The 57,671-nt window shown below is 43.8% G+C and carries 62 protein-coding genes, 1 tRNA gene and 1 pseudogene (1 of these 64 cut by a window edge); 15 read left to right on the forward strand and 49 right to left on the reverse strand.

The window, feature by feature from the left end:
• Positions 1-11 precede the first annotated feature (11 nt).
• From NST40_RS17545 to NST40_RS17700, 32 genes are all read right to left on the reverse strand, one after another.
• Entirely contained in the window at positions 12-530 is a 519-nt protein-coding gene (locus NST40_RS17545; RefSeq protein ID WP_342409794.1) for a hypothetical protein, read from the reverse strand.
• A gap of 70 nt (positions 531-600) precedes the next feature.
• The gene (locus NST40_RS17550; protein ID WP_076277288.1) at positions 601-876 is read right to left on the reverse strand and encodes a holin; all 276 of its coding nucleotides are present in this window, start codon (positions 874-876) and stop codon (positions 601-603) included.
• Entirely contained in the window at positions 876-1,724 is an 849-nt protein-coding gene (locus NST40_RS17555) for a M15 family metallopeptidase (protein WP_076277287.1), read from the reverse strand. The genes NST40_RS17550 and NST40_RS17555 overlap by 1 nt, the downstream gene beginning before the upstream one ends.
• On the reverse strand, positions 1,724-2,128 hold the full coding sequence (locus tag NST40_RS17560) for a hypothetical protein (protein WP_076218673.1): 405 nt from the start codon (positions 2,126-2,128) through the stop codon (positions 1,724-1,726). The genes NST40_RS17555 and NST40_RS17560 overlap by 1 nt, the downstream gene beginning before the upstream one ends.
• Positions 2,129-2,279: 151 nt before the next feature.
• Positions 2,280-2,534 carry a hypothetical protein gene (locus NST40_RS17565; protein ID WP_342409795.1) on the reverse strand — a complete coding sequence of 85 codons (255 nt, stop codon included), beginning with the start codon at positions 2,532-2,534 and terminating at the stop codon, positions 2,280-2,282.
• Positions 2,535-2,613: 79 nt separating this feature from the next.
• Positions 2,614-2,721, reverse strand: a complete 108-nt coding sequence (locus NST40_RS17570; RefSeq protein WP_256719044.1) for a CD1375 family protein — start codon at positions 2,719-2,721, stop codon at positions 2,614-2,616.
• A 1-nt stretch (position 2,722) separates the two neighbouring features.
• Entirely contained in the window at positions 2,723-3,316 is a 594-nt protein-coding gene (locus tag NST40_RS17575) for a hypothetical protein (RefSeq protein WP_076277286.1), read from the reverse strand.
• A 13-nt stretch (positions 3,317-3,329) separates the two neighbouring features.
• Positions 3,330-6,026 carry a hypothetical protein gene (locus NST40_RS17580; protein ID WP_076277285.1) on the reverse strand — a complete coding sequence of 899 codons (2,697 nt, stop codon included), beginning with the start codon at positions 6,024-6,026 and terminating at the stop codon, positions 3,330-3,332.
• 13 nt (positions 6,027-6,039) lie between these two features.
• Entirely contained in the window at positions 6,040-6,435 is a 396-nt protein-coding gene (locus NST40_RS17585) for a hypothetical protein (RefSeq protein ID WP_076277284.1), read from the reverse strand.
• Between the two features lie 12 nt (positions 6,436-6,447).
• A complete protein-coding gene (locus NST40_RS17590) occupies positions 6,448-7,041 on the reverse strand; it encodes a phage tail domain-containing protein (protein WP_076277283.1) in 594 nt (197 codons plus the stop codon).
• Positions 7,038-11,522 carry a phage tail tape measure protein gene (locus NST40_RS17595; protein ID WP_342409796.1) on the reverse strand — a complete coding sequence of 1,495 codons (4,485 nt, stop codon included), beginning with the start codon at positions 11,520-11,522 and terminating at the stop codon, positions 7,038-7,040. Before NST40_RS17595 ends, NST40_RS17590 begins: the two co-directional genes overlap by 4 nt.
• Entirely contained in the window at positions 11,519-11,791 is a 273-nt protein-coding gene (locus NST40_RS17600) for a hypothetical protein (RefSeq protein ID WP_076219195.1), read from the reverse strand. The genes NST40_RS17595 and NST40_RS17600 overlap by 4 nt, the downstream gene beginning before the upstream one ends.
• A gap of 23 nt (positions 11,792-11,814) precedes the next feature.
• Positions 11,815-12,162, reverse strand: a complete 348-nt coding sequence (locus NST40_RS17605) for a hypothetical protein (protein WP_076277281.1) — start codon at positions 12,160-12,162, stop codon at positions 11,815-11,817.
• Between the two features lie 5 nt (positions 12,163-12,167).
• Positions 12,168-12,962: a hypothetical protein gene (locus NST40_RS17610; RefSeq protein WP_076277280.1), complete on the reverse strand. Its 795-nt coding sequence runs from the start codon at positions 12,960-12,962 to the stop codon at positions 12,168-12,170.
• Positions 12,963-12,967: 5 nt separating this feature from the next.
• Positions 12,968-13,348 carry a DUF3168 domain-containing protein gene (locus NST40_RS17615; protein WP_076277279.1) on the reverse strand — a complete coding sequence of 127 codons (381 nt, stop codon included), beginning with the start codon at positions 13,346-13,348 and terminating at the stop codon, positions 12,968-12,970.
• Entirely contained in the window at positions 13,348-13,773 is a 426-nt protein-coding gene (locus tag NST40_RS17620; RefSeq protein ID WP_342409797.1) for an HK97-gp10 family putative phage morphogenesis protein, read from the reverse strand. Before NST40_RS17620 ends, NST40_RS17615 begins: the two co-directional genes overlap by 1 nt.
• On the reverse strand, positions 13,773-14,102 hold the full coding sequence (locus NST40_RS17625; protein ID WP_076277278.1) for a phage head closure protein: 330 nt from the start codon (positions 14,100-14,102) through the stop codon (positions 13,773-13,775). The genes NST40_RS17620 and NST40_RS17625 overlap by 1 nt, the downstream gene beginning before the upstream one ends.
• The gene (locus tag NST40_RS17630; protein ID WP_076277277.1) at positions 14,099-14,311 is read right to left on the reverse strand and encodes a hypothetical protein; all 213 of its coding nucleotides are present in this window, start codon (positions 14,309-14,311) and stop codon (positions 14,099-14,101) included. The genes NST40_RS17625 and NST40_RS17630 overlap by 4 nt, the downstream gene beginning before the upstream one ends.
• A gap of 6 nt (positions 14,312-14,317) precedes the next feature.
• Positions 14,318-14,584, reverse strand: coding sequence for a head-tail connector protein (locus tag NST40_RS17635; protein WP_076277276.1), 267 nt, complete (start codon positions 14,582-14,584; stop codon positions 14,318-14,320).
• 18 nt (positions 14,585-14,602) lie between these two features.
• Positions 14,603-14,827: a hypothetical protein gene (locus tag NST40_RS17640; RefSeq protein ID WP_342409798.1), complete on the reverse strand. Its 225-nt coding sequence runs from the start codon at positions 14,825-14,827 to the stop codon at positions 14,603-14,605.
• A 53-nt stretch (positions 14,828-14,880) separates the two neighbouring features.
• Complete coding sequence (locus tag NST40_RS17645; RefSeq protein ID WP_076277274.1) at positions 14,881-16,020, reverse strand: phage major capsid protein; 1,140 nt, start codon at positions 16,018-16,020, stop codon at positions 14,881-14,883.
• Entirely contained in the window at positions 16,013-16,792 is a 780-nt protein-coding gene (locus tag NST40_RS17650) for a head maturation protease, ClpP-related (RefSeq protein ID WP_076277273.1), read from the reverse strand. The genes NST40_RS17645 and NST40_RS17650 overlap by 8 nt, the downstream gene beginning before the upstream one ends.
• On the reverse strand, positions 16,785-18,002 hold the full coding sequence (locus NST40_RS17655; protein WP_076277272.1) for a phage portal protein: 1,218 nt from the start codon (positions 18,000-18,002) through the stop codon (positions 16,785-16,787). The genes NST40_RS17650 and NST40_RS17655 overlap by 8 nt, the downstream gene beginning before the upstream one ends.
• A gap of 9 nt (positions 18,003-18,011) precedes the next feature.
• Positions 18,012-19,724 carry a terminase large subunit gene (locus NST40_RS17660; RefSeq protein WP_256719048.1) on the reverse strand — a complete coding sequence of 571 codons (1,713 nt, stop codon included), beginning with the start codon at positions 19,722-19,724 and terminating at the stop codon, positions 18,012-18,014.
• Positions 19,696-20,070: a P27 family phage terminase small subunit gene (locus tag NST40_RS17665; RefSeq protein ID WP_076148440.1), complete on the reverse strand. Its 375-nt coding sequence runs from the start codon at positions 20,068-20,070 to the stop codon at positions 19,696-19,698. The genes NST40_RS17660 and NST40_RS17665 overlap by 29 nt, the downstream gene beginning before the upstream one ends.
• Positions 20,071-20,364: 294 nt before the next feature.
• Complete coding sequence (locus tag NST40_RS17670) at positions 20,365-20,721, reverse strand: HNH endonuclease signature motif containing protein (protein ID WP_076219182.1); 357 nt, start codon at positions 20,719-20,721, stop codon at positions 20,365-20,367.
• Between the two features lie 39 nt (positions 20,722-20,760).
• Positions 20,761-21,654: a hypothetical protein gene (locus NST40_RS17675; protein ID WP_076277269.1), complete on the reverse strand. Its 894-nt coding sequence runs from the start codon at positions 21,652-21,654 to the stop codon at positions 20,761-20,763.
• On the reverse strand, positions 21,651-21,935 hold the full coding sequence (locus NST40_RS17680; protein WP_076219180.1) for a hypothetical protein: 285 nt from the start codon (positions 21,933-21,935) through the stop codon (positions 21,651-21,653). The genes NST40_RS17675 and NST40_RS17680 overlap by 4 nt, the downstream gene beginning before the upstream one ends.
• A 751-nt stretch (positions 21,936-22,686) precedes the next feature.
• Positions 22,687-23,082 (reverse strand): hypothetical protein, encoded by a 396-nt coding sequence (locus NST40_RS17685; RefSeq protein ID WP_076219177.1) that lies wholly within the window; start codon positions 23,080-23,082, stop codon positions 22,687-22,689.
• A gap of 318 nt (positions 23,083-23,400) precedes the next feature.
• On the reverse strand, positions 23,401-23,631 hold the full coding sequence (locus tag NST40_RS17690; protein WP_342409799.1) for a hypothetical protein: 231 nt from the start codon (positions 23,629-23,631) through the stop codon (positions 23,401-23,403).
• A 54-nt stretch (positions 23,632-23,685) separates the two neighbouring features.
• Entirely contained in the window at positions 23,686-23,883 is a 198-nt protein-coding gene (locus NST40_RS17695) for a hypothetical protein (protein WP_342409800.1), read from the reverse strand.
• Between the two features lie 25 nt (positions 23,884-23,908).
• Positions 23,909-23,981 (reverse strand) — tRNA-Pro (locus NST40_RS17700).
• A 482-nt stretch (positions 23,982-24,463) separates the two neighbouring features.
• Between NST40_RS17700 and NST40_RS17705 the strand changes: the two genes are divergently transcribed.
• On the forward strand, positions 24,464-25,906 hold the full coding sequence (locus NST40_RS17705; RefSeq protein ID WP_076277257.1) for a recombinase family protein: 1,443 nt from the start codon (positions 24,464-24,466) through the stop codon (positions 25,904-25,906).
• A gap of 38 nt (positions 25,907-25,944) precedes the next feature.
• Here NST40_RS17705 and NST40_RS17710 read toward each other — a convergent pair.
• A pseudogene (locus NST40_RS17710) lies at positions 25,945-26,367 on the reverse strand (ABC transporter substrate-binding protein); the annotation flags it as partial.
• Positions 26,368-26,638: 271 nt separating this feature from the next.
• Here NST40_RS17710 and NST40_RS17715 point away from each other — a divergent pair.
• Positions 26,639-28,342 carry an alpha-amylase family glycosyl hydrolase gene (locus tag NST40_RS17715; RefSeq protein WP_076277256.1) on the forward strand — a complete coding sequence of 568 codons (1,704 nt, stop codon included), beginning with the start codon at positions 26,639-26,641 and terminating at the stop codon, positions 28,340-28,342.
• Here the strand turns inward: NST40_RS17715 and NST40_RS17720 are convergent.
• The gene (locus NST40_RS17720; RefSeq protein ID WP_076277255.1) at positions 28,329-29,009 is read right to left on the reverse strand and encodes a hypothetical protein; all 681 of its coding nucleotides are present in this window, start codon (positions 29,007-29,009) and stop codon (positions 28,329-28,331) included. The two genes, NST40_RS17715 and NST40_RS17720, sit on opposite strands and share 14 nt — an antisense overlap.
• Positions 29,010-29,151: 142 nt before the next feature.
• Here NST40_RS17720 and NST40_RS17725 point away from each other — a divergent pair, with 142 nt between their 5' ends.
• Positions 29,152-29,391 carry a hypothetical protein gene (locus NST40_RS17725; protein WP_036687997.1) on the forward strand — a complete coding sequence of 80 codons (240 nt, stop codon included), beginning with the start codon at positions 29,152-29,154 and terminating at the stop codon, positions 29,389-29,391.
• Positions 29,392-31,226: 1,835 nt separating this feature from the next.
• On the opposite strand, the gene NST40_RS17730 is transcribed toward NST40_RS17725, so the two are convergent.
• Positions 31,227-31,454 carry a hypothetical protein gene (locus NST40_RS17730; RefSeq protein ID WP_038571602.1) on the reverse strand — a complete coding sequence of 76 codons (228 nt, stop codon included), beginning with the start codon at positions 31,452-31,454 and terminating at the stop codon, positions 31,227-31,229.
• A 122-nt stretch (positions 31,455-31,576) separates the two neighbouring features.
• Between NST40_RS17730 and NST40_RS17735 the strand changes: the two genes are divergently transcribed.
• Positions 31,577-32,203, forward strand: coding sequence for an FMN-dependent NADH-azoreductase (locus NST40_RS17735; protein WP_342409801.1), 627 nt, complete (start codon positions 31,577-31,579; stop codon positions 32,201-32,203).
• 103 nt (positions 32,204-32,306) lie between these two features.
• Here the strand turns inward: NST40_RS17735 and rsgA are convergent, their stop codons facing one another.
• The 4 genes from rsgA to NST40_RS17755 form a co-directional block, all read right to left on the reverse strand.
• Positions 32,307-33,398: a ribosome small subunit-dependent GTPase A gene (gene rsgA / locus NST40_RS17740; RefSeq protein WP_342409802.1), complete on the reverse strand. Its 1,092-nt coding sequence runs from the start codon at positions 33,396-33,398 to the stop codon at positions 32,307-32,309.
• A gap of 380 nt (positions 33,399-33,778) precedes the next feature.
• Positions 33,779-34,450 carry an HAD family hydrolase gene (locus tag NST40_RS17745; protein ID WP_340393813.1) on the reverse strand — a complete coding sequence of 224 codons (672 nt, stop codon included), beginning with the start codon at positions 34,448-34,450 and terminating at the stop codon, positions 33,779-33,781.
• 160 nt (positions 34,451-34,610) lie between these two features.
• Positions 34,611-35,066, reverse strand: coding sequence for a DUF3939 domain-containing protein (locus NST40_RS17750; RefSeq protein WP_036688004.1), 456 nt, complete (start codon positions 35,064-35,066; stop codon positions 34,611-34,613).
• A gap of 120 nt (positions 35,067-35,186) precedes the next feature.
• Positions 35,187-35,783: a metalloregulator ArsR/SmtB family transcription factor gene (locus NST40_RS17755; RefSeq protein ID WP_076277252.1), complete on the reverse strand. Its 597-nt coding sequence runs from the start codon at positions 35,781-35,783 to the stop codon at positions 35,187-35,189.
• A gap of 179 nt (positions 35,784-35,962) precedes the next feature.
• Between NST40_RS17755 and NST40_RS17760 the strand changes: the two genes are divergently transcribed.
• Positions 35,963-36,967 carry a YpdA family putative bacillithiol disulfide reductase gene (locus tag NST40_RS17760; RefSeq protein WP_036688007.1) on the forward strand — a complete coding sequence of 335 codons (1,005 nt, stop codon included), beginning with the start codon at positions 35,963-35,965 and terminating at the stop codon, positions 36,965-36,967.
• 1 nt (position 36,968) lies between these two features.
• The gene (locus NST40_RS17765) at positions 36,969-37,412 is read left to right on the forward strand and encodes a DUF441 domain-containing protein (protein WP_076219219.1); all 444 of its coding nucleotides are present in this window, start codon (positions 36,969-36,971) and stop codon (positions 37,410-37,412) included.
• A gap of 70 nt (positions 37,413-37,482) precedes the next feature.
• On the opposite strand, the gene NST40_RS17770 is transcribed toward NST40_RS17765, so the two are convergent.
• From NST40_RS17770 to NST40_RS17780, 3 genes are all read right to left on the reverse strand, one after another.
• The gene (locus NST40_RS17770) at positions 37,483-38,418 is read right to left on the reverse strand and encodes a DUF4179 domain-containing protein (protein ID WP_076128342.1); all 936 of its coding nucleotides are present in this window, start codon (positions 38,416-38,418) and stop codon (positions 37,483-37,485) included.
• Positions 38,411-38,929, reverse strand: a complete 519-nt coding sequence (locus NST40_RS17775) for a sigma-70 family RNA polymerase sigma factor (protein ID WP_076128340.1) — start codon at positions 38,927-38,929, stop codon at positions 38,411-38,413. Before NST40_RS17775 ends, NST40_RS17770 begins: the two co-directional genes overlap by 8 nt.
• A gap of 190 nt (positions 38,930-39,119) precedes the next feature.
• Positions 39,120-40,868 (reverse strand): ABC transporter ATP-binding protein, encoded by a 1,749-nt coding sequence (locus NST40_RS17780; RefSeq protein WP_076213460.1) that lies wholly within the window; start codon positions 40,866-40,868, stop codon positions 39,120-39,122.
• A 122-nt stretch (positions 40,869-40,990) separates the two neighbouring features.
• Between NST40_RS17780 and NST40_RS17785 the strand changes: the two genes are divergently transcribed.
• The gene (locus tag NST40_RS17785; RefSeq protein WP_038571616.1) at positions 40,991-41,506 is read left to right on the forward strand and encodes a hypothetical protein; all 516 of its coding nucleotides are present in this window, start codon (positions 40,991-40,993) and stop codon (positions 41,504-41,506) included.
• 112 nt (positions 41,507-41,618) lie between these two features.
• Here NST40_RS17785 and NST40_RS17790 read toward each other — a convergent pair whose 3' ends face one another.
• Positions 41,619-41,936 carry a HesB/YadR/YfhF family protein gene (locus tag NST40_RS17790; RefSeq protein ID WP_036688019.1) on the reverse strand — a complete coding sequence of 106 codons (318 nt, stop codon included), beginning with the start codon at positions 41,934-41,936 and terminating at the stop codon, positions 41,619-41,621.
• A gap of 493 nt (positions 41,937-42,429) precedes the next feature.
• Between NST40_RS17790 and NST40_RS17795 the strand changes: the two genes are divergently transcribed.
• From NST40_RS17795 to NST40_RS17805, 3 genes are all read left to right on the forward strand, one after another.
• Complete coding sequence (locus NST40_RS17795; protein ID WP_076184456.1) at positions 42,430-44,178, forward strand: ABC transporter transmembrane domain-containing protein; 1,749 nt, start codon at positions 42,430-42,432, stop codon at positions 44,176-44,178.
• 58 nt (positions 44,179-44,236) lie between these two features.
• Positions 44,237-46,324, forward strand: a complete 2,088-nt coding sequence (locus NST40_RS17800; protein ID WP_076219221.1) for an ABC transporter ATP-binding protein — start codon at positions 44,237-44,239, stop codon at positions 46,322-46,324.
• Between the two features lie 108 nt (positions 46,325-46,432).
• Positions 46,433-47,671, forward strand: a complete 1,239-nt coding sequence (locus NST40_RS17805) for a winged helix DNA-binding domain-containing protein (RefSeq protein ID WP_342409803.1) — start codon at positions 46,433-46,435, stop codon at positions 47,669-47,671.
• On the opposite strand, the gene NST40_RS17810 is transcribed toward NST40_RS17805, so the two are convergent.
• The 5 genes from NST40_RS17810 to NST40_RS17830 form a co-directional block, all read right to left on the reverse strand.
• Positions 47,663-48,127: a hypothetical protein gene (locus tag NST40_RS17810; RefSeq protein ID WP_038571625.1), complete on the reverse strand. Its 465-nt coding sequence runs from the start codon at positions 48,125-48,127 to the stop codon at positions 47,663-47,665. The two genes, NST40_RS17805 and NST40_RS17810, sit on opposite strands and share 9 nt — an antisense overlap.
• 44 nt (positions 48,128-48,171) lie before the next feature.
• Positions 48,172-48,885, reverse strand: coding sequence for a hypothetical protein (locus tag NST40_RS17815; protein ID WP_076128327.1), 714 nt, complete (start codon positions 48,883-48,885; stop codon positions 48,172-48,174).
• Positions 48,886-48,899: 14 nt separating this feature from the next.
• Positions 48,900-49,844 (reverse strand): ABC transporter ATP-binding protein, encoded by a 945-nt coding sequence (locus NST40_RS17820; protein WP_342409804.1) that lies wholly within the window; start codon positions 49,842-49,844, stop codon positions 48,900-48,902.
• A 251-nt stretch (positions 49,845-50,095) separates the two neighbouring features.
• A complete protein-coding gene (locus NST40_RS17825) occupies positions 50,096-50,443 on the reverse strand; it encodes a four-helix bundle copper-binding protein (RefSeq protein WP_036688030.1) in 348 nt (115 codons plus the stop codon).
• A gap of 91 nt (positions 50,444-50,534) precedes the next feature.
• A complete protein-coding gene (locus NST40_RS17830; protein ID WP_076128306.1) occupies positions 50,535-51,554 on the reverse strand; it encodes a GTP-binding protein in 1,020 nt (339 codons plus the stop codon).
• Positions 51,555-51,719: 165 nt separating this feature from the next.
• On the opposite strand from NST40_RS17830, the gene NST40_RS17835 reads away from it, so the two are divergent.
• The 5 genes from NST40_RS17835 to NST40_RS17855 all read left to right on the forward strand — a co-directional run bounded on the left by NST40_RS17835 (position 51,720) and on the right by NST40_RS17855 (position 56,457).
• Complete coding sequence (locus NST40_RS17835; RefSeq protein ID WP_076128304.1) at positions 51,720-52,238, forward strand: molybdenum cofactor biosynthesis protein B; 519 nt, start codon at positions 51,720-51,722, stop codon at positions 52,236-52,238.
• Positions 52,239-52,741: 503 nt separating this feature from the next.
• Positions 52,742-53,779 carry a metalloregulator ArsR/SmtB family transcription factor gene (locus NST40_RS17840; protein ID WP_342409805.1) on the forward strand — a complete coding sequence of 346 codons (1,038 nt, stop codon included), beginning with the start codon at positions 52,742-52,744 and terminating at the stop codon, positions 53,777-53,779.
• Between the two features lie 24 nt (positions 53,780-53,803).
• Positions 53,804-54,601: an ABC transporter permease gene (locus NST40_RS17845; RefSeq protein WP_342409806.1), complete on the forward strand. Its 798-nt coding sequence runs from the start codon at positions 53,804-53,806 to the stop codon at positions 54,599-54,601.
• 30 nt (positions 54,602-54,631) lie between these two features.
• Positions 54,632-55,642, forward strand: coding sequence for an ABC transporter ATP-binding protein (locus NST40_RS17850; RefSeq protein WP_342410910.1), 1,011 nt, complete (start codon positions 54,632-54,634; stop codon positions 55,640-55,642).
• On the forward strand, positions 55,639-56,457 hold the full coding sequence (locus NST40_RS17855) for an ABC transporter permease (RefSeq protein WP_342409807.1): 819 nt from the start codon (positions 55,639-55,641) through the stop codon (positions 56,455-56,457). The genes NST40_RS17850 and NST40_RS17855 overlap by 4 nt, the downstream gene beginning before the upstream one ends.
• Before the next feature lie 305 nt (positions 56,458-56,762).
• Here the strand turns inward: NST40_RS17855 and NST40_RS17860 are convergent, their stop codons facing one another.
• Positions 56,763-57,671: the 3' portion of a thiamine pyrophosphate-dependent enzyme gene (locus NST40_RS17860; protein ID WP_076128294.1), read on the reverse strand. It continues 1,398 nt past the right edge of the window; only the last 909 of its 2,307 coding nucleotides appear in the window; its start codon lies off the right edge, out of view; it ends in the stop codon at positions 56,763-56,765.

Here is a 57,671-nt window from a genome sequence, read left to right on the forward strand (position 1 = left end):
TATAGTCCCTCCTATATGAATTTATCCCGGTGTGTAATCCGGATTAATATCTCACGGCCAGTTGCTGGGTCTGTGTAGACAATGTTGTTATTGCCAAGGTTAAGGTCGAAGAAATCTCCGTCCATCATGTGCAGGGCGTTCTGTCCGTTTTTGGTAAACGTGAGATTTTTAGAATCAATAACTATGCGATCACCAGGAGCAAATGATCCGGTGAATTTGATTTCATCCATGTGGTACCGGCTTCCGTTTGCGGTTAGCGTACCAATACCGTGCATGATGGCTTGGTGTAGACGTTCCCGGATAAACGTAGCTTTCATGCCGCCCTCTCCGGTCATCTTTGCAGCGAAACTTATCTCCCGTACAAATGTCGCTTTCAATCCTCCCTCACCATGTAGAGCCGCTGATCCAGTTGCAATGATGTTTGCTCCAGCTTTCAGATTGCCATCACCACGTAAGACAGCACTTCCGAACACAAACACCGAAAATTCACGGTTAAAGGCAATGCGGTTAAATGATCCTCGATTAAACATAGACACACTCCTTTCCCTGAAAATAAAATAAACCCCACCATTCAGGTAGGGCGTACTAATTGCTAAGTCATTATTTAGTCGTTCCATCCCTCTTACTAAACGCTAGTTCAAACAATCCTGTTGCTGATAGTCCAGCTAGACCACCCGCCCATAATCGAAGCACTAAGCCTAACTCTGTAAAAGGATAAGCAGCTGCGCCGATCAACAGGCCGATAACTAATCCTATCAAGGGCAATATATTTTTAGGCACGTTAAACGAAGTCTTTACGAACTGCACTCCTGCCAACACAAAAACAGCGATCACCGAAGCGAACGCCAGTACATCCGTTAAGTTTTGATTGTCCATTATTTATCCTCCAATCTCGTAATCAAAAGTCCTGCGCGAGCAAGCACCGTTATTACTCGGTAGAAGTCCAAACTGCCACCAGTAGGTGCGTCAATTAACCCTGCATCAAAAGCAGCTTGTACAGCATCCTTTGCCCAAGCAGGTATTTCAGTTAGACTAGCCTTGCCCTCCAACTTATCTACCCTAGATAAAACTTTAGCAATACTCTTTCCTTGCTCTGTTGCAGCTTGTTTAAGTACATCTTTGCTATTGGTCAATCCAGATACTACTTTCGCTAGTTCCTTCACTTGTTCTTCCAGTTCTGCAATTCTACTCATATCTTCTTCTGCCTCCCCTTTTAGTCGATCTATATTAGCCGTTGCTTTTGCCATTGCTGTTTCAGATGGTTTGCTACCAGCTCTCAGTTGAGTAAGTGTTAAGCCAAAGACCATTTGGAAATGAGGGTAATCCTTAAATGATGTCCAGTCACCGCCCCAATCAAAGCCGAGCTTCTTAGCCTCTTCCACCACTTCTATCCAGTCTTTGATGTTGTTTCCGTTGTAGTCTCGGTTCATATCCCATGAAACACTGGACCCATTAGGCAGCAGTAAAGCGAAATCAACAGCCAAACCAAAATTGTGGTAACTGTACCCGCCTTTAGCATTAGTGACGATGCTTCCCGACTTAGTGCGTCCCTGCGCGTACAAAGCATCTTGCTCCGCAATTGTTCGTAATCCTTGAGTAATAACAATAGGCACTCCCCGAGCGTAACAGCGTTCAATTAAAACTGTCGCAGCAGCCAGTACGACCGGATGCAGACCGACCAGGCGTTTAGATGATTTACTCTTTACTTGATCTAAGGTTAGCATTACAACCCTCCTTTAAATAAAAAAGCAATAATGGCAAACACCGTACCTGCTAATACATATTTAAGTAGATCAATAAATACTTTTCGCTCAGATTTACTATCTGTTTGCGACTGCTGCAACAGCTGGAACATACGTGCATCCAAGGTATCCCACCGCCGCATAATCTCGTTAAACTGGATTTTCATTTCAATGGTGGATTCCTTTATTTGCTTTACATCTTCTTCGTGCCGGGACTGTTTTTCTTTCAGCAAACGCAATTCCGTAGTGAAATTAAGATGTTCTTGGCTGAAAACAAAAAGTTCATCCTGCATACCCACTAGACGTTTTTCCACATCTTCCAATCGGTTCTCCATGGTTGCTACACCTCCAGCCCCTCCTTGCTGATTTCCTCCCCCAATGGACATAAAACAACTCCTCTCTCTCTATCTATTGTTCAATATAAATAGCCCCCGGAGATCCGAGGGCATAAGAAAAAACACGCCCGTTATAGGCGTGTCCTATTGCATGTTAGTCTCCAAAACGGAATTAACCTAGTTTAATAGCTAGGGTAAAAAATTACAGATCTCTTGTTTTGTATTTGTACATAAAATAACCTAAAAAAATCATTGCACAAGTAAACAGGCCAGCATATAGTATCCACTTAATCTCATGTGAGGCTAGATACACTGGTAAAAAAAACGTTAGTAATCCAACTGTTAATAGGGGCATAAGAGCAAGTGGAATTACTAGTCGTAATCTAGCCTTCAAGCTATTTTTCATCGCTTTCTCTCTAGCTTTCAATAAGTCTTTCGATAATTCTAATTCGTCCATTTCATTTTCCTCCTGCCATAATCTCTGTCTTAACTTACTCATTTTGACATGGAAGAAGATGTTACTGCAACCTCTTATCCTACACAGCCTCATCTAATAATTCTTGCACTGTACTTTTCCAGCGCAACGGTACATCATCAATTGTCTTCAAGTCTTTTTGGATCAAATCAAAATATACTTTAGCCACATTACTCACCTCCAATCAAACCAGCGATTTCAGCGAGTGCTAGTTGCATCTCTGTTTTATCAGCCTCTTGAGCTTCAGCAAGTTCCGTCAGAGCAAGCTTGAGTTCTGTATTCTCGGCACGTAGTTTCTCAACTTCAGTCCGTTCGCCAGGCTTTATTCTTGCTGCAATCTCTTCTGGTGTTAAGCCTTCGACCCAAAGGTTGTCTGGTATCGTAGGTGACGTATAAATAGGCTGCTCGCCTTGCTCTACGCCTTCTGCATAACTCTCCTGCCAATCATGCATTGCATCTACATAGTCACTCTGTGCTTCTAGTACAGCGTCTTGATATGCTTCCCATGCTAATAGATCAAATCGAGGATGATACAATCCGGTGGGCATCGGAACACCTACAAGATAACCGATGATCTCTCTTGGCTGTTCTGGTTCTTCTGGCGTGTCCGGTTCATCTTCGATCTCTTCATCTCCCGGCAGCTCAGGAGCTTCTTCCTGCACTGGCTGGGCATAAATAGGGACGACCCCTATTAAAGAGTCGTCCGGTTCTACATCTTCTATATACAGTCCGTTTAGGTCTACTTTCGATACTGCTTTTCTCATGATATCGCCCCCTTTAATCTAACGGAAACCGTAGACCATCAAATATAATATTTTGCTTTACGTTGACCTCTGTTGTTATATCTCCATTTACACCTACTGACACTGCGCTCGACGTTGGGTCTACTTTTGATGTCCATGAGGATGTAAGCATTCTAGTGATTCGCACAGGTCGAAATTGCGTCGGCAAATTAAAAATCTTTGTACCCGCTGGTACGTCAGTAATGTTGTAATATACGTACCCACGAAATTCAATAAATCCTTTATTCACGCGATAAGCTAAATCGAAGGCAGTAAATCCGCTTAGCACTGCGGACGGTGTAATCCAAGGCCCTGCATCCTTCTCCGCTTTCTTGGCAGCTAACACACTAACGGTTGAGCTTATCTCTGTCACTGCATCTGTTAAATCATGAATTTGCATCTTCTCAGTGGCGGCGTACGCTCCTGATACCGAAGGTACTGGTGATTTTTCCAGTTTGATGTAAGAGACGCTGTAGGAAGCAGCTGTATCGTAATTATCCGTCCATGCATAAAACGTTCCGTCTGCTAATTTATCAATATTCCAAAAATCAGGCAGACCGTTTTTAAAAACTTGTTTAATTTCGGAGGCACGCTTTTTAAGGCTCGAATCTCCTCCATTACCTGCGTCATTGAGTCCAATGTAGTATACGTCTGATAAAGCATTTTTCTTCGGTCTCGCAGGCTCCCTCGATACATAGCCACAACCTACCTCTATAAAGTTTTCTCCCTCAAGTAGTGACAGGCTACCATCCTCCTGCACCGTCTCCGTGGTCGGTGTTGCTAGACGGTATAGAAGTTGATACGGTGTCCAGCCCGAAGGTATTGTTGTTGGCAATACTCCTACCGGATTGCCAGCACTCAAAATCTCGACCCAGCCCTTTGTTTGTCCGGCTGTACCGTTATATGGATTTGTAGCCACTCCACTAGCGCCGTTGTACATCCGCCAGCCATTAAAATAAGCCTTAATTTCGTCAGATGTAGGAGTGTAGGAGTCCCCCCAACCGGAATCTGTGATGGCAATAGTAATGTATAATACACCATTGTAAAGCGTTGATTGATCAGCAGCTGAATAAACACCCGCTGAAGGATATAAAGGGTATCCGTTATACTTAGTCACTCGTTCTGATGCGTTTATGCCACTAGAAGTTGGTAAAATAACGCGTACACGTTTGAAACCTGTGTAATTCGTATCGAATAACCACGACCAGTCACCCACAAGATTGGATTTACGCCATAACCTCGTCACCTCATACCGTCCGTTAACCTCACGCAGTATATCCGGTTCGTTGCCATCCGTTGGGTTAGCGTGTAACTCGACTCCACCAAAGGCGATAAGAGAGTCTTCGCGGGGCTGGAATGGTGTAGCGACACTGCCTAGTTCGAGTTGTGGATTGTTGAAGTTGTATGTCCCTATCTGGTTACTTGCCAAATTTATTAATATATAGTAATAACCCTCTGGTACAGTAAGTGGCTGATTTTGAATCCATCCACCACTAAGAACAGCTAAGTCATTCTTTTTGTTACTATCCAAATAACTTCCTACTGCCCCACTATTAGCCGTTATACCCTCAATACTTAAATAGTACGTTTTCCCAGGCATTACAGGAACAGCGCAACTGATTGCTTGCCACTCAGCAGTAGCCGTTAACACGCTCTGATATGGTCCGTTTGCCTTAGCGTTCGGGTTAAACGACCATGCCTTATCTGTAAATGGTGGCAACAGATTACGTCCATATCTCCGTACATATAACCCATCTACTCCATTAATACCAGGAGGTACGTAAGGCCAACGCTGTGCAACTTGCTCCGATGTCATGCTGTCAATTGCTGCGTAGTCTGCATCTGATATTTCATAAATCCTAGCCCCTTCAAATTGAACCCAACCTACAGCACCTTTTGCTTTTTGATTAAACAAAATAAGGTAGCTAGTTTCATCTATCGTAGGAGCTTTTTTTATATACATAGTAGTGTTGGTTGTAGATGTGGCATCAGCTGGTGAACCGAATCTGAATGCACCTTGTGTGGTCCCGTCATTTTCGAAATCGACAAGTGCAATATATTTTTTGTTAGCATAAAGTTGTAGGTTAACGCCAACCAGATAACGATGATCTAAAGTATCATTAACTGTAGACGTTATTCTTTGTGCCTTACTATACTTCCCATTAACTACTGTAGCGCTCGCACCAGCAAGTGCAGGTGACCAACTATCTGCAATGCCATCAGCATTACTGTCATTAAATCCGCCGTTTATTTGTCGGTTGATTAACGACCTCCCCTGTACCTTTAATCCTTGTAGTCTAGCGTTCTTTGTTGCGTTTAGAATTTGCTGACCCGCTGATAGGATGACATCAGTTGTAGATTCCGAAGTTACTCCGGAAAGGTCCGTTAAATTTTTGCGGAATGCTTCGTGATCGTAGGCGGTGTAATAACGGGCAACCTTCGAACCAATAACCCAAGCCTTTGACGTCGTTCCATCAAATCCCCGCGTACACCCAGTTAAGGAATTCCCCGACTTCCCCGTATAAAGAATCGTCTCTGAACTCTCATCAGTGCCGATTGTAAACACGTTTGGGGCTGCTGGCAGCTTTGTTGCATCTACCACAGCTATTGTTGTAGCCGCTGTCGTGAGTGCTGCTGATAGCTCAGTTCCCGGCGAATTGGCTATCGCTGGATACATAGTTTGTTGTGCCAATAGATTGCCCTCCTTAGCTTAAATCAATTGAGACTTGACCAACCGAAAATTTAAAAATATCGTTTGTTAGAATACTTTTAGGATCAGTTAAGGCTCCGTAATACAATAAGTTTCCACCTGTTACCGCATCACGAATTCCTAAATGCGTGAGTTGCCCCCATGTAGCGGCTGCCACTGGATACGGAATTTCTGCACTATTCTTAATTGTATACACCCCATTAACAGCAGCAGGAGGTGTAAACACCACTGCCTGTCGAGCGTAAGCACCACCGGTTACCTCTTGCCCGGTATCTGCTGCAGTTGGGTTGCTGGTATAGAGAGCAATATATAAGGTTGTCGGGCGTGTGTAATTCGTATTTCTAAACACCTGATTCAACAGTGCAATTGCTAAATAATTTGATACGTTCAAATCTTTCGCCTCCTATTCGAGTTTGTATTCATTTGTGATTCTGAAATTCGATAAAGTATTAGACCCATTATTGGTCAAGATAATAACTGCTTCTGAATGGATATTACCGCCTGATTGAATGACCAGAGTTGTTGGTGAACTGGTGATTACTTGCTCGGTGATATGCTCTTGAACCGAATAAGCGAAAGGATCAAAAGCAACCAATTCCAATTCGAACATACCAATGCTGTTATATATCAACCTCTCCAATGAAGCCGATCCAGCATATCTGACCAGATAGAACTTATCCGGTTCAAAAGCACGTCTTAGTTCCATTGTTCTGGGTCTACCATTAGCATCAGTCAGATGCCTTGCAAGAGCCCTTACCCGTTGCTGCAAACCTGCTGCACTTGGCAAATCGTAATTAGTACCATCCGCAACAAAAGCACAAGAAAAAGAAAAGACGCGTTCCGTTAGGTCCGCGCCAAAGTCATATTGCCCGTGTTTACCAGCTATTTCTACATTCATATCTCGGGTGCTAGGGAGTAAGGGGTCTTTGGTCTCTTCAAGCACTCGAAACCCTAGATCTACGTCCCGAATACCTCCGAGAGTGATACTACTTGTCATGTTAATCCTAGCCCCCTTGTTGCCCGAGTGAGCGAACTCATTTGACGGCGGGATACATTGGTTTCTATCTGCTTGCCGTCCAGATAGATATTATTGTGTAAGACCATCTCTCTGTCACCCAGCAAGCCGCCTTGTGTTCCACTGGAAGCTCTAGCATCGTTCGCTAATGGTTGAATACGGCTGTCAATTGCACTAAGGCTTGGCGAGCTGAGATCCATAGCGGCGGCATCTGCCATGTCCTGCGCAGCACCTTCGACCGCTGACATCTGCCGTTCCATACCTAGCGCTAATCCTTTGCCGATAAACTCACCAATAGCTATCATTACGCGACTTGGAGACTTGATCTTTAACGTGTCCTTTATGCCATCTGTTGCCGCTTGAGCTGTGGCTGCTGCCGCGTTGTTGATTGCCGCGGTGCCTGACTGCATTCCTTTAATAACACCATTGACGATCTGTAGACCGTAATCTTTGGCTTGAGCTTCCGCCCATTTCTTTTGTGCGGCTGTACCGTTAGCCAACAAGCTATTAAGATAGGCTACCTCATTAGACATGTTCGTCGATGATGTTGCCGCCTTTGCTGTTTTCCCCACCGTAGCGAGGATCTCATCCACCACTGCCTTGATGCTGTTCTTGGTGCTGTTAAGACCACTCAATAAGCTCTCCCCGAAGGATTGCCCAGCATTCTGCCATTTCGGATTATATTCCGCTAATAGGTCGATCAGCTCCTGATTGTTACTGTCGAGCATCAAGCGTCGTACCTCAGCTTGTAAAGCCTCTTCGGTGTTGAGCGCAGTGTAATGAGTCTTAGTAGAATCCATCTGAGCAGTAAGGCTGTCAGTGGTCGCTTGGGCCTTCTTCTCTTCTGTGCTCTTCTTAGTCTCATATTCCTGTTTCAGAAGCTCGGCTTTTTGCTCGCCCTGTGTCTTAATCCGAGTCATTTCAGATTTCAGATCATCAATCTGAACCTGGCGCTGTTCCAGAAGGTGTTTCCGTTCCCGCTCGGCGAGCATGTCATTAAGCTCTTCCTGTATCTTCGCTCTTGATTCAGCGGTATCGGCATCAGTTAATTCTTTCTGTTTGTCAGCCAGTTTCTTTTGATACGCTGCCTCTTCAGCTGCTTTGTCCTCAGCTTTAGTCAGACCCTCGATGCTGTCGATCTGATCTTGCAAGCCTAGTAACTGTGCCTGAGTCTGAGCGTCAAGTGTCTTAATCATCGCTTGATATTCAGCGTCATATCCAGCAATAATGGCGTCTGATGCTGCCTTATGCTGGTCAATGCGCTTTTGTAAGGCCTCTGTAGCGACCTTTTCCTCTGCTGAATAACGAGCCTTTAGAGCAGTTACGGCAGCTGTGCTAAGCGTTTCAATTGATTTGACCTGCTCGTCATATAGCTTTTTTGCTTCTGCCGCTGCTTCTTTGGCAAGATCAGTCCGGATCTTATTGACCTGCTTATCAATAGCAATGCGCTCAGTGGTGCCAACCTTATAGCGAGTTTGAAGCTTCTCCCATGCCGCAAGCTCCTGCTCAAGGGATATCTCATTGGCTTGTTTCTTAGCCTCGATGTACGTCTTGGAGGCTTCAAACTGCTTCTTGGCCTCAGCAGCAGCTTCCTTGGCGATCTGGTCATTTGCCTTTTTAATTGCAAGATTAATCGTCTGAATTTGGGCGCTGGTCTTGGCGTATGCAGATTTGACCTTTTCGAGTGAGGCGATATAAGCCGTTTCATCAAACTCACCCATTTTGTACTTATATTGAGCCGTATCTAAGGCCGCATTGAATGCTTTGTTTGCTTCCGCTGCTGCTTTAGTCGCTGCCGCCGCTGCTGCTTTCTGCGCTTTGGTTGCAGCTGCCGCAGCAGCCTTTTGGGCTTTTTCAGAAGCTTTATTCGCGTCCTTAGTTACTTTCTCCGCGGCTTTGGCAGCTGCTGCTCCAGTCTCACCAGTTAGCTGTTCGATTGCCGCTTTAGCCTTGCCCTTAGAATTGTTTATCCCTACAGCAAGTCCCTCAGATATGTTTTCTCCGTAGCCGGTTGTCAGCCGAGAAGGCGAATGAATACCAAAGAAGTTTTTAATCGAGTCACTGATCTTGGTCGCGACTTCCTTGGTTTTATCCACCACAGCGCTCGCCATACTGCCGATACCATTGACCAGCCCTTGCATGATTTGTTTACCGATTTTAGCGAGGTCGATACCTTTGAAGAAAGACATGACCTTGCCCCATATACTCTCAATGACTCCTTGAATCGTGCCGAAGATATTTTTAACGCTACTGAGCATTCCTTGAAAGTTAGCAGTTATGCTATTCCAGATGCCCTTTGCAACTCCAACAACCGCTTGGGATAACGACTCCCATATAGATGCACCCAATGTTCGGAGTCTGGTAAAAATACCAATTCCCTCAGTGAACATATTTTTAAAGAAATTGATAACTCCACTGACCATTTTAGAAATTAGGCTATTCGCTGATGACTGTAATCCCTTGAAAGCATTAACTATACCTTCGCCCATGCTCTTCATTAAGCCAACACCGGATTTTAATAGGTTGGTAAAGAGCGTCTTCAGTCCACCAAGAAAGTTAAGAGTCATTAAACCTACGATGAAATCAATCGCGCCACCGAGCAGCTGCTTAATACCTTCCCACATCTTACTCCAGTCCCCTGTAAAGAGTCCGGTGAAGATCTTAATGAGACCCATTATGATGTCTAAAGCGCCGCTGATAACATTCTTGATGGCTGTCCATGCCATGTCGATGATGAACAAGATGGCTGGCATAATGAATTCGATAACTTTTTTTATTGCATTAAAAGCGTTTGTCACTGCTTGCAGAATCTGTGTTCCGTTTTCATCCCAAAACTTTTTAATCTTATCTATCTGGCCCATGATGAAATCACTAATTACTCCCCATACAGAAAGAGCGACACTTTTTATGGATTCCCACGCCGAATTTATAGCATTTCGCACGGTTTCGTTTGTGTTATAAAGATAGGTGAGTCCAGCCACCAACCCTGCGACACCTGCGATTATCAGCCCGACCGGACCTGTTAGCGCAGCGAACACTGGCATTAAAGCAGAAACCGAACTAACAACATGTCCTAGAATTACAAGCAACGGACCAATAGCAGCAGCGATTGCCGCTATCGTGATAATCAACTTTTGCGATTCTGGACTAAGCGAACCGAATTTCTCAGCAATACTAGCAATTTTGTCGATCAGTGGTTGCATGGAATTGACTGCTTCTAGCACCACAGGCATGATAGCATCCCCGATAGTTATAGCGATATCGCTCAGTTTGTTCTTAAGAATCTGCATCTGACTAGCGAATGTTTTATACCGTTCAGTGGCTTCGTGAGTCAGTGCTGTGTTGTCATCCCATGCTTTATTGGATATATCTACAGCTCCCGCAAATAACTCACTGGCATTACCTGCACGCAGCAAACTGTCTCGAAGTCTGATTTCGGAGATGCCCATTTCCTCCAGCATGTTAATAGCGGAGGTTCCTGCTGAATCTGCATCACCTAGTCCGTTAATAAATGCACCCAGAGCACCAACAGCATCATCTTTGAATGCTTTACTGAATTGCTCTGATGTCATTCCCGCAATCTTACCGAAGTTCTGTAAATCGACTCCACCGTCAACGATGTTACCCATTTGAGTCTGAGTCATGCCTAAAGCATCCGCCAAGGCTTTAAATTCCTTGCTGTTATTGTCTGCTAGTAATTGCAGATCTCTGAGTGACATGCCTGTCGCTTGTGTGAGAGCATCCATTTTGTTCATTCCTGATGCAGCTACTTGCATGCGGACCATAACCCGAGAAATTGCCGAACCGCCCATTTCCGCCTCAATACCTACAGATGATAAAGCAGCTGCTAAACCTAAGATGTCAGCCTCAGACATACCAACCTGCGAGCCCGCACCAGCCAGCCGTAAAGCCATATCTGTGATTTCAGATTCTGTAGTAGCGAAGTTATTACCAAGCGCAACAATCGAGCTGCCCAGTCGGTCAAATTGGTCCTGTGGCATCTTAGTAATGTTCGCTAGTCGTGCTAAAGCACTGGCAGCTTCGTCACTGGTCATATTAGTTGCAACGCCTAAGTCAACCATCGTCTTAGTAAATCCGAGGATCGCGCTAGTTTTGATACCCAACTGTCCAGCCGCTTCGGCTACTCTTGCGATGTCAGATGCAGATTGAGGCATCTCTTTCGCCATATTCCGGACCCCATCACGTAACTGAGCAAACTCAGCCTCCGTAGCATCAACCGTCTTTCTCACGCCTGCAAAGGCAGATTCAAAGTCAGATGCAACCTTAAGTGAAGCACCGCCGACCGCAACGAGAGGAACCGTCACGAGTGACGTCAAAGATTTACCTACATCAGCCATACCCTTGCCGAACTTATCTACTGACTTCTGCGCTTGTTTCATTGCATCATCCAAGCCAGTGTTATTCCCCAAGATGTTAATGACTAGATTGCCAAGTAAACTCATGATTCCCCTCCTTCCGGCCGCTTGATGCGGCTACCATACTTCTCACGGAATGCCGCTCGATCTGGCGTTTGATTGCCATCTCCCCGAACTCGGCGTTCCTTCTTCGGCTGTTCTTTCGCACCAAAAAGGCCGACCCCAATGCGGCCGACCAAGATGTTCGATTTATTCTCTTCATGCTCCATCCCGTAATCGTAGTACATCATGATCTGGGGAAAGGACATGTGATCTAACATATATTCAGGTGTTGCCCAGGAGTACATTGCGCCCATTCGCGCAAAAATACGCCCCAGCTCTATAGGCTGGGGCTCCCCTCGTTTTTTCCTGATTCGCCGCCTGCCCGATCTTTAAGCGGAGCTAGGACGAACTCGATCAATTGTATCAACTGATCGAAATCAACGTTATCTCCAAGCCACTCCTCTGTAATATCCGGGAATGAAGGCTTGCAGATACTGATGACTTGCTTAAGAATTTCTGAGAAACTGTCATCACCACCGCCTCTTAACTTATCTTGGTTCTTAGTAATGTTGAGAATTACACGGGAGGGAATGCGGGAAACGTCAATATGCTTTCCGCCAAGAATTACAATACGTTCGGCAGGGACAACTTCGTCTAAGTTAAGAATTGCTGGTTGTTTTGACATTATTATTACACTCCCTGTTCATCGTAGATTTCGAATAGTTGTTCGCCAACAGCTCTGGATGAATCTAAAGTACCGTTCATTCGAATTGGCGTCATTGCAGGATCCTCGGCATCCGCTTCAGGAAAGGTGATATTTAAGCCACCTTCTGGTGTAGCTTTGTAGATTGTAATCTGAAATTTCTTGCCTTCATCATCATAGTTAGTGATTCGAGCAACACGCGGCTTGAAGGTACCCAGACCTCCTGAGAGGAAACGTTGTGCAGAAAGTGGGGTAAATGTGTAGTTAACCGTCACGGCGTCACCTGATACGATAGCACCGCCAGCAGTACGGGAAATAACGGTATAACCTGCACTATCAACAGCCAAAACATAATCCGTGCCATCCACTAGCGTAGTCGCTCCTTTCTTAACCGTTACCGCTGTAACGACTGTGCCGGCTCCATTCTTGTTAAGCAATCGTTTCTGAACTTGACTGGTCAATGTAACAGATTCTCCAGTAATTGTTTTTGGAGTTCCTGCGATGGTTTCTAGCTTGTCTATTCCACCACGAACTGTCGCTAATGTGGCGAGGTTGATTTCCATCAAGTCTCCCTCAATACCAGCTGCGTGGTTGTTAATACCTGTCTTGATTACACCTGCATTGTCGCTAGTCACTGTCATCTCATCCCATGTTTCCTCAAAAACAATGCCGTTCATCGCCCCAAGGTCAATGAGACTGTTCACATCTTCGCCAACCTCGAACTTTGCGGAACCGAAACGGATAGAACTTGCTTTCTGAACTGTTGTCATATTACGTCCCATTTTTGTTATTCCTCCCGATAAATGATTTTGAAATCTGTTGCTATGTGATAGAGCTTTGTGTCACTCTCGTACATGTCCCTACTGCCTTCCCACACACCTTGCAATACCCTAACCCCACCCATGTTCCCTTTGTAACGCTGGAGGGCACTACGGATCTTCTCCGCCAGCTCTTTTGCCTCACCGTATTTTGTTGAGAATACAGAGAATTGAAATCTGGGGTAAGAAACCGGGATATTATGATGGGCCACTCCCGATATCACCAGATATGCAATGGCCGGATAAGTTGGTTTCTCAGGTAACCAGCCGGGATAGATTCGATTGCCCACAAGCGATTGAATCTCATTGATGGATAGCAAATAATCTCTCAATTTTGTTTCTATAACCATTAGGCACCCACTCTCTCAACCACAGCCTTGACGCCCTCTATTAGGAGCTTTCGGACCCTTGCACGACTCTTGTCCATCGCCGGACGCATGAACGGTCGTGGAGGTTGGTGACTGCTTCCATACTCATAAAAGGTAACGTAAAAAGGGGCAGACGCGGAGATATCTCCATTGCGTGCCCCTACAGATACATTTGCGTAATAGTTACCTTTTTCCGATATCCCTATGTTCATCTGCAGCGAGAAGCGAGTTTTGCCAGTCTCACCGATTGGAACTCTTGAATCAGCCTCACGAAATACTATCTCAGCCGCCTTCGATATAAGATCCCGAATCTCTTTGGTGATCTCAGCATTAGCTCGCTTGAGTTGCCGGATTACTTCATCCGCACCATCCACACGTATATTAGACCTTGAACTCCGACGTACCATCACTGACGCTCCTTACACATGAGTTGTAACTCCTGCATGTTAAAAGATGGATGGATGATGTAAAGGATCTCGAACTCAATGCTTTTGTAGCGAACAACCATTGTCCGATCAATGCCTTCACGGTACCTTACTCGGATTCGCGTAGTAACATCAGCGGTAACCTGTGCTGCAGCAGCTCGGTCCTGCCCTCTAAGAGGCTCTATACCAGCCCATAGCTTTGCTACTTCAATCCAATCGTCTGTTGGCTGCCCCCAATCATCTAAATCATCTGCACCAGGAGGACGAAAGATGGCCACTCGCTTATCAAGTCGATTAACTAGAACAGTCATGTTTCATCATTTCCCTTGTCATTCTTCTCAGTGGATCGTGCGGTACTGCGAGTAGTTCGCTTAAGGGATTTTTCATCATCGTTCGTACCGATAAATCCACGAGTCATTAAATCAGCAGCTCTATCAGCTTCTGCTTTGTACTTCGATCCAACCTCATAAATATCACCCGAACCCTTATCCCTGAACTTCTTCAATACAGGATATTCCATGCTATATCACCCCGTTTTCAGTTGTAAAATCAAGCTTTCCAGCGAAAAATTGAACTTTTCAATCTTCTCAGATGGATCTCGATGTTCATAGTTAATTGAACAGTAGAGCATTACGGCCAGTTTATATCTGGCCGTTCCATGCTTGTCCTCAGGAACTCCTGCTTCAGCAAGATATTCCTTTGCTGCTGCAACAAAAAGAGCGAGGGTAACATCCTCCTCGCTCCCATCTATTCGCAAATATTCCTTCAATTCATCAAGCTGTAACTCAAGCATAACGGGCTCCTTTCCGCCCTATACGGTCGGCACCCAATCCAGAACGGCAGTGTACACCGTTCCAGCGGTTGTTTTTACTTCGAAATTGTACTGTCCAGCTACATTATCATCACAGAACCACAACGTCTCTTGATCATCCGGAGTTAGATTCACTCCATTCTTTTTGATATAAGTGACCGCCCCGGCTTTGAGGGAAATCCTCACTCCATCACCATCCAACAGTTCGAACTCGGTATGATTCACACCTTCATGTTCACCCTCTTGGCCTGTTGGTTTGAATGTTGCTGGTGAAGGAGTTAAGACTTTTTTGCAATGCGGAATGCGGACTTCAGTTTGATCTGGTGGTCAATCCATGCGGTCAAAACGAAATCCCAGATACCAGTACGGACGTTTTTATCACGGTCATAAATGATCTCAGGATCATAGTTAAAGTGAGAATACCGGTAATCGCCGACTACTGGATTTTCAGCAAGATCACAGAATTCAACTGGTTTACCCAATACTTGTTCTGGCTGAGCCTGATACAATGTTGCATTACCATTTGCTAAATCTTCAATGATATCCATGTAATCTGCATACCGCATGGTGATTTTGGCATTCTCACGGAAGTCTTCTGGAAGATCAGCAATTGCTGATTTGATGGCTTTGAATAACGTAGTGCCATCAACTTCTTTAATGACAGAGACCGCTCCGTTTTTCTGGTAGAAACTCATATGTTCTTCTCCCGGTTTCGGAGTTTTCGCATAAGCGACCTTCTTCTCTTTAGCTGCTAAACCAGACTGCAAAGCCCCATCGACTGTCTGTACCAAGTTGGTATCCGTTGCCGCGAGGATAGTTTCCGATACTGGAGCAAACACTTTAAATTTATGGCGACTGAAACTAACAACATCTCCGGTAGATTTCAACTCTTTAGCCAATTCTGTATCATCAATGAAATCATCATCATCCAATTGGAATTCGATCTTTGGAATTTCAAGATTTCTAACGCTCGTGAACGTAGAAATCTCCCGCAATGGATTTTTCACAAACGGCTCATGAAGCAATTCGGTTGTCATGGTCGAAGGAAGAATCTTTTCTCCGCCCGTACTGTTTTTATCTCCTAGAGCAGCTTTTACATCTGGAGAAACATCATGCCCCTTAACAGTAGCTCTAATTAATGCGGCTTTTGCTGATTGAATTTGATTTTTAGGATCGACGTTGAACGTCGGCTCTTTCGTTTGTAGTGACGCTCTTTGCTGAGCTTCCATCGAATCGTGTTCTTTTTGCAAGATATCAAACCGAGCTTGTAATCCTGTCTCTTTTGTTTCCAATGCCTTAATGTCATCCATCTTTGCTTCTGGCTCTGAGGCCTTAACCAACTTTTCTTGTTTTGCAGCTGCCAGTGCAGCGCCAATTGTCACTAAATCATTTTTAATATCAAACAGTGTTTTAGCCATTAATAATACCTCCCAGGTATGATTGCAAATTTTGTAATTCTAGACTTGCGTTTTTTGCGATTTCGTTGCGTTCAGCTTCGGTGTAACTCTTGTTCTTCGGATCTCTTGGTTCAAGTGACATAGCAGCAGGGACGTTGCGATACTTAGCGAATAGCTCTTCACTAATTGACGCAGCCATCTCATTGGATTCTTCAACAAAATCACACAATCCGTGTGCGTATGCCTCGTCAGCAGACAGCCAAGTTTCAGCATCAAGCAGACTCTTTAGAGTGGCTTCGTCAAGCTTGTCTCCTGCCTTTTGTAAATAACTCTGAATCGCGGATTGTCCAATACGGTCCAAATCATCAGCCGCCTTACGCAACTCCGCAGCGTTACCCATGGCAAATGTCCAAGGATTATGGATCATCATCATGCTATTTTTAGGCATTCGAATTTCGTCACCAGCCATTGCTATAACTGAGGCAATTGATGCAGCTAATGCATCCACATGGACGACTACTCGGGCTTTATGACGCATCAGCATGTTGTGGATGGCCACTCCTTCAAATACAGAACCTCCGGGGCTATTAATGTATAGATGAATCTTCTCAACTTCTTCCCCCAACTCATCCAGTTCATTTTTGAACGTTGTGGCAGAAACCTCCCCATATTCTTCCCATGCATACTTCGTGATTTCTCCGTATACAAAAATGTCCGCTGAACTTGGATCGTTCGCAGACATTTTCATCTCCCAAAACTTACTTGGGGTCTTATTTTGTTGTGCTTTACTCATTCTTTGTACTCACCCCCTTTCTTTGCTCAACTGGCGTATCTATTGGATAAAGATCGCCGCTAATATAAAGCTTGTCTCCACCATCTTCTGGTGGTAGCTCTTCCCAAGCACGTGCCTCGTTTGGCTTAAACACGCCTGACCGGATCATCTTGAAGTAGAACTCTCCTCTGGTCGTCATATCTCCACGCAAAAGAGCGCCGACAGTGAACTTGAAGTACAGTCCCTGTTGACGCTGCTGCGCTGTAAGCAGCTTTCTATTAAATTCTTGCTCATATTGACGGACAATAGGCAGTAACGTGTAAGTAACAAATTCAAGACTCATTTGCTCCATGCTGCTGTAACTAGCACCATCAGTTTCACCGAGCATAGTCACTGGCATGTTAAGAACAGTGGCGACCCGGGAACGGGTGATCTTCTCGACTTCGAATACCTTGGAGTCGATAAAATTTCTGTTAATCTCCTTGATTTCCACTCCAGGTTCCTGGATGATCACGCCACCATTCTCTTGATAGAACTTTGCGAAATTCGCCCAAATCTCTTTTTTCTTTTCTTCCCCGACATGAGCAGCCAACTTCAGGATGAATGACGCTTTAATTGATGTATCAAGTTGGTCAAGAGTGAACTTCCTGACTGCCCCATCAAAATCAATTGTGTTTCTCAGAACGTCTATCGGGCTTATGCCTTTGTACCCGTTTTGTGTGGTCTGAATATGACTTACATGCACCATGTCCATGTTATGGACGTAGTACGTTCCTTTGTCACCTCTGACCATGTACCACAGTTCATTAGTGTCTTGTTCAACAACAGGATCAACACTTGTCGGATCAAGAACAACTAGTGACTCGACGTTGTAGAATCGGTCATACATCTTAAGAGCATAGCCGTTACCATACACATTTCGATGTGTCTCCAGAAGCCGAATAAAAGCAAACGATGTCATGTTTCTGTTTGGAGCATTCGCCACCAAGTCGTTCAAATCAGAATAAACCGGGTCAAACTCTTGATATAGTTTGATAGGTAGCACCGCTAAAGAATTAGATAACCGTGATACTCCCGAAAAAATTGTTTCGTTGTTGGCAAGCTCTCCCCCAGCTTTCCCGCGGAAGATTGATAAGCCATTGCGGAACCAATTTGAAAAGTTCTCAGCCCCAATCGGTGCCTTGTTTCTAACCACATTCCAAGCCAGCTTCATTCGTTGCCCTAAGTTCATTTTTTATCATCACCCCCTTAACAGCTCACTGATTGAAACAAAGGATACTTCACCAGTTGGTGGAGCTACGGCAAGTTGTTTCATTACCTCTACATGGGCATTCAAAAAGGCCGCAAACCCGTCAATTTTACGGTAGCGACCTTGTTTAGTAGGTATTTTATTCCGGTTTCTATCCTCAACCAGTTTGACGTTGTTGATATACCATCTGAATAATCGGTTGTTGTTGTAAATTACTTTTCCGTCAATAAACAGTTCCTTCAAATCATCCATAGCCGGTCCTAATGTAAGGTGTCCTTGTCGGACAACTTCACATTCGAATCCATAGGCTTTCAGCGCCTCTACAAGCCCAAACGCTTTTGCTGGGTCATACATGATCTTTTCAATTCCAAAGCGCTGAGATTGTTCTACAAACCAATCAAAAATGTACTCTTTTTTTACGTATTCGCCCGGAATAATCGTTAAAAGATCCATTTCTTCGTATTCTTTGTACGGTAAATCCTCATTAGCTTGCTTCACTTTATCAGCTGGAATCCACGAATGTGAGATAGTAAACACCTCGCCCGTCTCCGGGATCGGAAACTCCAGACAAGCACTAGTAAAATCTTCGCTGTCCGAAAGATCGAAGCCCCCGATACAGCCCTTGCCTTCGAATTGCTTCGGGTCACGTTCCTGGTTGTTCCGCTTCAGCACTTCGAATGAAAGGAACGATTCCTCGTCCGCTTTGACAAAGATGTTCAAACGCTTGGTGATAAAGTCATTACGTTCAGCAGGAATATGTTTACGATCATCCCATTCCTTTAGCATGTCCTCCATTTTTATGGTAACACCCAAGTTAGGGTTAGCCTTCCCCCAGTTATCAGGATTTTCAATGTCATCCCCTGGGTCAAGCTCCGCCATAAAGTAAAAGGCATGCTCAGCAGGAATTACTCCCTCTAGAACATCCGCAGCCTTATCATAATAATCCATCAGCGGACCATCCAACTGATAACCAGCTGTTGTAATGTACAAGATCATCGGCTGTGTACGGGCACCCGTTGAGTTCTTTATGACATTGATTAGCTTGTACGTTTTGTACTCATGGATCTCATCAAAAGCACCCATACTGCAGTTCTTACCATCAAGCTTTTTACTATCAGTTGCCAACGGTAGAATCTTGGACATTGTCTTCCGGAAACGAATCTCATGTAGCGTCTCATCAAAGTGTTTTCTGAGTAACGGGGACGCCTTGATCATAGCCTTACATTCATCGAACATATCTCTAGCTTGTTCTTTGGAGTTTGCCAGCTGATAGACCCGAGCTCCGTTCTCTCCGTCCTTTGAGGCACCGTAAAGAGATAGACCAGACACCATAGAGGTCTTACCGTTCTTTCTGCCCATAAAAATAAGCCCCTCGCGAAAGCGACGAAGCCCGGTATCTTTATGCACCCACCCATAGAGTGAGCCGATTATGAAATGTTGCCAAGGTTGCAGCTCCAGTCGATCAAAGTCACCCATTGAGGGCTTACAGAACTTTTCAATATAACCAACTGGACGGTATCCCTTTTCCTCATCAAAAACAAACGGAAATTCACGAGTTCCTTGCCTTTTTAGATCATTTAAATGGCGTTTACAGGCTTGATAAACCTTCTTCGACGTAATAATAAGGTGCGCTGTGACCGCAGTTGCATATTGTGTGGTTTGAAGTTTAGAAGCTTCAATAGCCAGTAAATTCGTCACCTTTATCGCCACCTTCCGGATCAACTACACCGGAGACCTTTCTGTCTGAGGCAGGGGTCAATTTCAACTCGGCTTGCAGCTTCCGCTGGTGTTCAATAATTTTGATTACCATGTCCACAGACTTGTTCTGTCTGTACATTTGCTGTGACCCATTGACAAAAAGCTCGACCACACCACGAGCCTTTATGTCCGCCAAATGCTGCTGTTTTAACTGCTCAAGCAAAGCCAAGTTATCTGTTATCATGATGGTCCGATCAGAAAGATTATCATCAATCTCTAATTCTCGTATCACGATATCAAATAGTTTCTTAGCTGCTCTATCTTTGATCTCCCGTTTTGGTTTGTGTTCCATGACACCCCCCCCTCATATATGAAATGGTCATACGCCGAAAACGAAACTGGGGGCGCGGTCCCTTGTGCCTCTCGTTTTAACTTTTAAGGCAGGGGGGGCTGGTCTTATTCCGTCCCATTTTTCCACCCCATTCATTTTCACATCTATTTATCAATACATTGTCACAGCTTCTCTGAGCCTTACTGAGACGTTATAACATTCATAGGAACACTTGTTAGAGTTATTCCAGAATCCCCCTGTAATGGCACCTTAATTAGCTATAATGTCTTATCTATCATTCGCTAGCTATCATCATCAGAACACCTCACTATTTCCTTTGGAAACTATGAACCTCGCCCTTCGATTCGTTACTGGTGTCTCTACCTTTTCCCCTGCAAGACCATGCTCTTTGTTATGGCAGCTATTACAGAGACTTAATAGATTCTCTAGTACTAATGCAAGATCAGGGTAATCACTCAGTGGTTTAATGTGATGGACCATATCAGCAGGAGTTAATCTCTTACGCTTTATGCAGTGCTGACATAGATAGTTGTCTCTGATGAGTGCTTGTACTCTTGCAGTCTCCCATGCTGTAGACCTATAGAATGTCTTTGATCCCTTGTCTCGCTTATAGCGGTCATAGTAACGGTTCTGGTCACGCCTGCTCGTCATAGAATGTCACCACCTCCGTTAGCCCAACATACCTAGTTCCTATTCACTGCATACTTTTAAGTTCAAGTCATCCTGAATACTATTGAGTACTATTTTTGTCCGACCATACACATCCATACGCGGTACACCTTGACCAACCGCATGTGCTAATGCAATGAGTCTGTCTAGGTACGCCAGTTTATCCTCTACGGCATCATTTACTCCACGACCTGTCAGCCCCTCGGACAGTCGCTCAACGTCCTTCAGTGCTTCCTGCACCTCTGATGTGTCAATGTTCAGCTTGACCTTGATGTCACCTACAGTACTCACTGCTTCCCCCTCAGGCTCTACCTCGGTCACATACCATGTGTCATGCTTTAGCGGCAACGGCATCCCATATGAGTCTGATTCGAAACCATCAGGTGATCCCGTCTCCTTGACTATCGTGTAGTCTTTCTTCAACATATCCAGTGCATCTGTGACTCTAAACAGTTCCTCTCTAGTGTGTACCGCCTTTATGAACATTCCATTCCCTCCTTCGTCTTGTTGAGCCTTTTCATAGCAACGTCCATGTGAGTACATACCCTCGGGAAATGTATGAATATGAGCTTGATCTGCTTCCTCCACATTAGCTTGCTTACCCATCAACGGCTTGTTTTCATGCAATTCATCTATTATTGCGAATGCCGGTTGATGCCCTGTTTTGCTGATCGGTCGTATCCTAGCTGTTGGCTTACATGGATGACCATGCTCATCGTAGTAAGTCCCTCTTGCTGGATGGATGTCACAGTGTAGGCACCATTTGCCGGGTGATATATTGCTGCAATAGTGGCATTTGAAAGTGTCTTTATAAACTGACAATGGTAGATAGAATTCCGGATGAGATTCCCCGATCCTACTTACCCAAGCAATACCAAAAAAATCTCTGAGTCTCTGTACTAAAGGACGCTTCATTGCAAGCCCTCCTTGACTACCGTTGCTCCAAACTTCATGTAGTGGTTCATTACTGAACTTTCCATGATTGGATTCAACCAGTGCTGACCTATCAATACAATAAGCATGCCATCAGGATTAAGCCCATCCAACATGAAGGGGTTCCGACTTACATACTTGACTCTTGCTTCGCTAGGATACTTGTCTCTCAGTCCTAGATCCTTCCATAGGTCACGAGCCTGTGTGACGTCCTTCCCGACTACAAGGATTAGCTTTGGAGTGATTGCTGTGTTCGCCGTCACAAACCTACGCCTCCCTCAACCGCTGCTCTCACCCTATCCATGCCCGCCTTGATACTGGCTTGCGTCTTCTTGATCTTCTTAAGAGTGGAAGTCTGGTCAGCCCGTGGGTTCTGGAGTTGGCTCTGTATGCGCCGTATCTTATCTTGGAGCTGCCTTACTTCCGAGTCTGTATAAAACGCAACATACTCATGCTTGCAGTGTGGGCATATGAAGTACGTCTTCTCTATAGCTCCAGGAAGCCTTGCTGTCTGGAAGCCGTTCACCTCAAACTGGTTATTGCAACCTTCGTTACAAATGGCTGGCATAGCCTTACTGGTTTGTGTAGTGCTCAATTAGATTCCTCCTTAACTACATTCGCGCCATTATCGTGTTCCTCTAATACAGTTCCTTTGCAGCCACATCTAAGACAGGAATAAGTCCCCACAAGTTCTGGGTGGTCAACCGAAGCTGTCGTTATAACAATTGAGTCGCAGCCGCACTCACGACAAAAATCACCTACACCTTCAGCGATCTTGGCTTTAAAGGATCTCCTATTCAACTTTCTACCTAAAATGAATTTTTTCGTTTTTCGAGACATTGAACTAATTAGAAAATCTCGTTTGTCTAAGAACCTGATGTGTCGCTTTTTGGTTTTCTTACTGAACCTCATTCAAACACCACCTTCGTTTTTAGAATACCTAGTGAGATTAGCCAGCCCATGTACCTTAGTTCGCCCTCACCTCTGAGCTTTTGGGGTTTAGATTATGGGTTGTTATTTGCGAACCACCTGTGATTCCCTAAGCCACATTTCTGTGAGACCTACTTTAATCTTTACATCGCCAATGCCTTCATCTACTTCAACTATCACAGCCTCAGTAAGGACACGTTCACCCACTTTGTAATCAGGGTTTTCTTCTCTTACAAGTTCTCCGTCCAAAAAGATAATCTCACCATTGATAAAGAACTCTTCCATTTTCGACTTTTCGAATTCTCCAAAAAAACGAATCAGATCACCAAGCCTTAAGGTCACGCATTCATCTACAACCGCAAGATTCCCGATGCTATTATCTTTTTTCCAATATTCATTATGGTGTTTAGCCAGCAACATGAGCCCCTTTAAAGTAGGCTGGATTTTAACATATTGAATAATGTTCGCACGATACGCCATTCTGCTTCACCCTTTCTCATCAATGAGTTCCTGTATCTGCTGCTTGGAACGCTCAAGATACTTGATATAGTCTGCGGTAGTCAGTTCATGCTGTTTAACTGAACTCTCATACCTTTGGTTAAGATTTGCTCCTTCCATGCCATTCCATAGGGTTAATATTATGGCTGCTATAAAGATTAGCTGTAATAGGATGTTAATGCGTTTATCCAGATCGTTCACTCCTTTCTGGGCATAGAAAAAGCCACCCAGGTTGTGGATGGCTTTATGTATGGCTTGTAAATTGAAGGATCTGTAGTTATTAGAGCCTTACCCCGGATCCTATTCCTGAATGTAAACAATGAGTGTTTTTTCTTCATCAACAGCGTTAAACATCTTGCTTATGATTGTCCCAACTTTTGTTGATTTTACTCCTGGCTCAATCTCAACAGGAATAACGATGCTGTCTGCATTTAACAAAGCAGTTAGTTCAGTCGCATCTACGTCCAATACAACGATTTTATCGTATGAAATTTCTTTATGCTCATTTTCCACGATGATTTCTACTTTCACTATTTTCACCTCCCATCACCATAATTCGACAACTGGAAGATAAATCCTTCAAGGTTAACGTGGATATAAACAGCCATACACCCAACCACGTTCTTCGTTATCGTCAGGATTCTCGCTGGCTGTTGCTTCAGCAGTTCCTTCGCAAAACGGACAGGCAAGGTTCTTTCCCTTCGACTTTTCCATATTGACCAGGAATTGACCACTACACTCTTCAGATAGGCATTCATACTTTTCCAACAAAGGTTGTTCCAAAATATTACCCCCTTATTATTCATAAAGCGGAGAAGCGGATTCGAACCGCCACTATCGACCGTTCCCAGCCGAGGTGCTACCCGTTACACCAACCCCACATAGCCCATGACAGACTGCACAAAGGCGTTTCCCCAGCCTGTACTTACAGGGAGTGTATTTGTCCCGTCACTACCTAAAACTCGTGGTACGCGCCCTCAGACGGTGTGACAGGCGGTGATATTGATGCGGGCGAGGGATAAATACTCCACGCTATGAATATGCGCATTGTGGATCCCTTGTACCGTGTATTCCGCCACCACATCTAATAAAGCAAAAAGAACAGTCGGCCCGTGTATGCTGCCCTTTGGCTAACCGCCTCAGCTGACAGATGTTTGTGTCGGGTACTGTTCTCTTTGTTTTCCTATGCTATAAGAATAACATATCAATAACCTAATGACTGATAAATTATTGTTATTATTCTGGGATTTTTTTATTAATTTCTCTTTTCTGTTTTTTCCATAATCCAGAAAAATGGTTATTTACATAGAATTTTATCGGTGTTACCTTTAATATCAAATACCATGAAAGGTAGGCATACCTAATGAAGAAAATCGCTTTGTACATACGTGTTAGTACAGATGAACAAGCCCTAAAAGGAAACTCATTAAATGAACAAGAAGAACGCCTTCGCGCTTATTGTCACGCAATGGAGCTAGAGGGAGAAATCGAGACATTTATTGATGATGGTTACTCCGCAGGTAGTATGAAAAGACCTGCTCTAACAAGGATGTTAAAAATGGCACGGGAAAAAAAATTAAGTATGGTCGTTATTACTAAGATTGACCGTCTCTGTCGGAACCTCAAAGACCTTCTCTTGTTAGTGGATGAATTGGACGAGATACAATGTGGTTTCGCTTCTGCTGGTGAACGGTTTGATACATCTACGGCTGCAGGTCGTATGGTTTTACAAATCCTTGGTGCTTTCGCAGAGTTTGAACGTGGAAGGAACAGAGAACGTGTCAGAGAAAACATGCTATCTATAGTCACCAATACAGACAAGGCGGTGTCTCGTCCTTGCTTTGGTTACAATGTGGTTGACTCAAAATACGTAATTAATCAAGAAGAAGCTGAAGTAGTTCGAAAAATGGTCGAATGGATGTTGCAAGGTGAGGGAGCACACCGAGTCATGAGAAGACTCAATGACATGGGAGTAAAAACTAAGGATGGTAAATCATTCACTCAACTTTCAGTAGGGAAGTTGATGCGAAGAGAAACAATTGCAGGTATGTTTGTTTATAACCGTGGGTATTCCCTTCGTGGAAAAAGCCTTATACGCCCAGAGGAAGAGTGGATAGTGATAGAGGAGCATCACGAGCCTATAATTGACAGAGAAACATTTAAACGCCTGCAGATTGCGATTACAGCCAGAAAAACGAGTGGAAAACAGGCTGACAATGAACGTTGGTTACTCACAGGCCTTGTTCATTGCACGCACTGTGGGCGTCCGATGTTTGGCAGGTATCGAAAAAAGCCGAGCGGAAAGGAATACTTCCATTACGTTTGTTCAAGTTACATGAAGCGAGCTGAGTGTTTCCATCACTTTATTGACAGAGACTTACTTGAGAATACAGTATTTGATTATCTCATGGATGCCAAAAATTATAGTGGCAGAACCGAAGAAATAACAACTAAAGACTCTCAGAATGAAGTCGATGCTGCACAATTAAAGGCTGGGCTTAAAAAACTTGATATAAAAATGCAGAGACAGATTGAGCTTTTTGAAGATGCTGATATTAGTAAAGAGGATTTTAGAATAGCGAGGGATCGCATTCATAAAGAACGTATGGCAATTGAGGAAAGACTTCACGAAGCGGAAACTGGGACAAGAGTTGCGTTGGAAAATGAATTTATCAAGCGGTTAGGTTCGATGAATAATGAACTGCACTCTAAAAATCGTGGAGAACAAAAAAATGCACTTCGTCAACTTATAAAAGTAGTTGAAGTGACTAATGCTTCAATAATTAACGTTGATGTGCGGCTGTAATGCCGCATTACATAAGGTATTTCTAAAATTACTTTTGGCTGACCAAGGAAGGTAGAGCCCTTCACTTTATCCCAATTAAAATCTCCATCAGCCTTCCGGGCGAACAGGAATGTTCCATCCCTTTGAGTCAGCTGTGCAAAATTAATGACCGGATCATCCGAGCCCTGCTGATACACGTAAATGGAGGTTTCTGAACCAACCAACGCTACATCAATAGCTCCTGAGAGCAATGCAGTCATCGTTTTATCGCCACCGGGAATCGTCTGCAGTTCTACATCCAGCCCTTCATCTTTGAAGAAACCTTGAGTCAAGGCAACATACTCGGGTGCATAAAAGACAGAGCGGGTAACCTCCCCAATCTTCACCTTTACCGTCTCTGACTTTCCGCCGCAACCGGCAAGTACTGAAAAGCATAAAGTAATGATCATGAGCGACAATGACAGCTTTTTCCGAATCTTCATTCTTCATTCTCCTTTCTTACCGGGTCCTTCGCCCTTGCTTAAAGCATATGCACATGCCTACTGAAAGGTTAAAATCCCGAATATCGCGGGGAATTAAAAGAATATCCATGATATCAGCGGTTTTTAATGATTTTATGGATAAATATCACTGAATTTGCTGTTTTTATATCTGTGCAAACGTTTTACCTGAGGATTTGATTACAGTACTATAAGAATTAAAGCGCTTACCATTTCCTTTATAGGAAAATTGCAGCAGAAGGGGTTATTTTATATGGATAAACGAGCAACACCTATCGCCAAAAAACACACAATAAACGGACTTTTGACTCTTAGCTTAACTGCCGTTCTGCTATCCGGTTGTTCAGGAAATAATAACAATATTCCTTCCTCTGCCTCCCCTTCTCCATCGCCAAAAGCAAATACAGCTCAGAATACTACAACACCTCCCGCTGCAAAAACGATTACCACTGACGAACAGCCCTCAACGGTTTATTATGAGATTTTTGTTCGTTCATTCTATGACTCTGACGGGGATGGCATCGGTGACCTCAAAGGGATTACCAAGAAATTAGATTACTTAAATGACGGAAATCCTGACACCACAGACGATCTGGGGATCGGTGGGATTTGGCTTATGCCTATTAACCCTTCACCAAGCTATCATGGTTACGATGTGACAGATTATCGTGCAATCAATCCAGATTATGGGACGATTGAGGATTTACAAGAGCTCGTTACGGAGGCGCATAAACGTGGGATTAAAGTAATTATGGATTTGGTCGTGAATCATACCTCCAAAGAACATCCTTGGTTCGTAGATTCCGCTAAAAATAAAGACAGCAAATATCGCGACTGGTACATATGGGCTGAAGATCAAGGACGCCCTGCCAATGGAGCTAGTGCCGCTGGTAGTGGCAGTGCATGGCACTCTTTACTGGGTAGTCATTATCTAGGTGGCTTTTGGGAAGGCATGCCTGATCTAAATTTTGATCATACGGAAGTTCGTAATGAAATGAAGGATATCGGTAAGTTTTGGCTGGAACAAGGGGTTGATGGATTTCGTTTAGACGCTGCTAAACATATTTACGAAGACCTTCTAAGCGACAAAAGCCAAGCCACAACTAATAAAAATGTATCTTGGTGGCAGGATTTCCGCAAAGCGATGAATGAAGTGAATCCTCAAGCTTATATTGTCGGCGAAGTATGGGAGAATTCTGCAGTCACCGTAGGGGCTTATTTGGATCAAGCCTTCGACTCTAGTTTTAACTTCGGGTTAGCTGAGACCCTTATTAATTCCGTGAAAACTGAAAAAGACAGCGGGACTGCCTTTACGCTGGAACGTACGTATAATTTGTACTCCAAAATATCTGATAGCCATTTTACCGATGCAATTTTTTTGACAAATCATGATCAAAACAGAGTCATGAGTCAATTAGACAGCAATCTGGATCATGCAAAAATGGCAGCAGCCCTGCTGTTAACCTTGCCTGGAAATCCTTTTATTTATTATGGTGAAGAAATAGGAATGCTTGGTGTAAAACCAGATGAAGGAATTCGTGAGCCCATGAGATGGATGACAGCGGATCAGGTTGAGGGGCAGACTACTTGGGAGGTCGGCAGCAATAACGCTGATGATGTTAGCATTAATGTCGAAAGCCAGACTAACGACAGCAGCTCACTGCTTAAAAGATACCGCGAACTCATTGCGTTAAGAAACGAAGTCCCTGCGCTCCGTGATGGCGGAATTCGAGACTACACTTCTGGCAATGCAGGGGTAATGGCCTACGAACGTATAACAACAGAGGATCAAGTCCTCGTTGTTCATAACCTAACTGGAGATGAACAAATCATTACGCTTCATCCAAATGCCGAGGGTATCTCTTACACCAAGATCCAAAAGACAACTGCTGACAAAGTGACCTTAAATTCAGATCAGCTTACTCTTCCTCCCTATTCAACGGTTATTGTGGACTAGGAAAAGAGGAGGAATGAAAAACCCACTCTGCCACAGAACCACATAATTGTGCTTTCGATATAGGAAGAGCTACAATCCAGTCTTGGGAAGGATCGCTGCTCATTCGCAGCAACCAGCCACTTGAATGATCGCTTATGAAGCTAGCATACTGAAACTTCCAGCCATTTTCACTAGAAATACAGAGTCGCAATTCTCCCTCTGCGTCGAAGCATTTCATCACTTGTGCAAGATGGTTGGAATGGACATCATCTCCTGTCTCTGCAGCTAAACACTCTGAGAGTCTGTGAACCGTAGAGGAATCAGAGCCTTTTTTCAGCTCCTTGAACCTTTTTTTTGACATTAGTAACGCCGGAATCCCGTGAGCAAAGGGCTCCATCGCTCTCTCACATTCGAACAACTCGAGACAAAAGCTCTCTGTTTCCTCTCTGTTCTTCAGCACACACGGAGGAGAGTCCGGTGTATTATTGCAGTAGGCTAGTATTTTATCCTTATGTATTTGTAAGCACAGATCTTTAGTTTTCTCCTTCTCTCTATATTTGAATCTACCTATCCTTTCTGCTGTAGACGCAGTATTTAACAATTCATTTAAAACTACTTGGTCGGTTACCCGATCTGGAAATAAAAATTCCGTTAAATCCGTTAAATCCGTTCGTTCTTTCTCATTCACATTATTGTATCCTTCCTGTATTACATATAAATGTATATTAAACTAGCAATCTTTATGTTATCATAAGCTAATTTTAAGGTAAAATTAAGAAACAAGGGGTATGATCATTAACATGAAATACTTGTAGCGAGGTGATTTCAAAATGAGAATGCTCATCACATTTCAGAACAAACTTGTACCTGTGTATTTCACAACAGAAAATAAACAGCCCACTCAAAAAGTACTTAGATTACTTAACAGTACGCTGGAGCTCAAAATTCAAAAGGGCAAAAGTGCCCTCCAGAAATGCCTCAATTCTCTGATTAGTATCGAAATTAAAGGCTCTGAAGCTATATTGCACAGTTACAGTGAAAATGATTCATTGGCGCTATCCCTCTATTAATGGAGGGGTAGTTTTTTTGTCACAACATTGCTGTCCTCAGCTTTCTAATAAGGAACGTCCTAAGTAGCCAAGAGGTGCTGCTTGGACCCGTTGTCTTTTTGATGCTAACTTGATCAAAAATGACACTCCGTTTGATTTAGATACTATTTGCGCATACATAGGCAAACATAGCTTCAACTCTCAAAGTCAGGGACCTTGGTTCGCTGGTTCTGCTTGGTGCTACTTTGTACTGATTTTGTGCTATTTCATGGCACGTTTGGATTGCTGCTTGCCGGCCATCCCCATAGCCGGCTGCTATCGGACTCAGATGACCTTAATCGTAACTTTTGGGCTCATTTGGAATTCTAACGGACCCCAGGGTCACTATTGGCTCGAAAAACACTAATTATCTACCTCAAAAAGCTGAATAGCTGCGCTGGAGTCCGAAACTCTGCTCTATTGACTAAAAATTCGCATATAGCGTCATCTGAGTCCGCGGTAATCTAAATTCGAAACTGAGTTTGCTTTAGTTGCTATTGTCGTGTACATAGTTGCTACTGTCGCGTACATAGTTGCTACTGTCGCGTGCATAGTTGTTACTATCGTGCACATAGTTGCTACTGTCGCGTACATAGTTGTTACTGTCGTGTACATAGTTGCTACTGTTTTAGCTTTAGTCGCTGCTTTTGAACTCATAGCCACTGCTTTCGGACTCAGATGACCTTAATCGTAATTTTTGGGCTCATTTGTAATTCTAACGGACCCCAGAGTCACTATTGGCGCGAAAAACACTAATTATCGACCTCAAAAAGCCGAATAGCTGCATTGGAGTCCGATACTCTGCTCTAATGCTCATAAATTCGCATATAGCGTCATCTGAGTCCGCGGTAATCAAAATTCGAAACTCAGTTTGCTTTAGTTGCTATTATCGTGTACATAGTTGCTACTGTCGCGTACATAGTTGCTACTGTTGTAGTTTTAGTCGCTGCTTTTGAACTCATAGCCACTGCTTTCGAACTCATAGTACGATTCTATCGGACTCAGCTGACCTTAAACATAAATTTTGGGCTCATTTGTAATTCTATCGGACCCCAGAGTCACTATTGGCGCGAAAAACACTAATTATCGACCTCAAAAAGCTGAATAGCTGCGCTGGGGTCCGAAACTCTGCTCTAATGACTGAAAATTCGCATATAGCGTCATCTGAGTCCGTTGGCCGCTGAGGATACTTGGAAGGTCACTTAGCGAGTGATTTGTTGTCTGACTTAGCCGTTAACTTGGTGTGTAGCTCAGTGAGTTACTCAGCGGGTGACTTGGTGTGTAGCTCAGTGAGTTACTCGGCGGGTGACTTGGTGTTACTTGGTGTGTAGCTCAGTGAGTTAATCAACGGGTGATTAGTTGTGTTAGTCAGTGAGGTGACTTAGCCGTTAACTTGGTGTGTGACTCAGTGGGTAACTCAGCGGGAGATTTGTTGTGTGACTTAGTAAGTCGTTTAGCGGTTGACTTAATGTGTGACTCAGTTAGTGACCTACACGTTACTAGTTATGTGACTCAGTGTGTAACTTAGCAGTTGACTTGGTATGTTACTCAACAAATGACTTTGCATGGGTCATCAGATTAGATGTAGCGGGTGGCCTGACCCTACTATGTCACCTGCCAAAAGCGACGTTTGTCGTAGGTTGGCTTTCATTTGCTGCCCCTTTATGCTGAAGCAATCTGCCAGGACTAAAAAACGCAGAGCAGTGATCCCCCCTTAACGGGAGGATCACTGCTCTGCTATATTTACGGACTTTTTTAACCCAAGGACTCTGTCTCATTCAGCGAAAAATCTACTATTAGGAAGAGCTAAGCAATTATCAGCTGATCTTGTAATTCTTCTGCTCTGCTTTTTCAGCTTTCTGGATTCGAAGTCTAAATAGCTTCACTAAATTCTGACGCGTATGCTCTTCGTGACAGCTGTCCAATTTTTTAATGATAAACCGATCGATGGACATGTCAATCGCTCCTTTTAGATCATTCTGGAACTTATAGAGACAGGAAATTATTTCCTGTTCTCTTGTATCACCTATTAACCTTGTTTTCATTTTTTCAAACTCCTTAACCGCAAACAAATTTCAAGAACAAAAAAATAATTTACAAACAAAAGATTACATGCTATATTAAATATAGTTAATATTAAATACACACATGCAAGGGAGAAATCATAATGTCTAAAGTTCTATTTATTAAAGCAAACAACCGTCCAGCAGAACAATCCGTAAGTGTTAAGCTGTACAATGAATTCTTGGAGAGCTACAAACTCAACCACCCAGAAGATGAAATCACTGAGCTTGATCTGTTCGCAGAGCAACTTCCATACTACGACAATACCCTGATCACTGGTATGTATAAAGCCGCTCAAGGATACGAAGCAACACCTGAGGAAGCAGCTGGTGCCGCTATCGTTAATAAATATCTTAATCAGTTCATCGCTGCAGATAAGGTAGTATTCGGTTTCCCACTGTGGAACATGACTGTACCTGCTGTATTGCACACTTATGTAGATTACCTTTGCCAAGCTGGTAAAACATTCTCTTACACTGCTGAAGGTCCAGTTGGTCTTTTGACAGGTAAAAAAGCAATCGTTCTGAATGCAAGAGGCGGTATCTACTCTGAAGGTCCTGCTGCAAGTGCTGAAATGGCAGTAAACTTCATCGTTGGTAACCTTAACCTGTGGGGAATTAAAGATATTACACAAGTAATCATCGAAGGCCACAACCAACTTCCAGCACAATCCGCTCAAATCATTGAAAACGGATTGCAACTGGCTAAGGAAACTGCTGCCTCCTTCTAAACCATAACCGTTTAGATTCAATTCAATAATGAAGGGCGCCCCTTAGCTTTCAAAAGCTAAGGGGCGCCCTTTTTCAATGTCTATGCCGTTATATCAATTCTTTTTAATATTCATCCAGCTCTTTACGCCATCCGTATCCTCTGGTTCTGGATGAACTCACTTTAGTGGAAGCTGCGCTTTTTCTCTTAAGCTTGGCTTCTTTATTATTTTGGTACAATACTTCTCGTTGTGTTTTTCGGTAGTTGAATAGTCTCTTCTCTTCCAGTTCACCTGTTTGGACTGCTTCCAGTACAGCACAGCCCTCTTCGCGTTCATGTCTACAGTTACTAAACCGGCACTTAGAAGCTAGACCGCTGATATCACTAAACGCTAGATCAAGACCACCTTCATCTTCCCAGAGCTGCAGCTCCCGCATCCCCGGTGTATCTACGATAATCCCCCCATCCGGCAAAACAAACAGTTCACGGTGGGTAGTAGTATGACGTCCGCGGCTATCCCCTTCTCTAACATCCTGCGTAATCTGAAGGTTCTTCCCGCATAGCCAGTTGACCATTGTCGACTTCCCACAACCGGAAGAGCCCGTAAGAGCTACTGTTTGACCCTCACCAATGTAAGGCAGCAGCTTCTCGCGTCCTTCATCTTGTATTGCACTAACAGCATGTACTGATACTCCGGGAGCCGCGCTCTCCATTTCAGCGATTTTACTGTCTGCATCAGGACAAAGATCCGCTTTAGTGAGTAGAATAACTGGATTTGCCCCACTATTACAAGCCATGATCAGATATCTCTCCATCCGGCGAACATTAAAGTCATCATTCAACGCGCTGACCAGAAATAATGTGTCTACATTGGAGGCAACAATTTGCTCATCTTGTGTATTTCCTGCGACTTTGCGTGAGATCACACTCTGCCGAGGCAATACGCCATGTATGATTCCATGCTCGCCGCCATCTTGCATCGCCAATGCTACCCAGTCTCCAATGGCAGGAAAATCACCCGAGGCTACAAATGTGTGTCTCAGCTTCCCGGCAAGCTCTCCCCACGTCTCTCCTACATCAGTTAACACCTTGTACTTACTGCCAAAGTCACCAACGATTCTCCCGGGAATAAATTGTTTATCCTCTGCATGACTCCACTTTTCATTCCATTTTGTACTCCAGTTTTCATTCCAACCATATTGCTTTATGCTATTCATTCATTTCCTCCTAAAAGATATGTTTATGTTTTTTCTTGCCCCTTGGCGTTTTCCGAGAACACAAAAAGCCGCCGGAAATAAAGACTCCGGCGGCGGTATATAGACATGTGGATTTATTACACCAATCCAATCTTTCTACACACGCAAAAAAGCCACCGGACCCTATACGGTTCCCGGTGGCTCTAATAAGCGTAATTGAGCTTACCTGCTAAACTGCACGAATCAATTATTCGGCAGCAGCTGTTCCCGGAAGACACGTATCCACAACAGTTGAGTTCATTACATTTAAAACTGTCATAAAACATCGTCTCCTTCCGAAATTTAAGATGCTGTTATCATAATTGGTGCAGCAGTAAAATGTCAACCCCAAATTTTCCAGATTACAAAATAGCCTTTAATTCTTTCAGCTCACGGATCATTTTCCAAGGTTGGATGTCCAGCTGATCATCCCAAGGATGTTTCCTTTGCAGCCATATCCCTTCAAGGCCAGCCTTACCTGCACCCCAGATATCATTTACCGGATGATCCCCTATAAACAAGGTTTGATCCGCAGAGGCACCCAACCTGTCTAAAGCTAATTGATAAATCGCAGGATCAGGCTTCGCAATGCCAACTTCTCCAGATATAACAATAGCCTTGAAGTACTCTCGCAGGCCGAGAATATCAATTTTGGTGTTCTGGATTTCTTTTTTACCGTTGGTGACCAGCCCCAAAGTATATCCACGCTCCACGCAATACTCCAGAATCTCCAAAGCATGCTCCATGGCTGCACCATGATTGATGTAGCTCGCATCATAATACGCTCGGATATGTTCAGCCGTCACAGGCTTTTCCCAAGGCAGGATCTCACTAAGTTCTAAGAAAAATCCGTCTTTATCACGGTAGCCATCAGCGTCTCTGTGGATCATATCCTCGATCACGGCCTGCGCTTCCGCAGGTTCAAGATGCCCAAGAAAATCCTGCACGAACTGAGTGCTAAAGCTGCGAAATGTATAGTCGCGATCCATTAAAGTATTGTCCAGATCAAATAAAATAGCTTGTACTTCCTTCATCAAGCAATTCCCCTTACATGCTGTTAATTTTCAAACCTAACCTACAGAATGTAATTGTACTATGCCTTTAGAGACAAAGAAAAGACTATTCAACAAAAAGGATTTGTGGCTTCCCTTTTACTGAACAGTCTTTGTGAAGATTCATATCTGCGTCATTCCTTTACTCGAAATGCTCTGCCCGATGGGTCAGCATCATTTCTTCATCCGTAATATACAGCGGAAAAGGAGGTGTTTCTTTTAGATAACTTTCTGTAGATAACAACCGATAATGAACCTCTGGCAACCAGGTGTCTTCAAGCAGTGGTAGCTTGCCTGTATCACTAATATAACTGTCTACAGCAGCCTGAACTAAATCAAGATAATACGGTACTAACTTGTCTTCTTCCTCGAAAATTTCATAGGTCTCTCGAGACATATAGAAATTCCGTTCGGGTATTCCACCCAAATAACGTTTCAGACGACTCATATCGATTCTTTTGTCCTCTAAGATTAATGCTGTTCTATTAATAGGTCCAGGCATATCTTCTTCGAACTTTCGAATCGCCTGTTTCACTTGAGGTAATGTGACGGTTACATGATCTGATTTGGGTTGCTTTTTTGTGCGTTTAAATAACATAACGAAAGTCTCCTTTCTAAATATGTCTCAGATAACGCTTACAATTCCATTTTATTCGAAATTCGAATAATTAATCAGTACATTTCAAATCGACACAGAATGTTAATATTTAAAAGATCATTATTTGACATATTCCCACCGAGTCCATACTTCTCGAGGATTTAGTTCATACTTGTCCTTCTCACGATACATAAACTGATGCATGATGAATTCACGACGAATAGTAGCAAAATCTTCATGAAACTGCTTAATAAACTCATTGATTTCCTTTTCCGTATAAATTACACCTGGCTCCAGCTTCTCAACCATGTATTGAAGCGCTATCAATTTCTTCTTGTATTGTGCGGGAATTTGCCGCAGCCGGCCATCTTTAGAGAAAAAATTACGAATTACAGTATCCTGAAGACTATTCTCAGGCAATTGCTCTTCCATATCCTCAGCTCCTTTCGAAAAAATAAATTGCAGTGAAGCTTCAGCCCCATTATTGATAAACTCCGGATTCAACTTAAAGTAAACTGTATTTTTGTCGCGTCTTTCCTTTATTAGAGCCGCTTCACGTAATTTAGCCGCATGATGAGTGACTGTAGGCTGCGATAAATTCAACTTCTCAGCCAGCGCTTGCCCGTGCATTTCTCCTTGGGACAAAAGCAACAATAAGCGAAGACGCGTTGGATCAGCTAAAGCTTTATGATAACTCACGATTTTCTCCAACTGCACTGGGTTCACGCTCCTAGAATTTCACAATACATTGATACATTAGATATATATCTAATTATATAATAATCAACGTTGTTCTTGCAATGGTTATTATACTCAATCTGCTCTTATGGAAAAATTCATGAATTTAGGGTAGGATTTAAAGAAAAGATAGTAACAATCAGGAGGTAACCCGCTTTATGAAAGATGTCATTATTATCGGTGCAGGTCCTTGCGGCCTCTCGGCAGCTATTGAATGCCAACGCCAAGGTCTGTCCAGCCTTATCATTGAAAAAAGCTTTATTGTGCACTCCATTTATTTGTATCCAACAAATATGCAATTTTTCAGTACGGCTCAGTTATTAGAAATCGGGGATGTTCCTTTCACTTCGACCAACGACAAGCCTTACCGTCATGAAGCGCTTGTCTATTATCGCCGAGCCGCCGAGCAATATGGTCTAGAGATCGCCGCTTATGAAGAAGCATTATCCATTGAACCGCTTGAAGATGGAACCTTTGCCGTACATACGTCAAATATGCGTGGTGAGCATCAGAAACGTATCACTGCAAATGTAGTTATAGCAACAGGTTATTTTGATCAGCCGAATATGATTGGCATTCCAGGTGAAGAACTACCTAAAGTTACTCATTATTTCGGTGAAGCCCATCCTTACACGGGAATGAAGGTAACTGTAATTGGCGGCAGTAATTCCGCAGTAGATGCAGCACTGGAGCTTATGCGTGTAGGAGCTACGGTAGATATGGTATATCGTGGTGAAAGCATCTCAGAGAATATTAAACCTTGGGTTCGGCCAATCTTTGAAGGCATGGTGCAAAAAGGGAAAATCACTCTGCACTTAGGCTCGCGTGTCACTGAAATTACTGCAAGCTCAGTAATTGTTACGGATCATAAGGGGGACAAGAAAGCATTGGATAATGATTTCGTTCTTGCCTTGACTGGCTTCCGTCCGAGCCGTACCCTCCTCACTTCAGCGGGTGTGATCATGGATGACGACATGGATAAGCCTGCTTTTAACACCTCTACCATGGAAAGTAATGTTCCAGGGTTGTATGTTGCTGGAGTAATCGCCTCCGGCCGCAATGCTAACGAAGTGTTTATTGAGACCGGAAGAGGGCATGGTAAGCTTATTGCAGATCACATTGTGTCAAAAGAAAGTTCTAATCCTAAGGAGTTGAAACATTAAGATGGACATGACCTCTTTGCTTTTGCTTGGACTTGCAGCGCTCGGAGTTATCAGCAGCAATTCCCCTGTAACAATAGCAATGGTCGTCCTATTACTGCTAAGAGTACTTGGCTTACAGCAAACTTTTCCTTGGCTAGAAAAATACGGTTTAACCATCGGGATTATCATCCTGACCATCGGGGTCATGACCCCATTAGCCAGCGGCAAAATATCGCTGCAGACAGTCGGTCAATCCTTCTTGCACTGGAAGTCCTTGCTTGCTATCGCTATTGGCATTCTCGTCGCTTTTCTTGGAGGCCGCGGTGCTACGCTCATGACCAACCAACCCACAGTTGTTGCAGGTCTGCTGATTGGCACGGTGATTGGGGTTGCGTTATTTAAAGGCGTTCCGGTCGGACCGCTGATCGCAGCCGGCATTTTATCACTTATGATCGGCAAAATGTAATAGAACAGCACAAAAAAGACCGCTTTTGGCGGTCTTTTTTATTGTGCCTTTTATTGAACCTTCTTCTTCATTATTCCTCCACCTGAGAAATGGACTGCGGAATTTGCTGCACCGCTCTTTTTTCAACGACTAATAAATCTTCAACGCCATACTCTGTCTTAATTTTCTGCAACTGCTTCAAAGCCTCTTCTTCTGTATTAAAATATCCTGCTTCCACGAGATATAAGCCCTTCTCATCCTTTAACATCCGCACATCCTCTAACCCATATAACATTTCTTCAGCCATACCCAGCGCCTCACCAGAAGGCTGTGAGACCGTTCTTAACGAATATACAGAGCCCCCTTTTACTTCGTCTCCTTTCTCTTTTAACGTAATCACTACCTGTGCTGGCTCTTTATATTCCTTTACCTCATAAGCAACCGAGTCCGTAAGCGTGACATTGAACCGAATAGCCGAATCATCTAGCGTAATTAGTGGATAAGCATCCTGGACATATCGGCTTTGTTTTAATGTCTCCAGATCTTTGACTGCTGAGAATTTTCTCGCCCCACTTACTGTAATCGTCATTGTTGCCGGATTTTCCGTAAACTTTACGTTATATGAGCTTGCTAACTGTTGTGTTTCATCCGGATTTGCAAAATTCAAAATCAATTGATCGCTATTCTTCAATTGTTTCACCGAAATAAAGTTCACATCTACTCCATCCTGAATGGTTCCACCGCCTGCACTTCCTTCCGTAAATTGCAGAACACTGACCAGCTTACCTAGAACCGGTATTTGATCCATACTACTCGCAAAAGCAGGAACCGTATTTACACCCACCGTAAAAGAAATCAATACAGCAGCAGCTACTGATCCTGTCCATTTCAAGGCCCGTTTTGAAGAACTATTTTTCTGTTTATAGATTTTTCCTCTTTCAATTCCTTTACGAGAAGCGAATGATAGTTCTTTAGGAATTTCAATCTCATTATAGGCTTGCTGTAGACGTTCTAGTTGCTTATCCAAAGTACTCACTCTCCTCCATACTTATTTTTAATTTTTCCAAACCTCTATAAATAACGGTTTTGACACTGCTCAGGGGCATATCGAGAACTTCTGCAATTTCCTTTATGGGCAAGTCCTCCAAATATCTCATCACAATCACCATTCTTGATTTTTCATCAAGGCCGCTGAGCGCTTCATGCAAGTCCATAACTTCTTCCCTAGATTTCGGAGCATAGCTGCCTCCCAGCTCTTGATCTATATACACGATTTTTTTAGATTTACGGATAAAGTCCAGCGCACAGTTGACAGCGATCTTGGTGAGCCAAGTTTTAAAATATTGCGGTTGCTTCAATTTATGAATGGAGATATAGGCTTTGAAGACGGTCTCCTGCACAATCTCCAGCGCATCCTCTTGATTCCGCACATAGGAGTAGGCCATTCGGTATAAACGCTCCTGCATGCCGTCAATAAGCGCAGTAAAGCTGTCTTCATCACCTGCTATCGCCTTTTCCTCAAGCGTGGTTTTATTCACGTTCCTCACTTCCTTTCATGATGTTTATAAGCTTTAGACGCACATGATCTCCGAAAAGACTCAGATTCCGTTTAGAATTTTTGCCATAGTATAAGTTACTGTGTGCCGCCACCCTGATTGGAATTCAAAAAAAGTGGCCTTCTCTTTCGAGAGGACCACTAAGGTGTTCAATTATTTTTCCAAAAAAATATTAAGCGTCTAAATGCTGTACGTTAAATAATCGCGCATAACTACCCTCTATCGCCATCAGCTGTTCATGCGTACCCCGTTCAGTAATTTCACCATTCTCAAGTACGACAATCTGATCCGCATGTGTAATCGTTGACAGTCTATGCGCTACAATTAGTGTAGTACGTTCCGAAGAAAGAGACTGCAGCGCTTGTTGAATTAAATGCTCCGATTCCAGATCCAGCGCCGAAGTAGCTTCGTCTAATATAAGAACCTTCGGATCCTTGAGAAATACCCTTGCGATAGCAACCCGCTGCTTCTGTCCTCCGGATAGCTTAACACCACGTTCTCCCACTTCTGTCTCATAACCCAGTGGCAGCTGCTCAATAAAATCATGCGCATTGGCAGCTTTTGCTGCTGAAATGACCTCTTCTTCCGTGGCATTAGGATTACCGAACAAAATATTCTCACGCACAGATCCGCTGAATAAGAAATTATCTTGCAGGACCATGCCGACAGACCTTCGCAAGCTTTCCTGTGTTAATTCCTGTATATCATAACCATCCATTTGGAGGCTGCCTTTACTGATGTCATAGAATCTCGGGATCAAGCTTATAAGGGAGGACTTTCCTCCACCGCTCATTCCTACGAAAGCAATGGTCTGTCCGGGCTGAATACTCAGATTAATATCTTTTAAGACCCAATCATTCTCTTCGTTATATTTAAACCATACATTCTGAAAAGCAATCTCACCACGTGCATCCTTTAGCACTTTTGCTCCCGGCTTGTCTACAATATCATAAGGCTCATTCAGCAGCTCAAGCACCCGTTCAAGAGAAGCAGAGGCTTGCGTAAGCACCGTCGAGGAATTAATCAATCTCCGCAGCGGGGAATACATCCGGTCCAGATAGCCAAAGAAAGCTACAAAGGTACCTACTGTCAAATTTCCATGAATGACCTGATAACCACCATATCCGATGACCAAAAGAGGTGCTATATCCGTTAATGTATTAATAATTGCGAAGGTCATAGCATTCCAGCGGGTTTGCGCCATCGCTTTTTTAAGAAAGTTACCGTTGATGTCCTCAAACTGCTTCTGATCCACTTTTTCCATCGTAAAGCTGCGGATGATTGATATCCCTTGAATCCGTTCATGGAGATAACCTTGAATGCCAGCCAGAGCTTGGGAACGATCTTTTGTTAACAGCTTAAGCCGCTTATACAATTTGTTAACTGCAATTGCGTAAAAAGGTAATACCGAGATAGACACGAGCGCCAGCACCGGATTTAAATAAAACATAAATCCCAAAGCAAAAACTAGTGTGAACGTGTCGAGCCATACATTCATCATGCCGACTTCGACCAAATTTTTGGTCTGCTCAACATCGTTAATAAATCTGGAGATGGCTTCTCCCACCTTGGTATTCTGATAATACCGCAGTGACAGCCGCTGTAAATGACTGTAAAGCTTATTTCGCATATCAAACAACACTTTACTTGTGATAAGCTGAGCAAAGTATTGGCGATAATACTCTACGGGCCCTCTTACGATAACAAATAAAATTAAGGCACCACCCAGAATAAGCATCAAATGTGATACCCGTTCCTCAATCCCCATGCTCGGGTTCATTAGGAGGTCATCGACCACGTATTTCAGAATCATTGGCAGTGTTAGCGGAATACTGAATTTGATCATGCCGATAAACAGCGTAAACACAATCAATTTCATATAAGGTCGTACAAAAGTAAAATATGATTTCCATTGCTTCACAGGAATATTCTGTCCCTTCTCTTTAGTGAGTTGCTAAGTACAGTTGACTTTTGCTCTCTACAGTGTTTTTATAATTTTAGATCATAAGTACAATTGCAGTACCGAACTTCAGGAGGATAACGATGTCTAGACAATTTGTGACGGAAGCCGTCATGATGGCGATTTACGGCCAGCTTCTCGTATCGAGCAGCCCTGTAGAATATATAGTGCCTTATACTACCGTGATGGAACTATACGAACTGCGAGACAGCGATGATCCGTTGATGAACCGTCCGGACGACGACAAGCATGTTAAGTTGAAGATTAGTGAGCTCATTGCTTATTTTGAAGAACCGCTCAACGCGAAGAAGATCAACCGCTGTTTAGCTGTGCCTTGGGCGAAAAGCTCAGGTATTCTCCTTGGCGGGCAATCCAAAATCACCATCATTAACAGTATGGATACCGCTGTCTACGGTGAGATGTTCGATCCCATCGAAACAGAGCTTCTGCTGTCCTCACAACGTGAGAAAGTACCTATCCTAACGGATCAATTTGAATTGATTCAACGGATCATCGAGGGTGGAGTTCCAGTTCAGGTGTACGATATTGACGACTTCGACTTCGCTCTGGAGGAAGAAACCTCTCGCAATTTGCACTGATAACACCTATGTATTTCCAACTGGAATACCCTCATTTTAAAGACAGCATTTGAAAAGCCCCTGCCTTTTGGCAAGGGCTTTTCCTGATTAAAATAAACAATCATTAAGACAACTATACCTGCACTTCGCCGGATACCGGCTTTGGTTCGTACTTATATTCAATGTCATCCTCTGACTCAGAGTATACGATAGATAGGTCATAACCTTCCATATACCATAAGTCCTGCTCCTCCATATAGAACACAATATCATCCTGTTTGACCTGAATAGCTGGACGCCCAGGTGCTTCTGTAGCAATGCCCAGCGAAAAACCGGGGTGAAGTCCACCTCCCGAGCTATAACGGGGAAATAAACGAATATAGTCTCCATTCTTAAGGTCCAATTCTCTCTTAAACCAAGCTGCCGCTGCTTGACTAATTTCCATGTTCATTTCTCTCAGCTCCTTTGTATATTCTAATCATAACGAAAATAAGTCGATATTCAAACAACTTTATGCAATTAATGATTTCCCAATCCATTTAAAATTAAGTTTGACAAATTCGCGAACCGGATGATAAACTCTGAACATAACTAAACGTCTTCTAGTTATTACCAAATTAATGAAAGGGGTGAGCGCGGTGTTTACGAAGTTACAGCCATATTATTTTACTATTGTTGGAATTTTTACTCAACCGAATACCGAAGCAGCCCAAGTGATTAAGCCATCCTGAAGTTTTTGCGAGTCTTATGGACCGCATAACTTTAGTTCTTGAAGGTCTCTCACATGCTTGGTGCTGTAACGCACCGTGCGCATGATAGCTGTAAATTACAGGCATATCGTCCGTTTTCGGATGATATGCCTTTTTTGTTTGCTGAAGAGATAATCACTTGCGCTTTTATCAGCATCACAAGCAATCATTACAACCTGAAAGGAAGGGATTTACTTGTTCTCTGTTCTTCGCGATCTCGGCTGGTTTTTTCGCCGAGAAAAAAGGCGTTACCTGATTGGACTCATATTACTCATAGGTGTGGGCGTTCTTGAATTACTCCCTCCACGTCTGCTAGGCAATGCCATTGACGACATAGTACGCGGTTCGATTACTACAGCATCGCTTGCCAAATATATCGGCATGATCTTTATTTTGCTGCTAGTTATTTATTGGATTACCTACATATGGATGCACAAACTTTTCGGAGGTTCCAACCTTGTTGAGCGCCTGCTGCGCTCCCGATTTATGAATCATCTTATGACTATGACACCTTCGTTCTTCGAAAAAAATAGAACTGGTGACCTCATGGCCCGGGCAACCAATGATATCAGAGCCGTCTCAGCTACCGTAGGATTCGGGATGCTTACACTGGTGGATTCTACAATCTACCTTACGGTTGTGCTGTTTGCGATGGGCTTTCTCGTAAGTTGGAAGCTGACCCTTGCAGCAGTATTACCATTACCCCTAATTGCAATAGCTATGATTTTTTATGGTAAAGCTATTCATGATCGGTACAGCTTAGCGCAGGATGCGTTCGGAGATATGAATGACCAAGTGCTCGAATCTGTCTCTGGTGTGCGCGTAATCCGTGCTTATGTCCAAGAGCGTCTTGATGAAAAACGTTTCTCGGATATTACTGAAGATGTTTACAACAAAAATATGGCCGTAGCTCGTGTCGATGCTTTCTTCGAACCAACCATCCGCTTCTGTGTCGGACTCAGCTACATTATTGGTCTTACTTATGGGATTTACCTTGTATTCCGCAATCAGATCACACTGGGTGATCTAGTCTCCTTTAATATGTACCTCGGTATGATTGTATGGCCGATGTTCGCTATTGGAGAATTGATCAACATTATGCAGCGTGGTGGAGCTTCCCTCGAACGTATCGACGAGACGTTAAACTCCAAACCCGATGTTCAAAATGCTGCCCATCCCGTACAAGTTCCCCACCCTACTCGAATCGAGCTTAACGATGTGACTTTCCGTTATCCTTCTTCGACGATAGACAATCTAACCCATGTAAACTTAACCCTGAACCAAGGGCAGACATTAGGTGTAGTCGGGCGTACAGGAAGCGGGAAATCAACACTGCTCAAACAATTGCTCCGCGAATATCCGACAGGTAATGGAGAAATCCTTATCTCTGGTGTGCCTATTCAACAGATTTCCCTGGATCAGCTGCATAGCTGGATGGGTTATGTTCCACAAGAGCAAATCCTTTTCTCCAAATCCGTTCGGCAAAACATTCAGTTTGGTCTAGACAACGCCGATGACGATACGATTATGCAAGCCATTACAGCTGCCGCTTTCCAGAACGACCTGGGCACATTGTCCGATGGTCTGGATACTCTGGTGGGTGAACGTGGTGTTTCCCTCTCCGGTGGACAAAAGCAACGTGTCTCTCTGTCCAGAGCTTTTATCGCTAATCCAGATATCCTTATTCTGGACGATGCCTTATCAGCCGTTGACGCTCGTACTGAAGCTCAGATTATCGACAATATCCGGAATGAACGTGCCGGAAAAACCACATTAATCTCTACTCATCGTCTCTCTGCCGTCCAACATGCCGACATGATTGTTGTACTGGATAACGGACAAATTGTTGAGCGAGGTACACATCAGGAACTATTGGATTTGAATGGCTGGTACCGTGAGCAATATGATCGGCAGCAAGTCGAAAATAACTTGTCAAATGATTAAACTACAACCATAAATAAACGAGCTACGACTACGCAAAACATTTTAGGAGGTGTCACGGTTGACACAAAGTACAGGCAAACGCCTGCTGGAATATGCATTGACCGCAAAGAAAACCTTTATCGCAGCCCTTCTGCTGCTTTCAATCGGGGTAGCGGCAGAGCTGGCAGGTCCATTTATAGCCAAAAGCATGATCGACAATCACATGCTGGCCATCGAGAAGCCCTATTTCAGCACCACGTCTCCCGATAAGGCGGCTGAATATAACAATAGTTTATACAAACGCGGCGATCGCTTTGAGCCCGGTGAAACTAAAGGCCAAGAAATTCGTGTTCTTCAAGCAGGGAGAAGTTTCTATTTTATTAACGAAGCTGTAACACAGCCTGACGGTGAACGAAAGTTCATCGATGGAGAGATGCATATCACCCGTGGTGATAACGAAGTTATCTATCCCGCGGTTAAGCTCTCGGCAGATGAGCTGTTCGCTTTTTACAAACCCGAGCTTCCTGGGATCTATCAGTTGGTCGGAATGTATGCTATTTTTCTTGTAATCTCCATCTTTGCTGAATTCGGAAAAACCTACTGGCTGCAATCTTCGGCGAATCAGGTAATCCGGAAGCTGCGGACAGATGTATACGCGCATATCCAGCGACTACCCGTTCATTTTTTTGACAATTTGCCTGCTGGTAAGGTAGTGTCGCGGGTTACAAATGATACCGAGGCGATTAAGGATCTATTCATTGCGGTCCTCTCCAATTTCAGCACCGGTATTATCAATATAACTGGCGTGTATATCGCTCTGTTCTTACTTGATGTCCGTCTGGGTCTGATCAGCTTGTTCATTGTACCTATTCTTGTGCTGTGGATCGTGCTCTATCGCAAAATTGCGACCAAATACAATACGATCATTCGCTCACGTCTAAGTGAAATTAACGCCATTATTAATGAATCGATTCAGGGGATGTCAATCGTCCGGATATTCCGCCGTCAGAAGCAGCTTAGTGCAGAATTTGAGAACCTGAACGATGATTACTTGAAATATCAGAATAAAATGTTAAATCTGAATGCTTTCACGTCCCACAATCTGGTGAACTCACTACGCAGTCTCTCTTTTGTGATGGTGCTTTGGTATTTCGGACATGGCAGTATTACTGGTTCAACCTTTGTATCCTTAGGCGTTCTGTATGCCTTTGTCGATGTGCTCGGACGTTTGTTCCAGCCTATCACAGGTATGGTGAACCAGTTGGCGAACCTGGATACTTCTATGGTATCTGCGGGACGTGTGTTTACGCTTATGGATGAACCTGGAGAGAATGTTACGGACGGCTCCATGCCACGCTACAAAGGGAAAGTGGAATTTAAGAATGTATCTTTTGCTTATAAAAAAGACTACGTCCTGCGCGATATCTCCTTTGAAGCACGCCCGGGTGAAACTGTCGCTCTTGTAGGTCATACGGGTTCCGGCAAAAGCTCAATCATCAATCTGCTGTTCCGGTTCTATGATCCACAAAAAGGCGATATTACGATTGACGGTCAAAAGGTTACGGATATTCCGAAGCAGTGGCTGCGGAATCACATGGGCATCGTGCTGCAGGACCCGTACCTCTTCACGGGCACCATTGCTTCGAACGTCAGCCTAGGGGATGAACGAATTTCCCGTGAACGGGTAGAACGTGCTTTGCGTGAGGTTGGTGCGGATAAGTTACTCGCTCATCTTCCACAAGGATTTGATGAACCTGTCATCGAAAAAGGAAGTACTTTATCTGCGGGTCAGCGGCAATTGATTTCTTTTGCGAGAGCTCTCTCCTTTGACCCAGCTATTCTCATTCTAGATGAAGCTACCTCCAACATCGATACAGAAACGGAAAGCGTCATTCAGGATGCGCTGGAAGTTCTCAAAAAAGGACGCACCACTTTCATCATCGCTCACCGCTTATCCACGATTCGCAGTGCAGATCAGATTCTAGTCCTGCATCACGGAGAGATCGTAGAACGCGGCAGCCACGATGAACTGATGGCGCTTGGCGGAAGATACTTCCGTATGTACCAGCTGCAAGTAGGTGCTGCTGCTAACAGCTCTGGCGATAACGCTGGCGCAAGCAACCGTCCAGCACTCGGAAACTTGCAACCCTCTCTTGAGAAAATGTAATTTACAACCCTGAGTCACTTCATTGTGATTCAGGGTTTTTTCCTGCTTGATCTTAGAACAGATGTTCTGTATTATGGAAATTAATACATAACCTTGGAGGAGCAAACGATGCTTACTTATAATTTGACTAAGAAACAAGCCAGGCTTTTTCTGCTATCTCATCAAAAGTTAACTGCTGGAGCTATCCCTTCTGGAAAACTTAGTATTTATGACTATGTTCGTCACGTAGGCTGCATCCAATATGACCCCCTTAATATCGCTGGCCATAATCATGAGCTGGTCCTCCAGGCACGGATTCCGGGATTTACGCCAGAACTGGTCCAAGAGCTTCTGTATAAAGACAGGTTGCTCGTTGATGGCTGGGACAAGAACATGTCAATTTATTGTACAGAGGATTGGCCTTATTTTAAGCGGAGAAGAACAGCTGCTGCCTCCCACCATCAGGCTAATGAACCTGTAATGGTCGCTGTAGCACAGGTTCGTGAAGAGCTTCAGAAGCGTGGTCCTCTCTCCTCTCTGGATTTAGACGGAAAGGAAAAAGTAGATTGGGCTTGGGCTCCGACAAGATTATCACGAGCTGCAATGGAAAGCATGTACTTTTGGGGAGAGATTGTTGTCCACCATCGTGTACATACCCGGCGATATTATGATTTCGCTGAACGTTTGTTACCCTCAGAGCTGCTGAGTTCAGCCGATCCAAATGTCACGGAAGAACAATTTCATGATTGGTATGTGTTACGTAGAATAGGAAGTATCGGCTTGTTATGGAATAAATCTGGAGACGGATGGCTGGGCATATCCGGACTGAAGAGCAAAGAGCGTGCGGCGGCGATTCAGAGATTGCTAGAGAAGGATAGTCTCAGAAAAGTTTGGGTCGAGGGGATTAAGGTTCCGCTTTATATCCGCAGTATAGATGCTCCAACCTTGGAGTTTGTGATGCTGCAAGAATCCGAAGAGACTGGGCTTCAACCACGTGATTCATTTGCGGCTGTTTTGGCTCCGCTGGATAATTTGTTGTGGGAACGTGAGCTGGTTCGGCAATTATTCGGATTTCATTACCGCTGGGAGGTCTATAAGCCGGCAATAGAACGAGAATATGGTTACTATGTACTGCCTATATTATATAATGATCGTTTTGTTGGCAGATTTGAACCGGTGATGGATAAGAAGAGTCAAACATTGAATATTAACAATTGGTGGTGGGAACCTGGAGAAAGCCTAACACCGGAGATGATTCCGGCATTAGGCGAAGCTTTAACTGCACTCTCTCGCTGTGTTAGAGCTTCTTCGGTTCATTTTAGACCAGAGGTTGTAACAGCTTGCGGATTAGAAGGATTATTACAATAAGTTTTCCTCCTCTAATCCAAGTTTCGTGAACATTTCTGTGCAGTAGCCTTGCAGTTTAACTTCAAGTCTACTTGCTTTATTTTTAAAACGTTTCAGCTCCCGAATCATTTTAGCCCTTCCGGCAGGCGTAAAGGTTTCCTGTATACGCTCTTTAAAGTAATCATGAACGATGTAATTACGTTGTTTCCACACTTCCTCCAACTGAGCGGTTTCTTGCTCCGAGAAAGGAAAATGATGTTGGATTTCTTTGATGAGTTGGCCGAGTGAATTGCTGAGTTTTCGCTGATAAAGGTCTGTCAGATCTGCTTCTGTTGGCGTTTTTCCTTGTGATAGCTTAGTAAGCAATAGCAAGTTGGTAAGCTGCTGCTCGAGGGCCTGTCCATAATAAACTGCCAGTCCAAAATAGGCGAATAACTCTTTTGATTGTTCACTCTCAGGTACATATGTATCCTTCATCTTTTCCCCCACTTCTGTATCCTTGTTCCTTTTATCTATACAAGTTATGTTTTGTTGTAATCCCTCTGTCTTGATCTGTACAAATAAAAACCGATAAGCAGTGTTATATATACTAATGCTTGTGCAAAGGAACCTAACAACTCCGCTAATGACAATGTATCAGCTTTCATCATGGCCTCCATTACAGGAGTTACTGGCGGCAACAACCAGATCAAAAAATGAAATATACCAGGCAAACTTTCGCTGATTTGTGCTCCGCCCAGTGATAGTATAACGATAGCTAACAACATACCTGTCGCATGACTGCCTTTTTGAACCCAAGAAGATTGAAAGAATAGGGCAATAGCCACACCAAGCATACCCAATAATCCATGTCCTATGAGCGCGAGAATTAACCGATATCCCCCGGGTGATTCTGCAAAATGACCCGTTACCCAAGGATAAAGGACAATCAATAGATCTAGCAGCAGCGTTAGAAATGCAAGCGTTAAGATACCACCTGCACTATGTTTAGCCGCACTTCGCATGTGAACAACTGCAATCTGCCGATGAACAGCGTGCTCATGATTCAAAAAACTAAGACTCATCCAAGCGCAGCTTATAAAGAGCATTACTGCTGTAGCGGCATAGCTATTCATAACTGGATTGGGCTTATAAGAATACAATATCAAGACTGCAATCACAATCCCTGCTAACGGGCCGAAATAACGCTGAGATCGAGTATAACTTCGCAGCATGTAAACGATAAACGGATACACGTAAGACCCCCTGTTCAACTCCTAGGATTCATCCATTTTTCTAAGTCATGCGATCCTCCGCGAGGTTCTACCGATTGTATTGAACCACCCGACTCCAAGATAACCCGCAAAAAAGTATCTGATTCTGAACTTGTTACTGTCAACGCCGTACGTTCTATGTTACAACTATCCTTAAACGTATTTATTGAAATGAAACCTGCCATTTCCTTCAATTGCTGCAGTTTCTGAATCGACAGATTAGACAATAGTATGTATGTAGAGGGTTTTATGTTTAGCTTCTCTGACCCCTGAATTGACTTTACAATTTTCCCTTCATGTATCACATGAACCTGATCCGCAAGCAATTCAATCCATTGGGGTTCATGTACAGAGAAGACTATAGCAGTCCCCTTATTTCTCAAAACGATGAGAAGATCAGCTAACTTATTCATTGAGGGGAGATCAAGGCCCGACATAGGTTCATCAAGAAGCAGCAACGAGGGACTTCCCAACAAGCTTTGAATCAAATTAATTTTTTGCAGCATTCCTTTGGAGAAATTTAGCATCGACTGCTTGCGAAAGTGCTCCAGTTTAAAAAGTTGAAATAACGTTGTTAGCTCCTGTTCGATCCGGACTGGCGCAAGGCCGCTAATCTGACCCATACTTCGCAAGTACTGTTCTGGGGTCAGCTTCAACCCTGGAAACATCTCAGGTGCATAACCAATTCTCAGATTTGGATCCTTACAACTCAGCTTTCCTGAGGAAATGTGGACAAGTCCAGCTAAGATTGACAACAGGGTACTTTTGCCGGATCCGTTTCGTCCGATCAGAGCTGTTACAGTTCCCTTTTCAATAGTGAACGATACATCCTCCAATACGGGTCGGCGTCCATACTGTTTACTGATCTGCTCTAATTCAATTAGGGAAGTAGCAACACCTATACTACCGCCGGCAAAGTTACGATCTACTAAGTTCGCCACTTAACATTCTCCCTTCATATCTACTGTTAATTCTCCGGTTCCCTACGAATTTCCTCTTCTAGGAATCAAAAAAAAGAAAGAACTGCCATAGCAGCCCTTTCTAAAATTTACTTTCAATCCAATATTTCTCCCCTTTTTTTCTACCAATAGCATGAATCAAACAGACCTGGATATAAAAAACCAGACTATTGCTATATTTCTACAGCAACAATCTGGCTATTAGTTCATATATGAGAGTTAAGTTATACGATTTACGCATATACCTCAACAGCATCGCTAATCAAACGGCATGCCTCTGCAGCTTTACGGCAGGCATTAATACATTCTTGGCAGTGATTATGTATATGCTTGCTGCTCTCATCCGCGCATGCTTCACATATTTCTGCACATAGTTTTAAAATTCCAGATACAAACGGACTTTGACGGGTCATTGCTTGAATGGCATAAGAACAAATATCCGCACATTCACGATCGAGCCGCATGCTCTCACGAAGAGATGCAAGATCATATTCTTTTAGGCTTGAGACATAGCTGTAGTTACAGGCATTCATACTTTCGAGACAAGCGTCAATGCACTCCTGATATTGAATTCGGGTCATAGCCTTCAACCTCCTGCATTTTTAATGGTATGCCTTACTATTAACCTACAAGATTAGGAATGAACCACAGCTTCTTCTGAAGCAGAACGGATTACAGGCTTCTTTTGATCGTTCCAGGCCGAACTAAAATACGTCCTTCCATCTCCAGCAGCTTCGTGCGTAACTCACTGGATGAGAAATGTTCCCCGATAAATACAGCTACGTCTGGCACTTCGCCTTGAGGTGTGATTTTCATAAAATCAGCTTCACGGTAAGCATATTGAAAAAGAAAGCGACTGGAGGTGTCATTAAAGGTCACAATGCCTTTAGCCCTGTAAACATCACGCGGAAGCTCCTTGACGAACTGTTCAAAGGTTTCGCTGTTGACAGGTCGTTTGAAGTAATGTGTGTATGCCATCACGTGATCGTGGGAAGCGTGGGTGGCTCCTGAAGATTGCAGAGCTTCCTCATGCACATGGCTTTCGCTGTCGCTCTCTTCAAGCTGTGTATCCGTAAGAACTCCACCTGCGCTACGCAGGAGCTCCTCTGTGTCGATCTCACAACGCTCCGCTGGCATAATCGGTGCATAAGAATTCCATTTTCGCAGAACGGTTGTGATCTCTTCCGCTTCATCTGCTGAGACACGGTCAGTTTTATTCAGAATCAAAACAGAGGCGCAGCGAATTTGCTCCTGCATCAGTCGATAGGTTGCGCCCTGCTGCGCACGGTACAATTCGAGCAGATGCGCGGCGTCAACGACGGTGATCAAGCTTTTCAGCTCTACTTTTTGATACAGTGAAGTTTCGGTTACGCCATCTACAATTTCCAGCGGGTTCGCCGCACCTGTGGCCTCAATAACAACAACATCAGGTGATTCCTTCTTGATAAGAGTTGTTAGCTCTGTGCTGAGATCCCCTCGAATAGAACAGCAGATACAGCCGCCGAGCAGCTCTGCCATAGGAACGGTTTGCTCAACCAGCAGCCCATCCAGATTCACTTCACCCAGCTCATTCATCACTACTGCCGGGCGTAAGCCCTGATCTTTCCAATGTTCCAGCAGGCGCTGCAGCAGGGTAGTTTTGCCGCTTCCCAGAAATCCTGACAATATATACACAGGTACAACCTGTTCCATGATTCATCGCTCCTTGCAAATTACGGGTATGGTAGCGAGTTTACTACATGATGCCAAAGCACGCAAGCGGCACCCCTATATCCTCAAAAGATTAGCGCTGGATAACGAAACTTGTCTTTGCTTCCCCCATACCCTATCATGAGAACATCTCTAATTTAGGAGCTGATCTCATTGTCATCCGTTGAAGAACATCGGAAGGAAGCACCACAGTCCGTGTCCTGCTATATCATTACCGTCTCAGACACCAGAACTACTGAAACAGATACCGGTGGAGCTTTAATCCAATCCATGCTTGAGGCTGCCGGTTATGAAGTTATAGGCCGTACCATTATCAAAGACAACTATCAAGACATTCGTGAACTACTCTATAAAAACGCTGATCACACTGGAGTTGAAGCCGTACTGCTCACGGGTGGAACAGGAATTTCTCCCCGTGATACCACCTACGAAGCAGTTTCATCCTTGCTGGATAAAACGCTGCCGGGCTTCGGTGAGATTTTTCGAATGTTAAGCTACACAGAGGATATAGGTTCGGCGGCAATCCTTAGTCGAGCAATTGCAGGTACGATTGGCAACACAGCTATTTTTTCTATGCCCGGCTCCACTGGAGCCGTTAAATTGGCTATGGAACGGCTAATTATCCCGGAGCTTCGTCATGTAATGCGAGAGATATACAAACAATAATCCCACCCATTTTTTTATAAACTAGACAAATAACCAAGCATACCTTTGTTCTGTGCGTATAATACGGTAAGTTCACACACAAAGGAGCTGAAGGAAATGTCAGAAGAATGTCCAAAATGTCCGGCCCAAACTGTCACTGACCCACCTAAGGTGGTTTATCAAGATTATTACCACCCTCAAGTTGTGAATGTTATTCACCCGGTAGAAATCGTTAGACGCCATCACTGTGTCCCAGTTCCTCGCCATTGCTACACCTATTCTGTTAAAGATATCATGTGCGATAACTCCATGATGCCTAGAGGCAGAAGATAAAACTCTACTTCATAACTCTATTAAAAGAATCCTATAAGTGAGAGAAACATCCATGTCCAACACATGGAGATGTGCTCTCGCTTTTTTCTGCATAAAAGATTTGACAATCCTGACCATTCCCCCTATAATTTTGAACACTTTACGCGAAAGTGGTTTTTGATTAACCAAACAGTTAATCGGAAAGGAAAGAGATGAGCTCACTCCAAACTTTAAATCGAAAGATCAAAACGGTCGTCAGTCCTTTTCATGAGTTATTATGCAGTCTGCATGTCTTCCATCAACCAGAACACCATCCAACAAGATTACAATGGGCTTTGGAGCTCAAGAAAAGAATGCCTCTTGCTCTACAGGAGAACATCCACACACTTGGGCAGTTGTCAGAACGTTGGATCGCTCTGCTAGATTTACCGGACCGTATGGGTGTCCCTATTTCTTGCAATCAAGGAATCACCCTACTCAAAAAACTTCCGGATGCAGAGCTAGTGTATCTATTTATGAATCAAGAAATTGCACTAAGTACCATAGTCGAATGGCTGAATGAATCGGAAAGCATACGTTCGCTGATGAAGTTGAGTGGAAACGTGAAGTACCTGATAAACAATCTGGCTAGTGTTCGCAAGCTGTTAATCTCAACATTAATTACATACGAACATGATTATTTCGGGCAGGAATGGGACTATATTGAACCATTTATGAACATCTCAGCCGCTCAGTTTCAAGACTTAGCCAGTCGTTTCCCGGAAAAGGCACTAAATACGCTCCACCCACGCCTCCTCTCAGAGAACGGGACTCTGACAGTACAAAAGGCTGTAACGTATTACTTTCCTTATGACCAGCTTGGACAAGTGTACGTTTTTCCTTCTACATTCATATTTCCGCATCTGCTTGTTGGCTGGTTCGAAGACACTTTATTTTTGCCTCTCACGGTGGATGTTCCCGGTCTTGCCTTTAGTGAGGGACCGCCGAGTGACCTGTTGCGCCAACTCAAAGCTTTAAGTGATGATACGCGGATGCGAATTCTGAAACTGCTGTGGAAAGGGCCGCATTGTACCAAGCAGCTTGCGCCAATATTGGGTATTTCTGAAGCTGCGGTCTCTAAACAGCTAAAACAACTAAGTGAAGCAGGATTTACCCAATCACAGCGAAAAGGGAATTATTTATTTTATTCAGTGAACAAAGAAGTCTTTGATAATCTGCTCATCCTGCAAAGGCAGTACCTTGAACAATGAGGTTAATGAAAGGTGTGAGTACATATGTGGCATATCGCTATCGCAACCCTAAAAAGAAACCAAAAATCTAATCTTAGAGCCTTTCCCTGGACCTTTACATTCGGGCACATTATTGATGGAGTTTATCTAGTCATCATCTCTTATTTTTCTTATGTGTATCTAATCAAAGGGGATATAGATTCAAAATTTGCTATCTATAGTGGCAGTGAGGACTATCTGACCTATGTAATTATTGGAGGTATGCTCAGTATATTTTCCGTCAGTATGATGATGAATGTATCCAGGGCACTTATTACCGAATGGAGGGAAGGTACACTTGAGGCACTGTTGCTCTCTCCTTCAAGCCGGAGCGGTTATTTTCTAGGAAACGCAGTCCAGCAGTTGTATCGAAGTGGTGCGGAATTGCTGGTAGTTCTCTTCTTTGGCCTTTTAGCAGGACTTCGACTCCCCTCAGTTGACTTCCTATCTGTCTTCGTGGGAATTTTGCTATTTTTACTATCGTGTTATGCGATGGCGCTGGTGCTAGGAAGCATTATGCTATATACAAGGGACACCTTCATTGTGCAAAATACTCTATTTACGCTAACTGCTCTACTGTGTGGATTTCAGTTTCCAAGGCAATACTTGCCTGACTACTTGCAGGTTATAGGTGAGATTTTCCCATTGACCTATGCGCTACAACTCCTTCGAGGCTCGCTGCTAACTGGAGAAGCAATACGATTACCTGGCATATGGCCAATCATACTGCTTAGTGTTGTATACATAACGGTTGGTCAATGGACAAACCGGCGCATAGAGCGCGGGTTGTTCGAACGATTCTAAAACCTTGGAGGAGTGAAACCATTGATTAATATGCATGAAGTTACTAAGATTTACGAGAGCAAACATAAACTGAGCTGGTTCCGTTCGGAAAAAAGATCAGTGACAGCAGTGAAATCACTATCTTTAGATATCGCTGCGGGGGAAATCGTAGGTCTTCTCGGTCTAAATGGCGCTGGAAAAACCACTACAATACGTATGCTTTCTACTCTCCTAGAGCCAACCTCCGGCAGTATTGAAGTCGATGGAATGTTACTACACAAGAATCGACAGGCCATTCAGCAAAAAGTAAATATGATCGCCGGAGGAGAACGAATGTTGTACTGGCGGCTCACTGGGAGAGAGAATCTTGAATACTTCGGTAAACTCTATGGAATGAACAGCCCTCACATCGCTAGAGAAGCAGAACGTCTTCTGGAGGAAGTAGGTTTGACCCAAGCTGCTGACCAACCCGTTGAACAATATTCTAAAGGGATGAAGCAACGGCTGCAAATCGCCCGCGGACTTATCAACGACCCACAATACTTATTTCTAGATGAGCCCACACTTGGCCTTGATGCCCCTATTGCCAGGCAGCTTCGCAGTACGATAAGAAAGCTTGCACTGGACAGTGGAAAGGGTATCCTTCTGACCAGCCATTATTTACAGGAGGTCGAAGAACTATGTGACCGAGTTTATGTACTGAATCGAGGCGAGCTTCTGCTCTGTGACAAACCTGAGCGGATTGTCCATCAGGTTGCAGGCTCGCAAACTGCTCATTTAGAGGTTACAGGCTGGCATGAATCACTTCGTCCCAAGCTACTAGAGCATCTACGAACATTTACTCAGCCTGCGGAATTAATGGGTGTCTGCGCAACAGAAAAACTAGAACTTCAAAATGATGGACTGCAGCGCATTTCTGTAAAGACACCTTCGGCTGATAGAATCATTACAGAGCTGCTGCCATGGACTACTGAGCAGGGGCTTAGCATTAAAAGCTTCGCATCCGAAAAACCTACTTTGGAGGATGCGATTATCCTCCTTTCGGAAGGAAGGGTATCATGAACTTACATAGCTTATGGTTTACCCTTAGCGCGGAGATCACTAAGCAGCATCGAAATAGAGTTAAGGGACGCGCAGTGTTTTTTTCACTTCTACTCTGGCCGGCGCTCACCTTTTTAACCACCTACTTTACTATGCAGCCCTTTAGAACCGGAGCAGGATCAGCACTTTCAAAAGTAATACCAGATGGACGGATTCCCCTTTTTCTGCTGAGCGGATATCTCGTCTTTCAGTTATACTGGACGGTTGTGCAAGCCGCATGGTTATTCGAACAAGAACGCAAAGGGGGTACACTTGAGGTAGTGTTCCTAACGCCAGCGTCAAAAATGGCCTTCCTGTATGGACGTTCCGTATATTCACTATTTCACGGAATATGGATGTTCGCTTGCTTCTCCATTCTGACTTTCATTTTTCTTGCGGACGTAACGCCTGTTAACTGGGGCGCCTTAATACCTGTATTAATACTTATCATGATATCAGCGGTTATATGGGGAGCTTTGCTGTGTGCGATATCTCTCTTCTCAAGGGATTCAGGGCTACTCTATTACATCTTTCAAGCACCAATGGAGCTGTTTGGCGGGGTTCGTATTCCACCAGCAGTATTCCCAGCATGGGCAACGGGTTTATCCCTTCTGTTTCCACTCACATATAGTCTGGTTCTTGTGCGCGGGGCGTTATACGATAATATCGGTACTAGCTGGTGGTGGGCTCTCGGCGCTTTAATCGTAGGTAGTGCTTGTCTTGTCATTTGTACCCGCTATCTTCTGGTTAGAGCAGAGCAACATGCAAGAGTAAAAGGAAACTGGACTTTATTCTAACTGTAAATGACCAAGTCTTTAACACATAGGACCTAAGAGACGTTATTTGCTGGTTTTTTAGCTTTTTCAAAAGTTTCGCGGACTCCAGTGACACTATTCCTTCAAAAAGGGTTCATTTTGGGAGTTTTAGGGCCGATAACTGCTATGGAGTCCGTTAGAATTCCAAATGGGAAAGAAAGCTGTGTTTAAGGTCAGTGGTGTCCGAAAACTGCTTCTTACGCGCAAATGCTCCCTAATCACAAAAAAACCCGGCAGACAAATCTGCCGGGTTATTTCATATTTTATATACTGGAGATAGACACAGCTTATAAGTCAGGATGTTCATGTTTTGCCTTGAGACGATTCCAACGGCGCTCAACTTCTTCTTCGAAGCTGTGTAAAGCTGGCTCATTCTCAGGTTTCAACAAATGACGAGTTTTACCCATTGTCTTCAGCCATGCTGAGAGCTCAACACGTTTGCCCTTATCTTCAGGATTATATGTGATATTCGTAGAACCATGCTCTACTTCATATAACGGGAAGAAGCAAGACTCAACAGCTAATGATACGATGTTCGTGCCTTCCTTATCATCAGACATCCAGTTTAGCGGACATGCGATCAGGATTTTACCATACACCAAACCTTCGTTTTGTGCGTACCACTGTGCTTTTGCCGCTTTTTTCACCAGATCCTGCGGATAAGCCTCCGAACCCGTGAAGACATAAGGAATGTTAGTAGCCGCCATAATTTGTGCTGTATCTTTGTGCTGAGTAACTTTACCTTGCTGCTGCTTGCCGATACTGGAGGTTGAAGTACGGTGACCCAGTGGTGTCGAATAGGACTGCTGTGCTCCAGTATTCATGTAACCCTCGTTATCGTACTCTACAATAATCATTTTGTGACCACGCAGTGCAGCTCCAATTGCCGGTCCCATCCCGATGTCCATACCGCCATCTCCGGTTACCATAACAAACGTAAAGTCCTCTTTAAGCCCTAGTCCATCCAGCTCACCGCGACGTTTGCGTTCCCAGAACATCTCTACGACACCGGACAAGGTAGCCGCTCCATTTTGGAAAAGATTATGGATAAACGTTGATTTATGGGAGGAATACGGATACCCCGTAGTCGTTACCATGGCACAGCCTGTATGATAAAGTGCGACGATATCCCCTTCAATCCCTTTGAAGAAAGTCTCCAGTCCTGAGAAAATCCCGCAACCTGGACACGCACCATG

The sequence above is a fragment of the Paenibacillus sp. FSL R10-2778 genome (assembly GCF_038593035.1).
Classification (GTDB): domain Bacteria; phylum Bacillota; class Bacilli; order Paenibacillales; family Paenibacillaceae; genus Paenibacillus_AQ; species Paenibacillus_AQ odorifer.

Coding starts and splice junctions, on each gene's coding strand:
- NST40_RS17645 (WP_076277274.1), bottom strand. CDS start 16,020: ATGGCTAAAACACTGTTTGATATTAAAAATGATTTAGTGACAATTGGC.
- NST40_RS17715 (WP_076277256.1), top strand. CDS start 26,639: ATGGATAAACGAGCAACACCTATCGCCAAAAAACACACAATAAACGGA.
- NST40_RS17805 (WP_342409803.1), top strand. CDS start 46,433: ATGCTTACTTATAATTTGACTAAGAAACAAGCCAGGCTTTTTCTGCTA.
- NST40_RS17615 (WP_076277279.1), bottom strand. CDS start 13,348: ATGGTTATAGAAACAAAATTGAGAGATTATTTGCTATCCATCAATGAG.
- NST40_RS17620 (WP_342409797.1), bottom strand. CDS start 13,773: ATGGTACGTCGGAGTTCAAGGTCTAATATACGTGTGGATGGTGCGGAT.
- NST40_RS17785 (WP_038571616.1), top strand. CDS start 40,991: ATGTCTAGACAATTTGTGACGGAAGCCGTCATGATGGCGATTTACGGC.
- NST40_RS17565 (WP_342409795.1), bottom strand. CDS start 2,534: ATGGACGAATTAGAATTATCGAAAGACTTATTGAAAGCTAGAGAGAAA.
- NST40_RS17650 (WP_076277273.1), bottom strand. CDS start 16,792: ATGAGTAAAGCACAACAAAATAAGACCCCAAGTAAGTTTTGGGAGATG.
- NST40_RS17590 (WP_076277283.1), bottom strand. CDS start 7,041: ATGACAAGTAGTATCACTCTCGGAGGTATTCGGGACGTAGATCTAGGG.
- NST40_RS17855 (WP_342409807.1), top strand. CDS start 55,639: ATGAACTTACATAGCTTATGGTTTACCCTTAGCGCGGAGATCACTAAG.
- NST40_RS17845 (WP_342409806.1), top strand. CDS start 53,804: ATGTGGCATATCGCTATCGCAACCCTAAAAAGAAACCAAAAATCTAAT.
- NST40_RS17810 (WP_038571625.1), bottom strand. CDS start 48,127: ATGAAGGATACATATGTACCTGAGAGTGAACAATCAAAAGAGTTATTC.
- NST40_RS17765 (WP_076219219.1), top strand. CDS start 36,969: ATGGACATGACCTCTTTGCTTTTGCTTGGACTTGCAGCGCTCGGAGTT.
- NST40_RS17670 (WP_076219182.1), bottom strand. CDS start 20,721: ATGACGAGCAGGCGTGACCAGAACCGTTACTATGACCGCTATAAGCGA.
- NST40_RS17830 (WP_076128306.1), bottom strand. CDS start 51,554: ATGGAACAGGTTGTACCTGTGTATATATTGTCAGGATTTCTGGGAAGC.
- NST40_RS17665 (WP_076148440.1), bottom strand. CDS start 20,070: ATGGAACACAAACCAAAACGGGAGATCAAAGATAGAGCAGCTAAGAAA.
- NST40_RS17595 (WP_342409796.1), bottom strand. CDS start 11,522: ATGAGTTTACTTGGCAATCTAGTCATTAACATCTTGGGGAATAACACT.
- NST40_RS17555 (WP_076277287.1), bottom strand. CDS start 1,724: ATGCTAACCTTAGATCAAGTAAAGAGTAAATCATCTAAACGCCTGGTC.
- NST40_RS17655 (WP_076277272.1), bottom strand. CDS start 18,002: ATGAACTTAGGGCAACGAATGAAGCTGGCTTGGAATGTGGTTAGAAAC.
- NST40_RS17675 (WP_076277269.1), bottom strand. CDS start 21,654: ATGAAGCGTCCTTTAGTACAGAGACTCAGAGATTTTTTTGGTATTGCT.
- NST40_RS17630 (WP_076277277.1), bottom strand. CDS start 14,311: ATGGAATATCCTGTATTGAAGAAGTTCAGGGATAAGGGTTCGGGTGAT.
- NST40_RS17750 (WP_036688004.1), bottom strand. CDS start 35,066: ATGTTATTTAAACGCACAAAAAAGCAACCCAAATCAGATCATGTAACC.
- NST40_RS17605 (WP_076277281.1), bottom strand. CDS start 12,162: ATGTCAAAACAACCAGCAATTCTTAACTTAGACGAAGTTGTCCCTGCC.
- NST40_RS17560 (WP_076218673.1), bottom strand. CDS start 2,128: ATGTCCATTGGGGGAGGAAATCAGCAAGGAGGGGCTGGAGGTGTAGCA.
- NST40_RS17735 (WP_342409801.1), top strand. CDS start 31,577: ATGTCTAAAGTTCTATTTATTAAAGCAAACAACCGTCCAGCAGAACAA.
- NST40_RS17760 (WP_036688007.1), top strand. CDS start 35,963: ATGAAAGATGTCATTATTATCGGTGCAGGTCCTTGCGGCCTCTCGGCA.
- NST40_RS17730 (WP_038571602.1), bottom strand. CDS start 31,454: ATGAAAACAAGGTTAATAGGTGATACAAGAGAACAGGAAATAATTTCC.
- NST40_RS17600 (WP_076219195.1), bottom strand. CDS start 11,791: ATGGGCGCAATGTACTCCTGGGCAACACCTGAATATATGTTAGATCAC.
- NST40_RS17575 (WP_076277286.1), bottom strand. CDS start 3,316: ATGAGAAAAGCAGTATCGAAAGTAGACCTAAACGGACTGTATATAGAA.
- NST40_RS17725 (WP_036687997.1), top strand. CDS start 29,152: ATGAGAATGCTCATCACATTTCAGAACAAACTTGTACCTGTGTATTTC.
- NST40_RS17705 (WP_076277257.1), top strand. CDS start 24,464: ATGAAGAAAATCGCTTTGTACATACGTGTTAGTACAGATGAACAAGCC.
- NST40_RS17610 (WP_076277280.1), bottom strand. CDS start 12,962: ATGGGACGTAATATGACAACAGTTCAGAAAGCAAGTTCTATCCGTTTC.
- NST40_RS17825 (WP_036688030.1), bottom strand. CDS start 50,443: ATGACCCGAATTCAATATCAGGAGTGCATTGACGCTTGTCTCGAAAGT.
- NST40_RS17635 (WP_076277276.1), bottom strand. CDS start 14,584: ATGCTTGAGTTACAGCTTGATGAATTGAAGGAATATTTGCGAATAGAT.
- NST40_RS17790 (WP_036688019.1), bottom strand. CDS start 41,936: ATGAACATGGAAATTAGTCAAGCAGCGGCAGCTTGGTTTAAGAGAGAA.
- NST40_RS17550 (WP_076277288.1), bottom strand. CDS start 876: ATGGACAATCAAAACTTAACGGATGTACTGGCGTTCGCTTCGGTGATC.
- NST40_RS17545 (WP_342409794.1), bottom strand. CDS start 530: ATGTTTAATCGAGGATCATTTAACCGCATTGCCTTTAACCGTGAATTT.
- NST40_RS17850 (WP_342410910.1), top strand. CDS start 54,632: ATGCATGAAGTTACTAAGATTTACGAGAGCAAACATAAACTGAGCTGG.
- NST40_RS17685 (WP_076219177.1), bottom strand. CDS start 23,082: ATGGCGTATCGTGCGAACATTATTCAATATGTTAAAATCCAGCCTACT.
- NST40_RS17840 (WP_342409805.1), top strand. CDS start 52,742: ATGAGCTCACTCCAAACTTTAAATCGAAAGATCAAAACGGTCGTCAGT.
- NST40_RS17625 (WP_076277278.1), bottom strand. CDS start 14,102: ATGACTGTTCTAGTTAATCGACTTGATAAGCGAGTGGCCATCTTTCGT.
- rsgA (WP_342409802.1), bottom strand. CDS start 33,398: ATGAATAGCATAAAGCAATATGGTTGGAATGAAAACTGGAGTACAAAA.
- NST40_RS17745 (WP_340393813.1), bottom strand. CDS start 34,450: ATGAAGGAAGTACAAGCTATTTTATTTGATCTGGACAATACTTTAATG.